This window comes from Mesorhizobium sp. M0140, assembly GCF_040322475.1.
GTDB lineage: Bacteria > Pseudomonadota > Alphaproteobacteria > Rhizobiales > Rhizobiaceae > Mesorhizobium.
The window spans coordinates 113,824-171,494 of record NZ_JAMYTM010000012.1 but is presented as its reverse complement, the minus strand read 5'-3'; the positions used below and the strand labels follow the sequence as shown (position 1 = coordinate 171,494).

Below are 57,671 nucleotides of genomic sequence, written 5' to 3'. Positions count from 1 at the left end.
TCGATGTCGCGTCTGGCGGTCATGGCGGTCGGTCCTTTCAGGCGAGGTCCCGGAAACATCCTCCCGCCGTTTGCCGGGACCAGAGTAAATCGAGATTCAGGGGGCCCAGAAAACCTCTACGGGCTTATGTGCTGCGTCGAGCACGGCACGGATTGGCTTTCGCGGCCCGGGCGCAACCGCGCCGTCGAAGGCGGTACGCTTGTCCTCACCCTCTATGTGCAGCGCGATGAAGCCGGCTTCGACGATGCGCGCCAGCGACAGGGTCAGCCGCGGCTCGCCCGCACTTGCCGCATGAACCGGCAGCACGATCCTGTCGCAAGACGGGTCGAGCAACGTTGCCAGATCGTCGGCATCGGGAAAGAACGAAGCGGTGTGGCCGTCCGGCCCCATGCCGAGCACGACGACATCGAGCGGCCATGGCAAGGACCGGAGCGCTGCATCATCGGACGAGGCCGCATCCTCGATGCTGGTGGCTTCGTGATAGAGCGGCACGAAACGAGCCGCCTTGGCCGCGTTCTGCAACAGATTGGCGGCTACCAGCCCGGCATTGGAGCGTGGCGAGGAGGCCGGCACGAAACGCTCGTCGACCAGCGTCACGATCACCTTGTCCCAGGCGATAGGTATCGCCGAAAGGGCGGCGAAGAATTTTGCCGGCGTGGTGCCGCCGGAGACGGCGAGCAGCCCCGTGCCGCGCTCGGCGATCGCCTTGGTCAGTCTGCCTGCAACATGGCCGGCAAGGGCGGCCGCCAGTTCCTGGCGCCCGGCGAAGCCGTTCCAGCTATAGGCGGCGCTGTTCAATTGCTCTCGTGCCATGTCCGCCCGTCACGTTCGATCAGTGCTATCGAGGCCGATGGGCCCCAGGTGCCCGCCGTGTAGCCCTGCGCCTCCTGCCTGGCACTTTCCCAGGCATTCTGGATCGGGTCGATCCATTTCCACGCCGCCTCGACTTCGTCACGGCGCATGAACAGGGTCTGGTTGCCACGGATGACGTCCATGATCAGCCGCTCATAGGCGTCCGGCGCGCGGCCATCGAAGGACTGCGCAAAACTCATGTCGAGCGAGATCTGGCGCAACCGCATGCCGCCCGGACCCGGATCCTTGATCATGATGAACTGCTTGACGCCTTCGTCGGGCTGCAGCCGGATGACCAGCTGGTTGGCGAAGATCGGACCAGCGCTGTCGCCGAAGATCGAATGCGGGATCGGCTTGAATTCGATGACGATTTCCGAAACCCGGGTTGCCAGCCGCTTGCCGGTCCTGAGGTAGAACGGAACGCCCGCCCAGCGCCAGGTGCCGATCTCGGCCTTGATGGCGACGAAGGTCTCGGTATTGCTGTCGTGGGAAAGCTCCTCGACATAGCCCTTTACAGCTCCGCTGGCCGAGGCGCCTGCGCGGTACTGGCCGCGCACGGTGTGCTTCGGCGCTTCGTTGCCGTTGATGCGCTTCAGTGCCCGCAGCACCTTCAGCTTCTCGTCGCGCACGGCGTCGGCATCCATCGATGACGGCGCTTCCATGGCGACGAGACACAGCAGCTGCAGCATATGGTTCTGCACCATGTCGCGCAGCGCGCCGGCCTTGTCGTAATAGGTGACGCGGTCTTCCAGACCGACGGTCTCGGCGACTGTGATCTGGACATGGTCGATATGGGCTGAATTCCATAACGGCTCGTAGAGCGCGTTGGCGAAACGCAGCGCCATCAGGTTCTGCACCGTCTCCTTGCCGAGATAATGGTCGATGCGGAAGATCTGGCTTTCGTGGAAGTCGTCGCCGACCAGGTCGTTGAGCTTGCGTGCCGAATCGAGATCGCGGCCGATCGGCTTTTCCAGCACGATGCGCGAGTTCGGCGTGATCAGATTGTGCTCTTTCAGCTTGTGCGAGATGTCGCCGAACAGCGCCGGCGCCACCGCCAGGTAGAAGGCTCGGATGCGGTCGCTGTCTCCGATCGCCTTCTTGAGCTTGTCGAAGCCGGCGCCGCTCGTCGCATCGGCGGAGACGTAGGACAGCCGCGCCAGAAAAGTCTTCAGTTCCTTGGCGTCGATGTCGGCCGGCTTGACGTGCTCGGAGATCGCCTGTTTGGCGAAGGCTTGGAATTCCTCATCGCTCATTTTCGAGCGCGACGTGCCGATGATGCGTGTCGGCTCCGAAAACTGATGGTCGCGCTGGCGATAATAGAGCGACGGCAGAAGCTTGCGTTCCGACAGATCGCCGGTGCCGCCGAAAATGATGAAGTCGAAAGGCTCGACGGGGATGATCTGGCTGGTCATGGTCTGTCCGCTTTGACGCCGGTCGCTGTGACGCGGCTGATATAATCTAATCGATTTAAATTTTCCAGTGCCATGGTGTCACATCTGGGTGTATGCGCCGGCCCCTTGACAGTCCGATGACCCGGAGGCTTGTCGAAGGCGCGGCTCCGGAAGCCTTCGCAGTTGCAGCATAGAGCGGGATCGACGCGAAAGCCAAAGGAGAAATCGGCGATGGACCCACATCTTTCGGCCAATCCGGTCAGAAGCCGTGGCTTTGCGCGGATGAGCGCCAATGACGTGCCCGTTGATGGTCACCAATAGTGAGCGGAAAAAACATGCGTCTGGAAAACAAGGTTGCGATCATCACCGGCGCTGCGTCGGGCTTTGGCGAGGGCATTGCCAGGCGTTTTGCGCAGGAGGGCGCCAGGGTCGTTGTCGCCGATCTCAACGCCAGGGGCGCGGAGCGCGTCGCCGGCGAGATCGGAGAAGCGGCGATCTGGACCCAGACGGATGTCTCGCTGCGCTCCGAATTCGACGAGATGGTCTATGCCGCGAAAAGCGCCTTCGGCCGCATCGACATCATGGTCAACAATGCCGGCTACACCCATCGCAACGGCGACATGCTCAACGTCGACGAGGACACCTTCGACCTGATAACCGCCGTCAACATGAAGGCGATCTATCACGCGGCACTTGCCGTGGTGCCGATCATGGAGCGGCAGGGCGGCGGCGTCATCCTGACCACGGCCTCCACCGCGGGTCTGCGGCCGCGCCCCGGCCTCACCTGGTACAATGCGTCGAAAGGCTGGGCGATCACCGCCACCAAATCGATGGCGGTGGAACTGGCGCCGAAGAACATCCGCGTCAACTGCCTCTGCCCGGTTGCCGGCGAGACCGGCATGCTGGAGAAATTCATGGGCGCCGACACGCCCGAGATCCGCGAGAAGTTCCGCGCATCGATCCCACTCGGCCGGCTTTCGACGCCGCTCGACATCGCCAACGCCGCACTCTGGCTGGCCTCGGACGAGGCCGCCTTCATCACCGGCGTGGCGCTGGAGGTCGATGGCGGCCGCTGCATCTGAAAGCCTGATGTATGTCGCTCGAAAGCGGCCCCGGTTTGGGAGAACGACATGCATCAGAACAACAGGCCTGCCTCACGCAGAGCGGGGTACGTCACGCGCCAGTCTTGATGTAACTCTTGTAGATCCAGCCGGTCTTGCCGTTGTAGGTGATCTGGCACCATTTCTTGCAGCTCATCACCTGCACCGAGGTTTTGGCTGGCACCGTACCGATGGCGGCGGCATTTTTCTTCGGGCCGCTTCGCATGGTCACGGCCCTCAGGATGCGCCCTGTTCCGGCGGCTGCGGCTTTCCTGGGCTTCGCCTTGGCTTGGCTGTCATCGCCTTCTGCCGCTGGCTCTTGCGGCTGCACCGCGGGGATGGCGGCGGTTTGTGCGCCGTCGGGGTGGTTGCCCGCGGCTGCGCTGGGCGCGGCTACCTTGGCAAGTTCGGTGGCGGCATCGGTATCGGCTGCCGGCTGTGCGAATGCCGCAGCTTGCTTGTCCGCTGCCTGGCTGGGAGCAGTCGAATCGGAAGTGGCGGCGTCCTTCGGCTGCGAACCGGTCCAGCGCGGATCGTTGGCGGCGAGTGCGGGGATGTTGGCTTGCGCGGCCGCCACGGTTGTCGGAATAGCGTCGGACTTGCGCGCCTGCGGCACGGCTGCCGCGGCGACCGCGGCCCCAACCGGGGTTATTTTCGTCGTCTTCACCGGAACCGTTGGAATGGTCTGCTCGGGGCTCGCTGCCGCTTGTCTGTCGCTGGCCGGCAATGCCAGCCACAGCGCCACGGCGGCGACGCCAAGCAGTGCGGCGGTGCCGATCGCGGCGATCACCAGATGCGAGTTCGAACGGATTTCCTGCCAGAAGGACGGCCGCATGTCGTATCCGAACTGCATGGCAAAGCGCCGACGTTCCGGCGTACCGAAACTGAAGGGCTCTCTCACTCTTGCCACCTCCATAAGCGGGCCGACGTTCTATCGGTCGGTGCCGGAAGTCCGGCGTCTGATCCGCATAGGTCAAAAAAACAACGCGGGCAGTCCCGCAACAATCCCCGAACAATCGCCCAGAACCGGCAGCTTTCGCCTGCGATTGTGGCATCAGTACGCCATTATAGGGGATTCTGCGCCTTTGCGGGAAATTGCGCAATGCGTCGCACGGGCAACAAATGTTACAATGAATATTACAATATTACACCAGGTCGGTCGGCTAGATCCTGTCCCGCAACGCAAACCAGTTGAGCGCCAGGAACAGCAGCGGCGTGCGGAAGCGCCGACCGCCGGGGAACGGCGGGATTTTCAGATCCTCGATCAGCTTCAGCCGGTCGCGGTTGCCGGCAACGGTTTCGGCATAGAGTTTACCGAAGTAGTTCGACAGCATGACGCCGTGGCCGGAATAGCCGCCGGCCGAGATCACATTGGGCATCACTTCGCGCACGAAAGGCTTTCTCGGCACCGTGATGCCGACATAGCCGCCCCAGCCATGCGTGATCTCGACATCCCCGAGCGCCGGATAGAGTTCCGCGATCTGGCGGCGGATGTGAATGTGGATATCCTTCGGATCGTTGACGCCATAGACCTCGCGTCCGCCAAACAGCAGCCGTCCGTCCTTCGATCTGCGGAAATAGCGCACGACGAAGCGGGAATCGTCGACCGCCTCGCCGCCCGGCAAAACGTTCGAGTCCGCTCCCAGAGGCACGGTCGCACCGATGAAGGAACCGATCGGCATGATGTGCGCCGCACTAACCGGCTCGAGCGCGCCGCCATAGGCGTTGACCGCTATCAGGCATTTCTGCGCCGTCACCGTCCCCCTCGGTGTCGAAACCTTGACCTTGCCGCCGCTGGAGATGATGCCGGTCGAGGGCGTCCCCTCGAACAGCTGCGCGCCTGCAAGCGCTGCCACCCGCGCCGTGCCGATCACCAGCTTCATCGGATGGATGTGGCCGGTGCCGGTGTCGCGCGTGCCGCCGAAATAGGCGGTCGAGCCCAACCGCTCCGCCGTCTCCCTGGCATCCATGAACGAGATATGCGGGTAGGAAAAACGGCTCGCCATGATCTCGGCATGCGCCTTGTAGTCGTCGACATAGCGCGGCTTGTGCGCCACCGAGAGCTGGCCCGGCATATAGTCGATATCGATCTGGTTGGCGGCAGTGAATTCGAGGAGATGCGCCTTGGCCTCTTCGGCAAGATCAAACAGCGCCTTGGCGCGGGCCAAGCCATACTCGGCTTCCAGGTCCTCGGCCCAGACGCGCTGGCCGGTGCCGAGCTGCCCGCCATTGCGCCCGGAGGCGCCATCGCCGAAGCGGTAAGCGTCGATCAGCACGACATTGGTGCCTGCCTTGGCCAGATGCGCCGCCGCCGACAAACCGGTAAAGCCGCCGCCGACGATGACGACATCGCATGCCCGGTCGCCATCCAGCGCCGGGTATTCAGGTCTCGGACCGGCTGTGTCCTCATACCAGGACCGGCCGGGGGAGATCGGGGATTGGTAGGGCATGATGCTCGCAGGGAGTAGGGGAGTAGGGGAGTAGGGGAGTAGGGGAGTAGGGGAGTAGGGGAGGCTATCCGGTTGCAAGTCTACGGATGAGAAGTCGAAGAAGCTTTCCCACACTTTCGGTGTTCGCCAACAACGAGGCCGTCGTCGCTTTCGGCGCGATGCCGGTGCGTTCAGCAATCAGAAGCTGAGTTTCCAGTTCCTTCAATGATCCTTGGGCAATACGGAGAAACTGCAGATAAGAGCCTCGAATTTCTCTGCCATACCCCTCCGCTATGTTTGCCGGCACCGAGCTTGCAGCGCGTCGCGCTTGGCTGGTCAGTCCATAAAGTTCTTCCTTTGGCCAAGATTTCGTTGCGCCGTAAATAGCCACTACAAGGTCCATCGCCTGCTGCCAAACCAGCAAGTTCCTTGTAGGAGCCTGTTTTTTCGGCCATTCGTTCCTACTCCCCTACTCCCCTACTCCCCTACTCCCCTAAACATTCAGCAGCAGATACTCCCGCTCCCACGGGCTGATCACTTCCATGAAGGTCTCGAACTCCGCCCGTTTGATCGCCGCATAGGTGGCGGCGAAGGACTTGCCCAGATGCGCGCAGAGTTCCTCGTCGCCCTCGAACAGGTCGACGGCTTCGAGCAGGCCGCGCGGCAGGTCGATCTCGTCGGCATTGGCGGTGGTCAGCACGGGAGGCTCGGCCTTGATCTTGTTGGTGATGCCGATCAGCCCACAGGCAAGCGATGCCGCAAGCGCTAGATAGGGGTTGGCATCGGAGGACGGGATGCGGTTTTCGACGCGCCGAGCCGCCGGATCCGAACGTGGCACGCGAAATGCCGTGGTGCGGTTGTCATAGCCCCATTTGTTGTTGACCGGCGCCGACGCCGCCTGTGTCAGCCGGCGGTAGGAATTGACGTAGGGCGCGAACATCACCAGCGCGTTCGGCACATGCTTCTGCATGCCGCCGATAAAGTGGAAAAAATCGTCGGTTTCCGAGCCGTCAGCGGCCGAAAAGATGTTCTGTCCAGTCTTCTTGTCGATGATCGACTGATGGATATGCATGGCGGAGCCGGGTTGCCCCTGGATCGGCTTGGCCATGAAGGTGGCGTAGATCTCGTGCTTCAGCGCCGCCTCGCGAATGGTGCGCTTGAACATGAACACCTGATCGGCCAGCTCGATCGGGTCGCCATGGCGCAGATTGATCTCCAGCTGCCCGGCACCTTCCTCGTGGATCAGCGTATCGATCTCCAGGCCCTGGCTTTCGGAGAAATGGTAGATGTCGTCGATCAGTTCGTCGAATTCGTTGACACCGGCGATCGAATAGCCGGCGCCGCCGCCGATTGCGCGTCCAGAACGGCCGACCGGCGGCGTCAGCGGATAGTCCGGATCGGGATTCTTGCGCACCAGGTAGAACTCGATCTCGGGCGCCACCACCGGCTTCAGGCCGAGCTTGTCATAGGCAGCCACCACACGCTTCAACACGTTGCGCGGCGTGAACTCGACCGAGCGTCCGTCCTGGTGGACGAGATCGCAGATGACCGCGGCCGTCGGGTCTTCTTCCCAGGGCACCACCGTCAGCGTCGACAGGTCGGGCATCAGTTTAAGGTCGCCGTCGTCTTCCGGATAATGGAAGCCATTGCCATCCTCGGGGTAGCCGCCGGAGATCGTCGTCATGAAGACAGCCGAAGGCAGTGCCAGCGAGGTGTTGGAGGTGAATTTCTTCGACGGCATCATCTTGCCACGCGCAACGCCTGCCTGATCGGGCGTGATGCACTCGATGTCCTCGATGCCGCGCCACTCCAGCCAGGCGCTGACTTCCTTCCAGTTCTTGACGCCCCGTTGATTTTTCACGAAGGCAGGCGTGCGGGCGCGTCCTCCGCGGCTCGACGGACGGACTTCCTTTTTTGCAGGCGGCATCATTCACCAGATTGGGTTGCGGATTGTGGAGTATAGCCGTGCCCCCCTGTGGAAGGGAAGGGGAGCCGCGTCGGGCATTGGCCGGTGCGGTTGAAAATCACGCCAATCGGCCTAGTTTCGGCCGTCGCAATTCCAATCGAGGCCCAAATCTTAATCGAGAAATTGAATGCGGCCCAACGGCAAACTGACGACGATCGGATTCGATGCCGACGACACGCTGTGGCAGAACGAGCAGTTCTTCCGGCTGACGGAAAAGCGCTTTGCCGCCATGCTCGTCGACCATGGCGAAGCCGAGCATATCTCGGCACGATTGCTGGAGGCCGAAAGGCGCAACCTCGCCGTCTATGGCTTCGGCATCAAGGGATTTACCCTGTCGATGATTGAGACGGCGATCGAGGTCACGCAAGGCCGCGTACCGGCCTCGGTCATAGCAGAGATTCTCGATGCCGGCCGCGAAATGCTGAGTCATCCGATCGAGGCCTTGCCGCACGCCCGCGAGACGGTCGAAAAGCTTGCCGGCGCATTCCGGCTCGTGCTGATCACCAAGGGCGACCTCTTCGACCAGGAGCGCAAGCTGGCTGGCTCTGGCCTTGGCGATCTGTTCGACGCGGTCGAGATCGTCAGCGACAAGAATGCCGCCACCTATAGCAGGATCTTCAGCCGCCACGGCGATGGTGCCGCGAAAAGCATGATGGTCGGCAACTCGTTGAAGTCGGATGTGGTGCCGGCCATCGAGGCCGGCGGCTGGGGTGTCCATGTGCCGCATGAACTGACCTGGGTGCTGGAGCATGTCGAAGCGCCGGTAACCGCATCGAGGTTCCGCCAGATATCCGATCTCGGACAGTTGCCCGGACTGATCGAAAGCATCATCGATCCGTGATTGCCGGGCCTTACCTAGTTTGCTCGATTCCGGACGGAAAAACCGTTACACACTTTCCCGCAATTGCCTTAGCGGCCGATGAGGCGATCGATCACCGGTTGCAACCGTTCGGGCGTGATCGGCTTGGCGACCACCACGTCGATGATACCAGACAGGCCCAGGCTTTCCGTCGTGCCATTCTTGGTTGACAGCAGGATTACCGGTGGCAGCGATTTGCCCGAGGCGCGGCGCAACGCGGCGATGCTGGACATCAGATTGTCGCAGTCCGTGTTGTCGGCGCCGCCGTCAAGGACAACCGCACCGGGAATGAGGGACCGCAAGATCCTTGCCGCCGTGTCGGGAGATTCCGAGATTGGCTTGAGCCCGGATCGCTCGACGATCTTTGAAATCACCACGCGATTGATTGGCGATTTCCCGACGACAAGCACCTGCGACGGATCACGGATCGCCTCGGCGCTCGAGTCACGGGTCGCCAGATTCGGATGTCTTGGAGTCTCGCCTTCGCGGTTCACCGGGCACACAAGTCGGCCAAGAAGCTCGCCCCTATTTCAATGCAGAGTTGAATCCGGAGCGCAATTGGCGTGAGATCGGAGCCTATGTCAAGTTGAAATAAAAGTATCCTAAATCATCGCCGGGAGCAGTGAATTTCAAGCAACGCTACTGTACTCAACTGTCCACACGTGAGCTTGATGAAAAGAAAATTCACCTGCGCAGAGGCTGCGCAGGTGAAGGGTCGGTTGCATGGATTTCGGTCAGCCGTGGCTCTGCTGCGTGACGATCACCGGGATCAGCAGATCGCCCCAGTTGCCGTCGCCGCCGTGATGTCGTGCCGAGCGCACGAGCTCGACCGAGACGCCCGCCTCGACCGCCTTCATCACCGACTGGTTGAGGCGGTGCAGGTCGTTGGCCAGCATGCGGATCGTCGCCTGCTGGTCGACGCTCATCGTCGTCGACTGCTCCTCGGCGCGTTCCTTGACGCGGCTTATCGATGCCATTGGTCTTCTCCTTGTGTTCCAAGCCCTGTTGGGCGTTTCCTCTGTATTTCTGTGATCCGCTATTCCGCGGCTGGTTTGAACTGCGCGTGCTCGGTCGATTCATGCATGGCGGTGGTCGACGACTTGCCGCCGGTGATCGCCATAGACACGGCGTCGAAATAGCCGGTGCCGACCTCGCGCTGGTGCTTGGTCGCGGTGTAGCCATTGGCTTCGGCCGCGAACTCCGCTTCCTGCAACTCGGAATAGGCCGCCATCTGCCGCGCCTTGTAGCCGCGCGCCAGTTCGAACATGCCGTAATTGAGCTGGTGGAAGCCGGCGAGCGTGATGAACTGGAACTTGTAGCCCATGGCGCCGAGCTCCTTCTGGAACCTGGCGATCGTCGCGTCGTCGAGGTTCTTCTTCCAGTTGAACGAGGGCGAGCAATTGTATGCGAGCAGCTTGTCGGGATGATGCTTGCGCACGCCCTCAGCGAATTTCCTGGCCTGTGCCAGGTCGGGTTTCGAGGTCTCGCACCAGATCAGATCCGCGTAAGGCGCATAGGCGATGGCGCGGGCGATGCAGGGCTCGATGCCGTTCCTGACATGGTAGAAACCTTCCACCGTGCGCCCGGCGTCGTAGTCGACGAAAGGCTGGTCGCGTTCGTCGATGTCCGAGGTGAGCAGCTTGGCGGCTTCCGCATCGGTGCGCGCGACGACCAGGGTCGGCGTGCCCATCACGTCCGCCGCCAGGCGCGCGGCATTGAGGTTGCGGATGTGCGCCGCGGTCGGGATCAGCACCTTGCCGCCGAGATGGCCGCATTTCTTTTCCGACGCAAGCTGATCCTCATAGTGGACGCCGGCGGCGCCCGCCTCGATGAAGGCCTTCATGATTTCGAAGGCGTTGAGCGGTCCGCCGAAGCCGGCTTCCGCGTCGGCAACGATCGGCGCGAACCAGGTCTCGACCGAAAGCCCGTTGCCTTCGGAGGTCTCGATCTGGTCGGCGCGCTGCAGCGTGCGGTTTATGCGCTTGACCAGTTCGGGCGCCGCATTGGCCGGGTAGAGCGATTGGTCCGGATACATCGCACCAGCCGTGTTGGCGTCGGCGGCAACCTGCCAGCCCGACAGGTAGATCGCCTTCAGCCCGGCGCGCACCTGCTGCATCGCCTGATTGCCGGACATGGCGCCGAGCGCGTTGACGAAGTCCTCCTCGTGGATCAGCTTCCACAGCCGGTTGGCGCCCATTTCGGCGAGGCTCTGGCGGATCTGCACCGAACCGCGCAGGCGCTTCACATCCGCCGCGGAGTAGGGCCGTTCGATACCGTCGAAGCGACCTTCCGGGGCCGATGGGACGAGGTTGTAAAAATCAGTCATTGGTCACTCCGAGGGATTGCTGATCTGTGTCAAGGCGTCAAGAATTTGGGGTCGTTGGGTATGACTGGATTTACATTTCTGCGCGAAATCAGCCACATAAATCCACAAAGCCGGCAGAATATAAGAGAAAACCTGTGTTGTGTTTTACAGAGGTGCATTGTAAATTTGTCATTGTTGTAAAAGGCCAAAGCCAGAAAATTCGTGTAAATGCTGTAAAGGACAGTCCGTGGCTGACCAGAAGATCTTCGCCGGGCCGCGCATCCGCCGCATCCGCAACGCCAAGGGCCTGACCCAGACGGCGATGGCCGAGGGTCTTGGCATTTCGCCATCCTATCTCAATCTGATCGAGCGCAACCAGCGGCCGCTGACGGTGCAGCTGATCCTCAGGCTGGCCTCCGTCTACAAGGTCGATCCACACGAGCTGCAGGGCGAGGCGAGGGGATCTGTCGCTGCCTTGAAGGAAGTGTTCACCGACCCTCTGCTGGTCGGCGAGTTGCCGGGTGATCAGGAACTGATCGAGCTTGCCGAGGCGGCGCCCAATGCGTCCGCGGCGGTGATAAAACTGTTCCGCGCCTATCGCGAGCAGGCCGAGCGCCTGTCCGATCTCAACGAGCTTTTGGCGCGCGAAGGTCGGGCGACGGCGCTTTCCGGCGCCCGCCTGCCGATCGACGAGGTGCACGAGATTTTCGAGCGCCGGCCGAACCATTTTGCTGCCCTCGAGGAGGAGGCCGCGGCGTTCACCTCGGTGCTCGATCCCGGCGACGATCTGTTCGGCGCGCTGAAGGCCTGGCTGAAGCGCGAATATGGCATCGTGGTCAAGGTGCTGCCGGTCGCGACCATGCCGAACTGGCGCCGCCGTTATGATCGTCATTCGCAGCGCCTGTTCCTGTCCGAACGGCTGTCGCCGTTCGACCAGCTGCGCGAAGTCGCGATGGAGGCCTGCCTGATCCGCATGACGGTCGCGGTCGCCGGCGAGATCCAGGCGCTCAAGCTGAGCACCGACGAGGCGCGCCGCCTGGCCCGCTTCGAACTTGGCCGTTATGCGGCGCATGCGCTGATGATGCCCTATCAGGCCTTTCATGCGGCTGCCGTGCGCGCCCGCTATGACATCGATGTCCTGCGTTCGCGCTTCGGGGTCTCTTTCGAACAGGCAGCCAACCGGCTGACCATGCTGCAGCGGCAGGGTGCCTCGGGCGTGCCGTTCTTCATGCTGGAGGTCGACAATGCCGGCAACCGCTTCCGCAAGGCCGGCAGCCAGGGGTTTCCGCAAAGCCGCTTTGGCGGCGGCTGTCCCAAGCTGCCCGTGCATGTTGCCTTCACCCAACCCGGCCAGATCTTTGTCGAGACGGTGGAAATGCCCGACGGCGCCGAGTTCCTGTGCATCGCCCGCACACTGGAAGGGCCGCAAGGCGCGTTCTCGGAACGCCCGCGCCGCACCGCATTGCTGCTTGGCTGCGACATCGGCTTTCGTGACGACATCGTCTATGGCGCGGCATTACCCGGTGCGGCAATCACCGCAAAGGCTGGCAGTATCGCGGCGACGCCGGTCGGGCCTGCCTGCCGGCTTTGCGAACGCGTCGGCTGCCTGGCGCGCGCCGAGCCGCCGGTGACGCGCCCGCTCGGCCTCGACGAGATGGTGACGGGCCTGAGTGCCTTCGATTTCCAGTAGCCGTGTTCCTCTGAAATAGGAGCAAGGTGCCACAATTGTCGCCGGCCGCTGGCTCAGTTCCGGCCTGCGCCTTTGCGGTACGCGAACAGAGCATCTTTTTGTCGTCCCTTGCGCATCGTCCCGTCCACAAAAGCCCGACAGTCGCGCTCATGATCGATACCGCATCGCCGATCGTCGCATCGCCAGCCGTCTCGCCGCGCGAGGAACGCGTCGGCATGCTTTTGGTCTTCCTGTCGGCGCTGATGTGGAGTTTCGGCGGCACCATCGCCCGCTTCATCACTGTCGGTGACAGCTGGACGGTCATTTTCTGGCGCTCCGTCTGGGCAGCCGCCTTCCTGGTCTGCTTCATGGTCTGGCGTGACGGCTGGCGTGGCACGCTGAAGCTGTTCCGCGACATGGGTCTGCCCGGCCTTGCCGTCGGGATCTGCTTCGCCACCGCATCCACAGCCTTTGTCGTCGCGCTGGCCTACACCACCGTCGCCAACATCCTGTTGATGCAGGCCGGCGTGCCGTTGCTGGCGGCGCTGTTTGCCTGGGCATTGTTTCGCGAAAGGGTTGGTGTCGCGACATGGGTGGCAATCGCCGCCGTCATCACCGGCGTCGCCATCATGGTGTCGGAATCGCTGGATGGCGCCGTCTCGCCCATAGGCGATGGGCTGGCGCTGTTGATCGCGGTCATGTTCTCGGTCGCCACCGTCATCACCCGGCGGTTTTCCGGCGTGCGCATGACGCCAGCGACGTGCCTCGGCACCATGCTCGCGGCCGGCTTTGCCGTCTCGCAGGCATCGACCTTCGCCGTGTCGGTCAGCGACATGGGCTTTCTGTTTGCCTTCGGCGTGGTCAATCTCGGCCTCGGCCTCGCCTTCTTCGCCACCGGAGCGCGGCTGATACCGGCGGCCATCGCGGCGCTGCTCGGCACGTTCGAACCGATCCTCGGTCCGATATGGGTCTGGCTCATCCATTCCGAGGTGCCGTCGGGGCGCACCATCATTGGCGGTGCGGTGGTTGTCACGGCGCTGCTCGTCCATATCGGGCTCGAATTCAAGCGCCAGGCACGGCCCGAACGCGCCGGGGTCACCGGGGTGCCGTCGCCTAATTGAAGCGGCCTGCAGCTTTGCCATTGACAACGTCGCTGCAGCACGGGCAGGCTGGGAATACGGCAACAACAAGACAGGCGTATCTTGCCAAGTCTCCCAGCCGGTCCGATCGAGACCGGACCATATCGTCGTATCTCTGCCCGCGCCACGGCGAAAGCCTATGACGGTATGCCTCCCAGCCCGCCTCAGGGGCATCGAGCCATCTCATCGAACCGCCTGCATGGTCTCGGCAGTTCGCGCTTGTCGCCCCTTGGAAAGCTCAATAGTCTGAAGAAAATGCCGGTCGCGCTGATATCGCGACGAGCCGGTGAAGGAACACTCATCAAAGGAGAATAGCATGATCCGCAAAGCGCTCTGGCTTTCGGCAACCTCGGCATTCCTGACACTTTTCACCGTCGGCGGTCACGCCGAGGATCGTGTCGTCAACGTCTTCAACTGGTCGGACTACATCGACAGTTCGATCATCGACGATTTCACCAAGGAAACCGGCATCAAGGTCGTCTATGACACCTTCGATTCCAACGAAATCCTGGAAACCAAGCTGCTTGCCGGCGGCAGCGGCTACGACGTCGTCGTGCCCAGCGGCAACTTCCTCGCGCGCCAGATCCAGGCCGGTGTGTTCCAGAAGCTCGACAAGTCGAAACTGCCCAACATTTCCAACATGTGGGATACGGTTACCGAGCGCACCGCCAAGTACGACCCCGGCAACGAATACTCGGTCAACTACATGTGGGGCACGGTTGGCATCGGCTACAACATCAAGAAGGTGCAGGCGGCACTCGGCACCGACAAGATCGACAGCTGGGATGTCTTCTTCAATCCCGATAGCCTGGCCAAATTGAAGGACTGCGGTGTCTACGTGCTGGACTCGCCGGCCGACATCATTCCGGCCGCACTGAAATATCTCGGCCTCGACCCGAACAGCACGTCACCCGATGATATCGCCAAGGCCGAGGAGACCTTGCTCAAGGTCCGGCCTTACATCAGGAAGTTCCACTCCTCCGAATACATCAACGCGCTCGCCAACGGCGATATCTGCCTGGCCGTTGGCTGGTCGGGTGACGTGTTCCAGGCCCGCAACCGCGCGGTCGAGGCCAAGCAGGGCGTCGAAATCGGCTATTCCGTGCCGAAGGAGGGCGCGCAGATGTGGTTCGACCAGATGGCGATCCCTGCCGACGCGCCGCATGTCGCGGAGGCGCTCGAGTTCATCAACTACATGATGAAGCCGGAAGTTATCGCCAAGTCGTCGAACTACGTGCTCTACGCAAACGGCAACAAGGCCTCGCAGCAATTCGTCGACAAGGCATTGTTGGAGGATCCTTCGGTTTATCCCGATGCCGAGACCATAAAGAAGCTCTACACCGTCTCGCCGTACGATCCCAAGACCCAGCGCGTCATCACGCGCACCTGGACCAAGATCGTCACTGGCCAGTAAGCAATCCGACACGGTCCCGGCAGCCACCTGCCGGGACCGTTTCTACCTGGGGCAAGAAGCAAGAATCAGGACGGAGTGGGACATGAAATCGCTTGGCAGCATCCGCAGGGATTTTGCACCGTGGAACGACCCGAACGCCAAGCCGTACATCCAGTTCGACAACGTCACCAAGAAGTTCGGTGACTTCACCGCCGTCAACAATCTGTCTCTGACCATCTTCGAGCGCGAGTTCTTCGCGCTGCTCGGTGCTTCCGGTTGTGGAAAGTCGACGCTGCTCAGGATGCTCGCCGGCTTCGAGGAGCCGACAGCCGGCCGCATTCTGCTCGATGGCCAGGATCTGCGCGGCATCCCGCCCTACCGGCGGCCTGTCAACATGATGTTCCAGTCCTATGCGCTGTTCCCGCATATGACGGTCGAGAACAACATCGCCTTCGGCCTCAAGCAGGACGGCATGCCGAAGCCCGAGATCGCATCGCGCGTTGCCGAGATGCTGAAGCTGGTCAAACTCGAGCAGTTCGCCAAGCGCAAGCCGCACCAACTGTCCGGCGGCCAGCGCCAGCGCGTCGCGCTCGCCCGCTCGGTCGCCAAGCGGCCGAAGGTGTTGCTGCTCGACGAGCCGCTTGGCGCTCTCGACAAGAAGCTGCGTGAGGAGACGCAGTTCGAACTGATGGACCTGCAGCAGAACCTCGGCCTGACCTTCGTCGTCGTCACCCACGACCAGGAAGAGGCGATGACCATGGCCGATCGCATCGCCATCATCGACAAGGGCGAGGTGATGCAGGTGGCAACGCCGGCCGAAGTCTACGAGGCGCCGGGGTCCCGCTTCGTCGCCGGCTTCGTCGGCAATGTGAACATGTTCGAGGGCAAGATCGCGCGTGGCGAGGCCGGCAGCGCCAGCATCGATGCCGGCAACGGCATCACCATCCGCACCGACAATGCCGGCACCGCCGGCGCCGGGACGGCCGTCACCTTCGCCATCAGGCCCGAAAAGATCAAGGTGTCGTCGAAGAAACCGGCCGAGGCGGTCAACGCCATCGAGGGCGAGGTCTACGACATCGCCTATCTCGGCGACATGACCGTCTATCATGTCAGGCTGGACGACGGCCAGGTGGTGCGCGCCAGCACCATGAACGCGGCCCGCATCACCGAGGATCCGTTGAGCTGGAACGACCGCGCCTGGGTTTCCTTCCGGCCCGACGCCGGCGTCGTGCTGACGCGGTAGGGGCGACCATGTCGAGCGCCGCCGTCACCACCGCATCAGCCTCTCCGACGACCAATGCCGGCAAATCCATCCTCGCCAGGCTGGGTGCTGCCTTCGTTGGCCGACTGGTCATCATCATCCCTTATGTCTGGCTGCTGTTCTTCTTCCTCATTCCGTTCGTCATCGTCTTCAAGATCTCGCTGTCGCAGACGGCGATCGCCATTCCGCCCTATACGCCGGCGCTCGATTTCAGCGGCGGAGTTTCCGGGTTCCTCGCCCAGCTGAAACAACTCAGCCTCGACAACTACGCCTGGCTGACGCAGGACGCGCTCTACTTCAACGCCTATGTGACCAGCGTCATCATCGCCGCGGTCTCGACGGTCCTGACACTGCTCGTCGGCTATCCCATCGCCTACGGCATGGCGCGCGCGCCGGCGACGATCCGCCCAACCTTGCTGATGCTGGTGATCCTGCCGTTCTGGACCTCGTTCCTGATCCGCGTCTACGCCTGGATCGGCATTCTCAAGCCCGAAGGGCTGCTCAATCAGCTGCTGCTCGCCACCGGCGTCATCCACCAGCCGCTGATCATCCTCAACACCTATACGGCGATCTTCATCGGCATCGTCTATTCCTACCTGCCGTTCATGGTGCTGCCGCTCTATTCCGCGCTTGAGAAGATGGACTATTCGCTGATCGAGGCAGCCAAGGATCTCGGCTGTCCGCCGACCAGCGCGTTCTGGAAGATCACCTTCCCGCTATCGCTGCCCGGCGTCATCGCGGGCTGTCTGCTGGTGTTCATTCCGGCCGTCGGCGAGTTCGTCATTCCCGATCTGCTCGGCGGATCGCAGACGCTGATGATCGGCAAGACGTTGTGGAACGAGTTCTTCGCCAATCGCGACTGGCCGGTATCGTCGGCCGTCGCCGTCATCCTGCTGTTGCTGCTGATCGTGCCGATCATGCTCTTCCAGCGGGCCCAGGCGCGCGCTCAGGAAATGGACAGGTGACCTCATGAACGCCACCTGGAGCCGCTTCAACATCACCTCGATCGTGCTTGGATTTGCCTTTCTCTATCTGCCGATCGTGCTGCTCATCGTCTTCTCGTTCAACGAATCGAAACTGGTCACGGTCTGGGGCGGTTTCTCGACCAAATGGTACGTCTCGCTGTTCCACAACCAAGGCCTCATGGACGCGACCTGGGTGACGGCGCGTGTTGGCCTGATCTCGGCCACGGTTGCGACGGTGCTGGGCACCCTGGCGGCACTCACCTTGACCCGCTACACGCGCTTCAAGGGCAGGGTGCTATTCTCCGGCATGGTCTTTGCGCCGCTGGTCATGCCGGAAGTCATCACCGGCCTGTCGCTGCTGCTGCTCTTTGTCGCCGTCGGGCTCGACCGCGGCTTCCTCACCGTGACGCTCGCCCACATCACGCTGACCATGTGCTTCGTCGCCGTGGTCGTGCAGTCGCGCCTCATGACCTTCGACCGCTCGCTGGAAGAAGCCGCGATGGATCTTGGCGCAACGCCGGTGAAGACCTTCTTCCAGATCACATTGCCGGTTATCATGCCGGCGATCGTCTCCGGCTGGATGCTGGCTTTCACCCTTTCGCTCGACGATCTGGTCATCGCCAGCTTCACCTCCGGGCCGGGCGCGACGACGCTGCCGATGAAGATTTACAGCCAGGTTCGCCTCGGCGTGACGCCGGAAATCAACGCCGCCTGTACCATTCTGATCGCCGTCGTGGCGATTGGCGTCATCATCGCCTCGCTTGCCAACAAACGGCGTGAGGTGCAGCGCCAGCTCGACGAGCAGGCCGCGCAGCGCGGGTGAAAGATAGGAGGCGCGGTGGCGGCCTATTCCCCCGAAACGCCGCGGCTGATCGGGGAAATGAACGGCGTGCTCCATGTCCCGCCGACGAAGAACGACGACTGGTTGGGACCTTGCTGGCCGTTGGCCTGCGTTGCCGCCTGCTCAGGCTGAATGACGCCGCCGGACAAGGCCAGTCCGCGCCCGGCGTAGGACGCGATGCCGGATAGCCAGATCTTGTACTTCGCTGAATTGGCCTCGGCCTTGTCGATCCGCGCTACGCCCTTCGAAATGGTGGCCTTGATCTCAGCACCGTCGATCGGCAATGTTCCGTCAGAGACATCGTCGAGCGCGAAGAAGCCGCCCTGTTCGGTATGTTTGAGGAAGGCCGGCAGGTTGAGCTTGCTCAACGCACCCGGCCCGAACGTCGCCGAGACCGAGCCGTCGGCATTGTCGAAGATGGAATCCCAGGTTCTGCCCGGCCCCTTGAGGATCACCGAGACGGTGCCCGTGCCGACCGGCACCAGCCGCGTCATCCCTGCCGCCGTGCCGAAAGCACCGCCGTCGATGTCGGACGCCAGAAGGCGGATCTCGACCTGCGAGCCTTCCGGCTTGCGATCGAAGCGAAGGCTGGTCTGGATGTTGCCGCCGAAGGCCGAGGCATCGGAAATGTCGAAGACGGACAGACCATCCTTGACCTGGGCGGTGGCGGCGACGTCGGCGAGCTGGATAGGCCCCGCCGTGGCGTGGGCTGCCGACAGCCTCAGATCGAGATTGATCTTGTCGGCGAAACTTGTGTCGATTTCGCCGGGTCCCGCCCCTCCGGTCGGCACCAGCGGGGTGAAGGCCGACAGAAACGATCTGAGGTCGAGCGTGTCGAAGGCGAGCGTGCCGGAGATTACCGGTTGTGCTTCACCAAGCGAGAGGTCCAGTGCACCCATCCCCGGATTGTTGTCGAGCGCAATCGCCGTGTTGTCGAACTTGACGCGCCCGCCGGTCGCGGTGATCTTGCTCGAAATGCTGACCGAGCCGATCGCCGCGCCCGGAGCGATGCCGGCCTGCGACCATTCCAGGACGCGCCGCAGCGAGGGTGCCGAGAACTTCGCCTGACCGTCGAAATAGGTATTTTCAGACATGCTGGCCGTGCCGTCGAACGAGAAGGTGGCGGGTGCCGCCTTGAAGGACAGCGCCAGCGGCGCCGTGCCGCCGGCAAACAGCACAAGCGGTTTGGCCGAGGCGACGTCCAGCGCGACGCTTTCGCCCCGCCAGATCCCTGTTGCCGACAGCGTCGCATTGCTGTTCATCGCCGCCCAATTCGCCTGACCGTTCAAACTGCTCAGGATCTCGACGTCCTTGCCGCCGATGGAGGCGACCATTCGGCCGTCGCGAAACTCGACCGTGCCGAAGGTGTCGGTAGGCAGCTTGTCGAGGTCCGGCTTGGCGGGGTCGGCATTGACCACGCCGCGCGCCGTGTCGATGGAGCGCGTGATGCGCCCGCCGGTCGGGACAGCAGGCAGGAAAAGGCCGGCAGGCGTGCGCTGAACCCGGATCGTCGGCCGCACCAGCCGCGCCGTCGCAAACACCACGTCGCCGCGTAGCGCCGCCATGGCGGAAAGATCGATCTCGACCCGTTCTGCCTCGACCACCGGCGGCGCCTCGGTGTCGGTCCATTGCGAAAGCGTCACATCGGTCAGGATTGCGCGGAATGTCGGCCAGACCTCGATGCGCGGCGAACCGTCGATGGCGACCCGGAAGCCGCTCCACGCACTCATTTCCCAGGCGATGCGGTCGCGCACGATACGGGTGGAGGCGATCAGCGGCAGGGCGGCAACGACCAGCGCGACGACGATCACGGCAGCGCCGATCGCCCATATTCCGCGCCGGATCATAGATGATGGCATATGGCCCCGTATGCTTCCATTCCGACAAATCGCCCGACGGGTGTAACCCCAGTCGTCACCACGACCCCAGTCGTCACCACGACTGCAGTCGTGACCACGACTTCCGGCCGTCACTACGACTTCAAGTTGTCACTACGACTTAGGGCTGAGGCATTTCAAGTCTTTATGGCCCGGCGATGGCATTTGCGCACATCTGGTCGCATCAGCCGAACAAAATCTTGCTCTGCTGCGCTGCGATATGCATAAGCGATGGCGACCGTGGAGGAACGATCATGGCTGCCGGACAACCGCTCTGGACCCCGACGCAAGACCAGATTGACGCAGCACCCTTGACCGCCTTCACCAGGGCCGCCGGAGTGAAAGCCGGCGTAGCTTTTTCCTCGTATTCGCAGCTTCATGCCTGGTCGGTCGATGACCGTGAAGGGTTCTGGAGCCTGGTCTGGGATTTCTGCGGCATCGTCGGCGACAAGGGCGATAACCTGCTCGTCGACGGCGACAAGATGCCCGGCGCTTCTTTCTTTCCCGATGCGACACTGAATTTCGCCGAGAATCTGCTGAAGAAGACCGGCTCAGGCGACGCAATCGTGTTTCGCGGCGAAGACAAGGTCGAGCGCCGGCTGTCCTGGAACGAGTTGCACGCGCTGACCTCGCGGCTGCAGCAGCTTTTCCTGTCGCTCAAGGTGAAGAAGGGCGACCGCATTGCCGCCATGATGCCCAACATGCCGGAGACCGTCGCCGCCATGCTGGCCGCCGCCTCGATCGGTGCCGTGTGGTCGTCCTGCTCTCCCGATTTCGGCGAGCAGGGCGTACTCGACAGGTTCGGCCAGATCGAGCCCGTCGTCTTCATCGCGCCGGATGGTTATTGGTACAATGGCAAGGCGATCGAAGTCGCCTGCAAGATCGCCGCGGTCGCGGCCAAGCTCGGCACTGTCCGCAAGATCCTGGTCGTCGACTATCTCGGCACATCGAGCGATGTCGCCGGGACCATCGACAAGGCGGTAGCGCTGGAAGAGGCGCTGTCGCCCTTCGCCGGCAAGCCTGTCACTTTCGAGCCGCTGCCGTTTTCGCATCCGCTCTACATCCTGTTTTCGTCGGGAACGACCGGCATTCCCAAATGCATCGTCCATTCGGCCGGCGGCACGCTGATCCAGCATGTCAAGGAACACCGGCTGCATGCCGGTCTCACCGATGGCGACCGCTTCTTCTACTTCACCACCTGCGGCTGGATGATGTGGAACTGGCTGGTGTCGGGGCTCGCTTCGGGTGCCACGCTGCTGCTCTATGACGGTTCGCCCTTCTATCCCGACGGCAATGTGCTGTTCGATTTCGCCGATGCCGAGAAGATGACCTTTTTCGGCACCTCGGCCAAGTTCATCGATTCCGTGCGCAAGGCTGGTCTCAAGCCGATCCGCACGCATGATCTGGCCACTGTGCGGGCAATCTCCTCCACCGGCTCGCCGCTGTCGCCGGAAGATTTCCGCTTCGTCTATGACGGCATCAAGAAGGACGTGCATCTGGCCTCGGTCTCCGGCGGCACCGACATCGTCTCCTGCTTCGTGCTCGGCGTGCCGACGCAGCCGGTCTGGACCGGCGAGATCCAGGGACCCGGCCTCGGCCTGGCAGTCGATGTCTGGGATGACGATGGCAGGCCGGTCCGACAGGAAAAGGGTGAGCTGGTCTGCGCAAAAGCCTTTCCGGCGATGCCGATCGGCTTCTGGAACGACCCCGACGGCAAGAAGTATCGGGCGGCCTATTTCGAGCGCTTCGACAATGTCTGGTGTCATGGCGATTTCGCCGAATGGACCGAGCATGGCGGTCTCATCATCCATGGCCGCTCCGACGCCACGCTCAACCCGGGCGGGGTGAGGATCGGCACGGCGGAGATCTACAACCAGGTCGAGCAGATGCCTGAGATCCTGGAAGCACTGTGCATCGGACAGGACTTCGACAACGACGTGCGCGTCGTCCTGTTCGTGCGGCTAGCCGCCGGCGTGCAGTTCGACGAGGATCTGGAAAAACGCATACGGGCAAAAATCCGTAGCGGCGCGAGCCCGCGGCACGTGCCGGCAAGGATCGTCGCCGTCACCGACATCCCGCGCACCAAGTCGGGCAAGATCACCGAGCTTGCGGTGCGCGACATCGTGCATGGCCGCGCCATCAAGAACAAGGAAGCGCTCGCCAATCCAGAGGCGCTTGAGCTGTTCAAGAACCTGCCGCAACTGGCCGAGTAATTGGCAGCCGGCATGGTTAACGAAATATCTCGCTGGAATTTACCTAGATTTCATGAGTGGTACACATTCGTAAATTTTCCGGCGCCCCGGTAAGGAGTTGTTAAGGTCCGGCGTCGATAGTCGCACGTAACTTGAGGGAGAAATCCCGTTCCTCAGCCCCGAGGATCCGAATTCGCTCAAGCCCCCGTTGTGACAGCAATCCCATCTCTTAAGGCGTCCTTTGGGCGCCTTTTCTTTTTATCGGGACCGTAGAGGGCTGACCTATTCCGCGAGCACACGGGTCGACGGAAAAGCCACCTCGACCAGGGTGCCTTCGCCCGGTGTCGAATTGATGGTGAACCGGGCACGGTTGGCTTCCACCATCGCTTTGGTCAACGGCAGTCCAAGCCCGGTCCCGTCGCCGCGTCCGCGCTTCAGGGCGTTGATCTGCTTGAACGGCTTCAGCGCCTGCTCGATCTCGGCATGGCTCATGCCGATGCCGGTGTCGCGCACCCGCATGACGACGTCGCCCGACGTCTCATAGGCGGTCGAGACGATCACCTGGCCGCCGGCCTGGGTGTAGCGGATGGCATTCGACAGGATGTTGAGCGCGATCTGGCGCACGCTGCGCAGGTCCGCCACCACTTCCGGCAGCCGCGAAGCGAAGCTGGAGCGGATGATGACCCGTTCGCGGTTGGCCTGCGGCTGCATCATCGCCACCGTTTCGGCCAGCGTGTCGTTGAGCGACACCGCCTCATAGGCCATCTCCTGCTGGCCAGCCTCGATCTTGGAGATGTCGAGAAGGTCGTTGACCAGGTCGAGCACATGATTGCCCGAGCGGTTGATATCGCGCAGATAGTCGCGGTAGCGGTCGTTGGCGACAGGTCCGAATTTCTCGTCGACCATCAATTCCGAAAAACCGATGATGGCATTGAGCGGGGTGCGGATCTCGTGGCTGATGCGGGCCAGAAAATCGGTCTTCTGCGAGGACGCGCGCTCGGCCACCGCACGTGCCTGCGTCAAGTCCTCTTCGGCCCGCTTCCACTGCGTGATGTCGCGAACGACGGCGCAGAAGCCGCTGTCGTTGGGCAGCCGGCCGATGGTCATGAACAGCGGAATGAAGCGTCCTTGCGATTCGCGCCCGATCACCTCGCGGCCGTCGTTCATGACACTCGCCACGCCGGGCTCGGACAGCCCATTGAGATAGTCGCGTGCCGCGCGCTGGCTTTCGATCGCAAACAGCGAGGCGAACGGCTTGCCGGTCACATCGTCGCTGTCGAAGCCGAACAGTGCTTCGGCCGGCCGGCTGATCGATCGGATGGTGCCGTCACGGCCGATCAGCACGACGCCGTCGGTGGCGGTGTCGATAATGGTGCGCATCTCGGCGATGCGCGCCTTGAGCTCGGAAATATCCGGCTGCGTCTGCTCGTCGCCAACGACATGCAGGCTCGCCGGCGCATCATCCTCGCCGGAGCGTCGCACGACCAGCATCAGCGCCTTGCCGTCGCGCCAGGGAACCGAGCGCAAAATGGCCTCGATCGGGAATTCCTGTCCGTCACGTGTTTTCAACCGCAACGCGCGATCGGTGCCGTCGGAAACGCCGTCATCGGCATAGGGGTCGGCAAACAACGCGCCGAGGCCGCCCGCATCCGCCAGATCGTCAAGCGCCTCGTAGCCGGTCAGGCTGAGGAATTCCTCATTCGCATAATGCAACTGGTCCCCGGAATGGATGAGCAGCGGCACGGGGAGCTTGCCGAGCAGCGACGTGTCCGGAGCCTTGTGTTCATCTCCGGCGGAAAACGCCGACGGCACGAACCCTTCGGCCTTGAGCGGCGGAACCTGCAGGCGAGGGCGCTCGACGCGTATTTCCGCAGCGTCGCCTGCATTGACGACTTCCTCGGCAACCGCCTGCTCGTCGGGCGGCGCGGCTTCCTCGTCGGGCTGCGCCCAATCCTCACTGTCTTCGGCATCGCGAAAATCCGCTGACGTCATGCTGTCGTCATCGAGGCCATCATGTGTCGCGTCAGTGGCTTCAGGCTCTTCGCCGGGCGAAACGGCAGCGGTGTTCTCTGGTTCCGCCGCCGCGGGGCCACGTTCGTCATCTTGGCCGGCATAGTCGAGCAACGAGCCCGTCACATTCATCCCCGAGCGTGCGTCACGAGGGGCTTCGTCCGCGTGACCGTCAAGCCGTGCCAGATCCTGCTCGTCTTCGGCATCGACATCGGATGGCTCGACCGGTTCGTTCTCTGGCCCTGACGCAGGGATGACGCCGCTGTGCATCGGATCGCCGGACACCTTGAGCGGAGCCTCGGCCTCCGCTGTCGACGCCTCCGCAGTCTCAGCCTCTGGCGGCTCGACCGGAGCGCTATCCTTCTTCAGCCGCTCGCCGATTTCGCGGAACGCGCTGCGTTCCAGGGTCGACAGACCCTTGTCGTTGGCTGGCTGGCGATGTTCGGCGAGCCGGATCACCTTGTCGGCAAAGCGCCGCTCCTGTTTCGGCACGATAGTCAACGCCGGCACCTCGCCCTTGAACGGATCCGATGCCTGCGTGTCCTCGGCCTTGGGCTCTTCGGCGTTCGGCGGTTCCGGCGTCGCCGCGGCCTGGCCATTGGGCACCAGCGCCATACCGATGGCCTCCGGATCGACGACCGCGTCGCTGGCGCGGGCGACGCCGAAGCCGCGGAAACCCTCGAAGGCGCGGCTGCGGCCATAGACAGGCAGCGCCGCCAGGTCGACCGGTATCTTCAGATCGGTGCCGACGACCGGCCACAGCACGGAGCGCCCGGACCAGGTATCGCGCCGTTCGAGGAGCCCCGATATCTCGCCGGAGGGGTCGAGACCGAATGTAGCGGCGACATCCCTGAAGCGGCGGCCGATCACGTCGGCCGCCGGCTTGCCAACGATGTCGGCGAATTCCGGCGACAGCGCGCTGAACTTGCCTTCGGCATCGGTGCGCCAGACGAAACGCACCGGCGCCGCGGCGCGGTCCATCGCCGAGACGGTCGTCGGCGTGGCCGCGGAAGTGGACTGGATTTCCAGGGCCGCCGGTTCGGCCGGAGCTTCAGGTCCGGGCGCGGCGGGTCGCGGCGCCTGTTGCCCTCCGTCCTCGCCGGCGTTGAAGTACCAATGGTCGTGCTGCGCCGGCGTGCGCTCCAATGCCGGCTGATCGCTATTGGCCGCTGTCGGCGTCTGTACGGTCGCGTCGGCGATCGCATGCGGCCGCGATCCGGCGACGTCCTCGGTCGGCAACGCGGCGCCTGGTTCGTCGGTCAATGTCTGGCGACCCTGTTCCGGCTGGGAAGCCGCATCGCCAGCAGGTGCCCCCTCGGCAATGGTTTGCCTAGGATGTTCGCCCGCGGGGGCGGTGTCGTCGAGCTGGTCCTCGTCGATCACCACCAGCAGATGCCGCTCCTCGGTTAATCTTGCCAGCCCAGCCGGATAGGAGGCCGTGCCGCCGGGGACAAGGCGCTTGACGATGCGGTCGCTCTCGGCTGCGACGTCGGCAACCAGTGCCGCCAGCGTCTCCGGCAGGATGCCCAGTGCCGAAAATCCTTCCGAGGCCGCCTCGACGCTGCCCCTGGCATCGACAAAGGCGATGAAATGACCATCCTCGGTGAAGCCGCTAATGGCGCGCGCGGCGATTTCGCTGGCATTGCGTGACCCGGTCTGAGCCGCCGGGACTGCCAGCATGATCGCCTTTTCGGCGTCCGGCATGGTCACCGCACTGGCCAGGAAGCCGACGGCGCGGCTGGTCATTCCGGTCGCCAGCCGCACCATGATGGCGCGGTCACTGCCAATCTCGGGAAATCCGCTGGTCGCCATGATCTGGCGCCTGGCGATCACGGGCAACTGCGCCGAGGCGCCGATGATCGCCTCGATGTCGGGATACCCGAACATCGCGGCTCCTGGCCCGTTGGCCCAGATCACCTGCTCCAGATCCGCCGACAGGATCGCGATCGCGTCGCCTGCCGCAAAGCGCTGGCGGACCGCGTCGAGCACGGCGACATCGAGGAAGGAGTATTCGGACGGCATGCGCTTGGCGGACCTCACGGAGCGGCGATTTTGCAGTTAACGCTTTGTTAATAAAAGCCGGAGGCGCGAAGGTCCACAAGCCAGAACGTGCAAAGGCCGGAATCTGGGCTCTTGGTTAACGGCCCAAAGAAATTTATGGTGCACTGCAACAAAGATATTGCAATGCACAAAATTTGCCTTTATATTGCCATCATACATGAACGAGACGGCTTTCTGTCAAAGCCGCTGCCGCTGAAAAGGATGGAAAATGTCCAGGACCAAGACCGCCGAGACGATCGAAAACGTTGAATTCCCGAGCTTCGACGCTTCCAAGGCCACCGACCAGATCCGCGCTTTCGCCGAAAAGGGCGTTGAGCAGTCGAAAGAGGCCTACGCCAAGCTGAAGACCGGCGCCGAGGAGACCCAGAAGGCTCTGGAGTCGACCTACGAGACCGCCAAGACCGTTTCCAACGACCTGTCGCTCAAGACCATCTCCGCTTTGCGTGCCAATGCCGAGGCCGGTTTTTCCCACCTCGAGGCCCTGATCGGCGCCAAGTCGCTGTCGGAAGTCGTCGAGCTGCAGACCGCCTTCCTGCGCAAGCGCGTCGAATCGACCGTCGAGCAGGCCAAGGACTTCCAGGCCGTTGCCTCCAAGGCGGCCGAGGACGTCTCCAAGCCGATCAAGACCGCCTTCGAGAAGGCGATGAAGGAAATCAAGGTTGCCTAACATTTGCGCATGATCGGAAGATGCAACAAAAGGTCGCATTTTCTTAAAAACGATCGGGTGTATGATGGCAGCCATCAAGGAATACCCGGTGAGTGGAACCTCCTCCCTCTGCTCCCCGGGGTGACCAGCCAGCACCTCCTCCCGCTGGCTCGTAACAGGAAAAGGCCGGCACCTCCTCCCGCCGGCCTTTTTCTTTGTCCGGCGCCTGGTCTTCTTGCCAGGCAAATGCCGCGTCGATGTGGGGAAGTGACCTTTGCTTTCCAAAAGCCTTGAATTAGAATCCATAAGCCCGTAAGGACGCATCGCCGAACGACAGAGCGGGCGGATGAGTTTCTGTTTCGATCCGCTCGGGCAACGTGCCGTTGTAGCTCAGATGGTTAGAGCGCCGGATTGTGGATCCGGAGGTCGCTGGTTCGATCCCAGCCAACGGTACCATCGGTTTTCCAGTAAGTAATTGAATTTATTGTAAAAGTTTACCTTTGGGACATAATTTGTATCACAGTAGGTCTCACAATGTGTATCACAAATAGGAACTGGGTGCGCTCGGAAGCGACGCGAAGTGATTGATACCAAAAAGCTTTTTTGCGACACGCGATGATCATTGTCGGAAACCGCAGGATTCTTGGCGAAGAAAATCGAACCGGAAAGGCTTCGGTGGACCGCTTCCCGTCCACCGTGGGAGCCGATGGATGGCATCAGGCGCACCCGTCGTTGGATTGGGACTTGGCGGGTGCGTCGGATCCAGACAGCCATGCCGGCGCCGTTTGACACTCATTGCGGATGGCTCGGCTCTGAGGTAATTTAGATCCTGATCGGATGGGAAAGTGCCTGCTGTCGCGACGGTTTTTTGTTTTCTGTTCCTGTCTCGGCTGATTGTGAGCTCTTTAACAGCCTTGATACCGCAACCTTGGGGGCTTGTGGTCATCAGGTAGCGACGGTGGAAACAGGCCATGCTCCGACTTTGCGGATTCATCGCGGTCTTCTTCGTAGCGGCCCTTACGACCTTCGATGCGTCGGCCGATCGACGGGTCGCCCTGGTGATCGGCAATTCCGACTACCGGCAATTCCCGGCGCTGAAGAACCCGGTCAAGGATGCCGAGGACGTCTCCAAGACGTTTCGACTGGCAGGGTTCGAAGTTTTCGTTGCAAGCAATCTCACCAAGCTGCAGTTCGAAGAGCAGTTCCGCAATTATCTTGCCGCGATCGATGGCGCCGACCTCGCCGTCGTCTACTATTCCGGTCACGGTTTCCAGATCGGCGGCGAAAACTTCCTGATTCCCGTCGATGCCTCGTTGAAGCAGGCGGCGGACATCGAGGTCCAGGCCATCAAGCTCAACGATGTCCTGGAACAGATGCGTTCGAAATCGAAGATCCAGGTGATCGTCCTCGATGCCTGCCGCAACAATCCGTTCCCGCGCAAGAATTACTGGCTGAGAGACCAGCTTATCACCTCCGGCAACGCCGGGCTCGCGCAGGTCAGAAGCTCGCTGAACACGCTCATTGCCTTTGCCACCGAGCCTGGGGCGGCGGCCTATGACGGCAGCGGCGACCTCAGTCCGTTTTCGGCGGCGTTTTCCCGTCGCGCGCTGGCCCCGAACCAGGAGATCCGCACGGTCATGGCGGCGGTGCGCCGGGATGTGGTGGAGGCAACAAAAGGCCTGCAGGTTCCCTGGGAGAACTCGTCGCTGATCGACGAAGTGGTGCTGATGCGCCGCAGCAACCGCCCCTCGCTGCCGCCGGTGCTGGAGAAAATCGTGTTGTCGGGAGTGGGCCCAGTCGATCTCGGCCTGCCGGAACCGGTCGATGTCGACGGCGGAACGATCACCGTGAGCATCGAGAGACCACCTGCTCTCGGCCGCCTCATGCTGGACGGCGAACCTGTCGAGGTTGGCGAACCGATCCAGGGCAAGGACCTGCCGCGTTTGCAGATGGATGTGCCCAAGGGGGTCGACGCGCAGGACGAGGTGGATATGCTGGCCTACGCCACGCATGACAATTGGGGCGGTCAAAGCCAGGGCATCCTGGTGTTCCGGGTCAAAAGCGGCGAAGGCGCCCATGGCGAACAGGTCATGGCCTCGCTCGCGGCCGAGCAAAAGCAACAGGTGGTGGAGCGCGGCATTCATATCACAGGTGCCGCCGAGGCGATCGAAAACCGTGACATTGATGTTCCCGTTGGCGTGGGCCCGGTTGCGCTTAACCTGGATTTCCCGACCGACGATCCCGCGGTCAGTCTCAAAGTTTCGGCATATCCCGCGACAGGAACCCTTTCGCTCCCCGACAGAACCCTGTCACCTCAGTCCAGCCTGATGGCCGCTGAAGTCGACCGCCTGCGCTACGAACCTCAGATCGGCGTAGCCGCGCCGGTCGAGGTCGGCTTCGAAATCCGTGCGGACAGCAGTTCGTCCAAGCCCGCCACGATGAAACTGTCGCCAACCGTCGATCCGTGCGACTCCGCCGCCGGCGAGCCTCTGGACCTGCAAGGCGTCGTTCCCGGCCTGCTGCCGAACGAAATCGGCGCCGGCGCCGTGGAGGTTTGCGAAGCCGCTGTGAAGGCTTATCCCGATGTCCCACGCTTCCGCTACGAACTGGGGCGCGCGCTGCTCGCAACTGGCAAGGTCGAGGAAGCGAAGACAGCCATCGAGGAGGCCGCCAAGAAGGGACATGTGCGTGCTGTGTTCGAACTCGGCTACATGTATGCGACGGGAACCGGTCTGGTCATCGACCGCACGCAGGCCAACGCGCTTTACGCCGCGGCATCCGACAAGGGCGATCCCTACGGCATGACGTCGTGGGGCCGCGCCTTGTTCAATGGCTATGGCGTCAAGCCTGATACCGCCAAAGGTCTGGACCTGCTGCTCAAGGCGGCCGCGATGGGGCACACCTATGCCATGAACGATCTCGCCGCGATCTTCACGGAAGGCCGCAACGGCGTGACCGCCGACCCGGCCCGTGCAGTTGCCTTCCTGGAGGCCGGCGTCCAGCGACAGGACATGTATTCTATGAACCTTCTCGGCCGTAACTACCTGGCCGGCGTGGGTGTCGAAAAGGACCCCAAGCAGGCGCAGGGGCTATTCCAGAAGGCTATGGATCTAGGCCAGCCCTACGCTCCGGCCAGCCTTGCGCGCATGTACCGGGATGGCGTTGGTGTCGAGCAAAACCTCGACGAAGCGCAAAGACTGTTCGAGTTGGCCACGGCACGCGGCGATCAGTCCGGCGCATATGATCGCGCAGCGCTCGAAATGCAGAAGGGCGCCAATGCCGACCAGACGATAGCGGTGCGCTATCTGGCCTTTGCGGTCGCGCTTGATCTTCGCAAGGAATTGCCGGGTGCCCAGACGACGCTGACGAAATTCGAAGTGAAGACGAAAACGGCCGCGCTCAAGCAATTGCGTGGCGAACTCAAGTCGAAGATCCCGGCGAAGGGCTCGCTTGACGACCAACTGGTCAATGCGGCCAGAGCGGTCTGGGAGCAAGCCAATCCGCGTCGGGACTTGTTTTGATCAGTGAGGAGGCAATCGTGGGCAGGGCAGTGAAGCAGGCATTGATCGCCACAGTTCTATCCGGCGCTCTGGTGGCAGTAGCGGGCTGCATGTCCGTTGCGCCCGCGCCCAAGGCCGAACCGACGGTGACGACGACAAAGCACAGGCCGAAGCTCATTCGCACGACGACCACGCCAAAGATCACCAGGCAGAAGAAGGCTATCGCCAAGAAACTCGTCGAACCGACTGAGGAAACCGCACCTGTCGTCGTTCCACCTTTGGGCGGCGGCAATGGCGGCACCGGTGGCACTGGTGGCGGAGGCGGCGGCTGGGGATAATGCTAACAGCAGGTCAGGGTTTCGCGGCACCGCTCGCCGAGGCCGCCTGCCACCATTTGACACGCCAACTCTGCCCCCGGACCTTGACCGGAAGACCGGCTGCAACTGCTCGCCAACCAGCCGCAAGTGCTCTATGCTCTCGCCAGGTGTCGTGTCGATACGGTGGTCCTGGTCAGGGGGCGTTCCATGTTCGAAGTCGTCGCATTCTGGTGGAAGACGAGGCTGAAAGGCCCCGCCACACGAGGTCTTGGCCTGATCGTCGCGCTTTCCGGCTTGCTGCTACTCGCATCGCAAGCCGCCAACGCAGCGCCGAACTGGACGCTTGATCCCACGGCTTCGGTGATCACCTACCAGTCGGTGAAGAAAAACACGATCGTCGAGACAAACAAGATCAGGAACATCACCGGCACGCTCAGCTCGGCGGGTGATGCCAAGGTCACCTTCGACCTCAATTCGGTCGATACCGGCGTCGACCTGCGCAATGTCCGCATGCGCTTCCTGTTTTTCGAGACATTCAAATACCCGACGGCCGAGCTGACGGCCAATGTGGATCCCGCCGCATTCGCCGATCTCGCGACAAAACGCAGGGTGAAGTCGACGCTGCCTTTCCGTCTCAATCTGCACGGCGTCGACAAGGACCTCGAGGCCAGCATCGTCGTCACCATGATCAGTGACGACATGGTCTCCGTTGCTTCGGAAGCTCCCGTCGCGGTTCACGTGGAGGATTTCGGCTTGCTGCCGAACGTGGACAAACTCCAGCAGGCGGCCAACGTCACCAACATCGTGCCCACCGCGTCGGTGTCGTTCGATTTCGTCTTCACCGCCGACGGCAGCAAGCCCGCTGCAACCCAGACCGCCGCGGCGAGTTCGACCGATGTAGGTCCCGTTGCCACCGACGCCGCCAAGGCGAACTTCAGCGATGAGGAATGCTTGAACAGGTTTGCCGTGCTCTCACGCACCGGCGCCATCTACTTCCGGCCGGCCAGCGCGCGGCTCGATGCGAAAAGCCGCCCATTGCTGACGGAGGTCGAAGGTGTCGTTGGCAAATGCCCAAGCCTGAAGGTCGAGATCTCCGGCTATACCGATTCCGATGGATCGCCGGACGCAAACAAGCAGTTGTCGGAGCGGCGCGCCCACGCGGTTGCCGACGCCTTGATTGCCGAGGGTATTCCGCGCAATCAGGTCAGCGCCGCCGGCTATGGCGAGGAGCGGCCGGTTGCCGCCAACGATACGCCGAAGAACAAGGCGCTCAATCGGCGGATCGAGTTTTCCGCCACCAAGCCCGTGAACTGAGGTTCCGGTGAGGTCCGATCTGATCGCCTGTTGCGGTGGCCTCTTTCGTGCCGCCGGGCTTGCCGCGCTTGCCTTGCTTTTGACTGTAACAGCCGCCAGTGCCGAGCGCCGCATCGCGCTGGTTCTGGGCAATTCCCAGTACCAGCACGCGGCGCCGCTCGCCAATCCGGTGCGCGACGCCCAGGCCATGGCCGAACGCTTGAAGAAACTCGATTTTGAGGTCGTTTCCGGCTTCGACCTGACCAAGCTGCAGACACAGGCGACGATCGTGCAGTTCGCGAAACAGGTGCGCGGTGCCGACATCGCGCTGTTTTTCTATGCCGGCCACGGCCTGCAGGTTTCGGGCAAGAACTATCTGCTTCCAGTCGACGCTGCGCTGGAAGATGAAACCTCCGTCGACTTCGAAGCCGTGTCGGTTGATTTCGTTTTGCGCCAGATGTCGCGAGAGACCAGCATCAGTCTGGTGTTTCTCGACGCTTGCCGCGACAATCCCCTCGCCGAGGTGCTGGCCAAGACCGCGGGCGTCAACGGCGCCAGCAGCGGCCTTGCCGAGATCCCGGTAGAGAATGGTGGCACCGGCACGCTCGTCGCTTTCGCCGCCAGTCCCAATCAACTTGCCTATGACGGGTCGGGCGAACATTCGCCTTTCACCTCGGCGCTCCTCAAGCGTATCGGCGAATCCAACGTCTCCATCACCGACGCCATGAACAGGGTCACCAGCGACGTCTTCAAGGCAACCTCCGGCAAGCAGCGTCCCTGGATCAACGTTTCGCTGAAAACGGATGTCGTTCTGCACAAGGTCGATCTCAATGCGCCGTTGATCGTGGGCGAGGCGAGCGCACCTCCAACCGAAGGCGGCTCCGACGCAAGCAACACCGGCGCTGCAGGCGCATCAGGCCAAAGTGACGACCAGCTTGCGCTCGATGTGCTGCGTCAGAAGATCCCCAGGCTGGCTTCGGACGATCCGATCTTTTTCGACCATCCGATCGATTTCGGTGATCCGGCAATCGATGGCAAGAGCATCGCCCAGCTGATCAAGGGCAAACCCCTGTTCAGCCCGGTGGAGGGATTGGACAAGTCGGTATGGGAGGACAAACATTGCGACGGCTGCCATGAATGGGACGAGGCACGGCTATGCGAACAGGCGAAAAATTTCGCCACCAACGATGCTTCTGTTTTGCGCCTGCAACATCCACTTGGAACGCGCTTCAAGGTGGCGCTTGCCAAATGGGCTCAAGGTGGCTGCAAGTAAGCATCCGCCGATTGGCGCAGGGCCTCGATCTCGGCCATCTGGATGCCCATTTCGACAAACGCGGAAAGAACGGCAAAGCGGTCCACCAGTGCGACACGCGCCAGCCCGGCCAGAACACCCGCATTGATTGCATGGGCGGCAGGAAACGGCTGCAAGGCCGATGGTGCTTCTGCGCCGACAACAGATCCGACAATAAAGGAACCATTGTCACGCCATCCCGCCGCCCGGGCAATCCAGGCTCCCGGCGTTGTTGGCGGCGTTGCCTCTGCCTGGCTCACCGCGGGGCGATGGCTGTCCGGTTCACCGACCCAGTCGCGAACATAGGCGAGCAACTCGTGATCAGTTCCATCGAGCAACTCGCTCAGATGGCTCAGGCATTCATGCGCCCACCAGACCGCAGCCCGGTCGGGAAGCAGGTAGGCACAGAACGTGATCGCCTCTTCGGGAACGCGCCCGGCGAGCAGGTCGCGGCAAAACTCGATCGATTGCTGTTCGGTTGGAAGGGCTCTCATGTCCCGGGCAATAGCGGGACAAGCCATGAAGAGATCCTGTGCCGTTTTGAATCGGAGCTCATTGGCCATGACCGCCACGCCTTCATCGAGAAGCTCCAACCACTCAAGCCCCAGGCGCGGCGCGGGTCAAGTCTCAACCGGTGACGCTGCAACAACTGCCGGCACCGCCGCATCCCCTGGCGTTTATCGACAGACAATTGCCCCGGAATTTGGTATGATCACCACCATCGAAATCGGATGCTCAAACAGGAGTAACCGCTATGCAGTGGGGCAGTTCAGCCTTGGTGTTGGCAGTCGTGTTTTTCTCGACTCACGCTTCCGCCGACCCTGTTCAGAAATCAGAAGACATCGTGAAGTTTTTTGCCGGCGCCGCCGACCTCGGCAAGTCGCGAGGAATTTGTGTAGGAACCGAGGAAGAGTGCAACAGCAAGACCAAGGCAAAAGACGCGCCGGCCGAAAAATCCAGCCTCGATATGCTGATCAATTTCGGGTTGGATTCGGCCGAACTCGACGCGACAGCGCGCAGTGAACTCGACGAGTTCGCCAAGGCCCTGAAGGACAGGCGGCTGAGCACATTCAACTTCGTTGTCGAAGGCTACACCGATGCCACCGGCACGGTCCACTACAACGAGGGCCTGTCGCAACGGCGAGCGCAATCGGTGGCAGCCTTCCTGACGGCCAATGGTGTCGAGGCCGCCCGCATCAACCCGATCGGCATGGGCGAAAAGAATCCGCGCAGCCCCAACCCGTACGATCCGGCTAACCGCCGCGTGGAAATGCGGATAAAGACGCAATAGCACCTACCGCGTGCCACTGTTCCAGGAACGCCGGCGGTCAGTTCTTGAGCACGCCGCCCACAGCCACACCGGTGCCGAAGATCAGCGCCTTGGTGAGGAAGTCGTTGTTATCCCGGGGCGGCGGAAGATCATCATCCTGCCGCACCACTGTGTCCCGGTTGCGCCGCTTCTGAACAACCTGCTGTTGTTTGCGGGGTTTCTGTGCCACCGGTCTCTGCGTGCGGACCTTCTTTACCACCTGTTTTTTCGGCTGCGTCGCACGGGCCTGATCGGCAGCATATCTGGCGCGCACGGTTTCCATCATCGGATCAGTCTGGATCACGAGGAATGCAAGTTGCTCGCGTGTCAGATAGCTGGTCTGCGGCAGGCCGTTCTCCACCTGCCAGATACCGATCGCCTGGCGGGTCTGTGGGCCTATGTTTCCGTCGACGCGGCCAAGCTCGTTGCCCAACGCTTCGATGCGCAATTGCAAGTCGATGCGACCCTGGCGGTCGAGGCCAATGGCATTTTCCGTCAACTCGGTGCCCGGTGTTTGCTTCACCTCGTCGGGGACGCCGACCGAGGTGCGCACTGCGGAGCCGGAACTGGCGTTCGCCTGGTCCGTATCGAGTGCCGCGACCTGCCGGTTCTGGGCTTCCGGGTCGTTCAATTCGTCGATGTTCAGCCGCGCCACCGTGGCGAAGCGGCCGTTTGGGAACTGCTCGAGATAGGCCTCGTAGAACGGCACCGAGTTGCGCTTGGAGGCTTCATCCCAGAGCCGCTGCTCGACTTCCCAGGAAGGCGGGTCACCAACCACCAGCGTGGGGGCGGTTGCCGCCCCGGCATTGGCAGGCTGTGCTTCAGGCGCCGCCACGACAACGGGTTTTCCAATGAAGACCTCGCGCCCCAGCGACGCGTTGTGCCAAGGCCTCTGGCGACCTTGCGTCGTCTCGGTCACTTCGCCGCGCACGCGCGTCAGCGCGCTCTGGATCTCAATGCCGGGTTCGGTCAGGTGCCTGGCGAGCGCCGTGGAGTAAGGGCTGTTGACGCCGTTGCCGTCGAAAGCGATGGCGCCCGGATCCGTTGCATAGGCGATCAGGATGCCGCCCGTGCCTACGCCGTCCGATCTTGCTTCGATCGGTGCCAGACCGGACCCCAACGAACGCGACTTCGGCAGCGAGGCGGCCAACGTCCTGGCGAGTGGATTGTCGCGGCAGGCATCGAGTATGATGACGCCGACCGCCGGATCAGGCGGCAGCGCCGCCAGGAAGTCTTCGACCTGAATGGTGCGGGTCTTGAGATAGGCCGGCGACGTCAACTCGGCGTCGACCGGTATCAGGAAATTCTTGCCGTCGACCTGCATGCCGTGCCCGGCATAAAAGATGACGGCGAGGTCGGCATCGTAAGACTGCTCTGTGAACCGGCTGATGAGGCTGTGCATGCCGGCATTGTCCTGATCCATCCCCTCGATCACCTCGAAGCCGGCATTGCGCAGCGTGGAGGCGATGAGGTGCGCGTCGTTGGCGGGGTTGGGCAAAGCGACAGCATGAACATACTTGCTGTTGCCGATGACCAGTGCGACGCGCTTGGCGTCGGGCGCGGCTGCCTCAGCGCTGAACGCGGCAAGGATAAAAAGGAGAAATCCGCTCAGAAATACGATGAACGCTTTCATGGACCAGCCCTCCGCCCAGCAGGGCGCACTGTTGATGTCTGCGCATGCTCAATTTCGTCAGCGACAATGTCGCTTATGCCAAAATGGCTCTTGGGCGTATGTGATCCTGACCACGGTCTTGGTTCACAAAGGACCCGAAAAAAGTTGTCCATAGTAACACTTTGCAGCCGGAACACCAATGGTCTGACGGTGAACTCATGAACCGCGAGGGCAGGTTCAAAGGGTATTCTGAAGCGAGCTTATGACGGCCGTGATGGCTTGCTTGTATTCTTCGAACTCTGGCGACGTCTGGCGCACTTCCGTCGTGGTCGATACCGGTTGGCCTGCGCCGGTCCCCGCGGGGCTGAGCTTTCGGCCCATTTTCCTTTCGGCCCAGTCCACGACATAGCCGGCGGTCTTGCCGGTGAGGAACGGGTTGGCCTGAATGACGGCCGACCCGAGCACGGCGCTCAATTGCGCCGAACTCGACGCCGACAATACCTGATGGGCGCCTTCCATGCCCAGGAAATGGCAGAGATAGAGCCGGCCGGCTGTGATCTGGTGGCCTCGCGCCCGAAGATAGGCTTCACCCTCGCGCGCAAGATTGCGCACCATCTCGCGCGAGATCGTGTAGTCGTAGCGCAGAGCAAGGAGATCCGCATTTGAAAGTGTGCGCGCCAGTTCGGGACGGTAGGTGTTCATCATCCTGATCCAGGTCTTCGATATGAATTGGCCGGCACCGGTTGCTGAAGAAAGCGGGTTCTTGGCGCGGGCGCTGCCACCACTTTCGACATGAACGATACGGTCGGTCAGTGTTTCGACAGCAGGATCGCTCGTTGCGACCGCGGCGGTCACCGTGCCCAGCGGGTCGATCGCCCCGCCATTCTGATAGAGTTCGAAATGCAGATGCGGCCCGGTCGACAGGCCGGTGGTGCCGATATAGCCAATGATGTCGCCGGCCTTCACCTTTGTGCCGACACCGCTTGCTATCGCGAATTTCTGCATATGCGCGTAGCGCGTCTCGCGTCCGTTGGCATGCGCAATCTTCACCAGGTTGCCATAACCGCCGCCGTCGCCCTGGAAGGTGACCTCGCCGTCGAAAGCGGCCGCGATCGGCGTACCCACCGGAGCCGCCCAATCGACGCCCTTGTGGATGCGAACCACGCCCAGAATTGGGTGCTTGCGTGGACCGAAGGTGGACGTCATGACCCCGTTGACCGGCGTGACCATGCCGTTGATGACCGTCAGCGAGCGGATCTGATCGTCGCCGGTAACGCATGCAAACTGACCGTCGCTCTGCTGGAAGACGAAGCATTCGAAGCTCTTTTCAGCACCCTGCACGCCGACATACAGCACGCGTCCGTCGGTCTCGCCCTTGCCGCGCGGCGTTTGTGAATAGATCAGGACAAGGCGCTGGTCCTCGCTGGCGAAGGCGTCCAGGTCCCGTCCTCTCGATAGGTACATGATCGCTTCGCCGATCACGCCGGTCGGAACTTTGTTGCGCGCCGCCGTCGAATAGATTGCGTCGAGCAGGCGATATTGCCGCTTGTGCGTGCCTTCTTCCGGTGCACCCGAATAGTTGAACAGATCTTCGCGGACCCAGGGATCGACACCCGATACGAATGCACCCGCGGCGTTGCGCGTCAGCGTGCCGACAAAGACGCTCTTGGCGTAGATCGACACCTGCATGAGCGACATTGTTGTCGTCTCGCGCGTCGGCCTGAAACCACGCATGGCGACGACATAACCCGGTTCCAGGCCTTCCCGGTTGAAAAGCGCCTTCAGCGCTTCGCCCGCCCGCCTGGCGTCCTCGACGGAGAAATGCGCATCGAGCGCAACGCTGTCCAGGCTGCGGTCGTTGAGGATTTTCACGAACGTGTCTTCGGTCGCCTCGAACCGCTGATACTCATTCGTGACGGTTGCGACACTCGTGTTGTTTTCGATCTGTGTCTTCTGGAATGCGGGCAGGGCTGCTTCGCCTGCATCGATTGTTTCACCCCAGCCGGCTTCGGGATCGTCGGTGCCCATCTGCTGCCCCGAAGCAGCCGGAGCCTCGTTGGGGGCAGGCGAGGGCTGAAGATCGTTCTGCAGATCCCCCGCCGGCGGCTGAAGATCGTCCTGCAGATCGTTGGACGGCGGCGGGGCGGTCTGCCGTTGCGCCTGGAAGAATGCGAAGTCTTCCTGCGTCGACGGTATCGTCGTCATGAATTTTTCGCTGGCGCTGAGCATCACATCCGACAGGATTTCGATCTGCGGAGAAATCCCGGCCTGATCGAGATCCGCCGGCTTCGCGATCGAACGGCCCCTCGACGTGGCGTCGGCGTCGGGGGCAAGGGTGATCCACATCGGGTCCCCGGCAAGGTCGATAATGGCAGGCACATAGACCGATGCATCGGCCGGCACGTCGTCCACCCCTTCGACCGCGTGAAGCTCTTCGTCTTCGTCGCCGAACGACCAATAATCGGCGGTGAGGTAGAAGCCCACGGCGATCGACAGCATGATGATCGCGGCAAGACCGGCAAGCAGCCGGCGCCAGAGCCTGCGTCTGCGAAGCGCAAGGCGCGCCTGCTTCTTCTGCCTGAAGCTCGTGTCGATAGTGTGCGTCACGGGCTGTTTCCGGTCAGGAAGAACGTCCACCGCGCCTGTTCGAGCGTATCGACTTCGAGAAATTGCGCCGCGATATGGCCGCGTTGCCAGCATTCGTCGATGCCGCGGGTCGAGAAACGCCTTCGCTCGATGCACATTTCGGTCGATCCCGTCAGGATCGCGTGGCCGAAGACGTCCGTTGCGTAGATGTAGATGTAGCGGTTGGTCAGTTCCTCGCGAATGACATTCACGCACTCATTGGCGCCGATGGTCCACCAGCCGTCTGTCTGATCGGCATTGTCGACCTTCTGGCCGACTGCGAGATTGACGACGTCGAGTGTCTGATTGCAGACCGTGAATTCGGCTCGCGCTTCGCCGGATGACAGCACAGCCAGCAGCGCGGCGCCCGCGATGACCGCAAGCTTCATGTGGCCCGCCAAGGCGAGCAGGGCGCGAACCGGTTCACACTGCTTTATGGGCAGGTCGGCAGACGAGTGGGGCAAACACGAGCAGCGTTCCATCGGGCGCCCATGCTATCCGCCGAGCCGGAAATACTTGGCAGTGGCTGAGAACTGAGATCCGTTGGTCTCGATTTCCTCGAGAATTTTGGGTAGCAGCGCCGAGGCTGGCGTCGGCGCCGAGAATGCGGCCGCCTCAATATCCTGGGGTCCCGTGATCACCATTATGATCTGCGGCACGGCCTTTCCGGCGGCCTTGTCGGCGGCGCCGAGGCCAATCGGGATGCTGAAGGTGGCTTTGTCCGACTGTGCGACGATGCGATCGTCGAGATTAAACACCATGCCCTTGTGATCGATCAGCAACACGCTGGAAATGAGCCCGCCACGCGTCACCAGCGTGCCGCTGATCGGCGTACCGTTCGGCACCGACGTCCGGTCGAGAACAAGCTGCGGCTTGTCGGCCGCGGTCTGTCCCAGAAAGCGCAGAAAATTGGTGACTTCGCACTGGCTCGGCTCAATGAGGCGGACGCTGATGTCGGGCTCCACATGGAATTTCGCCTGGAAATCGCCCAGCATGCGTTCGAATGGCTGGACCGCTGTTCCAAATCCTTCGATCGCGGCTGCGGTGTCGGTTGGCGAATTCATGGTCGCATAGAAACAGTCGCCGCCGCCGAAGTCGCGAACCCAGGAGACTCGTTGCGCGATGTCGTCCACGGCCGGAGGAATGGCCGGTTTGGGTACGTTCAACGCGACGACAGGTTGGTCCGGCTGCTTGGCCGCCGGTGGCACAGTCTTTTGGCTCTCGGCGTTCGCGGCATCCGTCTGGCTTGCAGTGGGTTTGGGCGCCGGCCCGGCAACCTTGGGTTCTGCCGGCTGGCTGATCTGCGGCTCCGGTTTGGGCTTTGGGCTCTCCACAAACTCTGGCTGGGCCGGCGGTGTCTTTTCGGATGGCTGCTGCGCGTCCGTTGCCGATGACTCCGGGGGGCCCGCGGTTTGCGCGGGGACAGTGGGCTTGGCCGGCTCCGGCGTTTGCACTGCCTTGGCATCTGCCTGGCTTCCAGCCGGCGGCACGCCCGCCTCTGTTTGCGGTTGCGCTTCCATTGCCGGCGGTTTCTCAGATTCCTCGGTCTGCGAAGGGAGTTCGGCGGGCTTGGCCGGCTGCGGCTTTTGAGCCGCCGAGGCATCTGGCTGGTTTTCAGCCGGCGGTACGCTGGCCTCCGGCTGCACGGGCGGAACTGGCTTTGCCGGCTCAGGGGCGTTCGCGACTTTGTCCGTGAGGGTCGGCGCCGAAGTTTCCGGTGTAGGCTTTGACGGTTCGGGCGCGGAAAGCGATGTCTTGCCGGCAATCGGCGTTGCCGGCGTCATGAAGCCGCTCAGATACAGGCCCGCGCCTGAGGCGACAGCTAGTGTCGCCAGGGCAGCGATCGCGATAGTTGGGGTCTTTGTGGATTTCTTGGGCATATCCGCAGTGACCGCGCGCGGAGGGCCGGCGACCGGCGAAGGCAGCGGTTCGGACAAATGCGCGGGCCGGACATGCGGGACGAAGCGCTGCTCGCCCGGGCCCGTTGCCGTCGGCGCGTTGCGTCCCGCGACATTGGATGCCTGGCCGCCCTTGGGATCAGGAGTAAGGGTTTGCCCGGCTGGCCGGTTGCGGGGTGTGATGGACGTCGGCGGCGTTGTTCCTTCGTCTTCGCCACGCGTCATCCTGGCGATATCAGCCATGCTGACCGGCCGGTCTCGCGGATCCGGTTGCAGCATGGCTTCGACAATGTCACGAAAATCGTCGTCGATATCAGAGAGGTCAGGCACGGCCCGGCGCTTTTCGATGATCTCGAACTGCGATCCGCTCATGTCGATCGGTTTCCCGCGCAGAGCGGCAGCCAGCACCAGCCCAAGGCTGTAAATGTCGGACTGTTCACTGACGTCGCCGCTGTACAGCCCGAGCTGTTCGGGCGAAACGTAGTTGTACTTTCCCGCGAACTTCCCGCCGATCAGTGTCTCCCCGCCCACGGTCGCCGATCGCGCTATACCGAAATCGATGATCTTTGCGCGGTCGACCCGGCCCCCCGGCAGGATGATATTGTCCGGCGAGAGGTCGCGATGGATTGCTCCCGCTTGATGCACGGCGCTCAGGCCGGATGCGAGGCGATGGCAGAGCTTGCGCACCTCATCCGTCGGCATCGGACCACGTCGCATGATGTCGTACAGCGACTCGCCGTCGACGAATTCCATGGCAAGGTAGGGACGGCCGATCCCGGGATCGATGGTGAAGACGTGGTATCGCACGACCGCATCATGCGACAGGTGGTTGAGGATCGAGGCCTCCTTGCGGAACAAGGACAAGATCGTCTGGTCACGGGCAAATTCGGGCAGCACGATCTTGATCGCGACATGGTCGCCGGTCTGGATGTTGTGGCCGCGATAGACCTCGCCCATGCCGCCGAATGCGATCCGTTCGTCAAGTTCGTAGATGCCGCTGAGCTGCGTACCGACAGCGGTGTTGGCCACTTGCGGCGATATTCGCGTCTTGTCATCGGCGCTCATCAGCCTCGGCCCTCCGCTCTGGACAGATCAGGGTGGAGCGATTGTCCATTGCGCCCGTTCCCAATCTTAACCAGCACAATGGTGACATTGTCCGTTCCGCCTCGCGCCAGAACCGTTTCCAGCAGGTTTTCTCCGGCCGCCTGAGGTGTAGCCGACACGACGGCGGCCTCGATCTCGGGGTCGGTGACATGTGCCGTCAGCCCATCGGTGGCCAGCACGAAAATGTCTCCCGGCATCAGTTCGCCCTGCTGGAAATCGATGACGAAGTCGTCACTGACCCCGATCGCATGTGTGATGACATTGCGGCGTGGCCAGGTGAGCGCCTCGACCGCGCTGATCATGCCTCGATCCAAGAGTTCCTGCACTTCGGTGTGGTCTTTCGAAATCTGCGAGATCGCGGCGTTGCGGATCAGATAAACCCGGCTGTCGCCCGCCCACAGGCAGGCAAATCGTCCGTCCATCGCCAACAGGGCGGCGACCGTGGAGCCGATGGTGATGCCGCGCGATTCCGATATGCTGCGGATTTCGGCATTGGCCCGGCTCAGCCTGTCCTCGAAGCGGGCCCGAAGATCGGGTGCCGAGCTCGCGATGCCGATTGTTGACAGATGATCGACGATACTGGCGGAAGCGACCTCTCCGGCGTCATGTCCACCCATTCCGTCGGCTACCACCCAGAGGCCAGTTTGTGGCTCGACTAGATAGCTGTCTTCATTGAGCTCACGGACACAGCCTTTGTGGCTCACGCCGAAGCTTTCGATGGAAAGGGCGACAGTATTCAAATTGCCACCAAGCGCTTTTCAAGCGTCCTTCTGCGGCGCACCTTTGGACGCTCGCTGGCGCCACTTTGCCACAGGCTCGAACATTAAAGTACCGAAAACTAAGGAAAACCGGGGTTTGAACTCTGGTCAGCGGATCGGCGCCATGATCAGCAGATCAAACCCATCTCAAAACGCCTTGGGACAGCTGAATCCGGAAAGGGCCGGGAGGAAGAAGTGGTTGGAGCCTGAACCTGTCTGGAGCGTATAAGTAACGTCGCGTCCGCCAATCACGAAGCGTGCTTGCATGTTGCTGTCGTGGCCGGTGACGGCAGCCTTGTCCAGAAGTCGCTTCAGGGCCCACGGCCCTTCGAACTTGATGGCGGATTCGCGGCCTGGCATCTCCGGCGTCAGGCTCAGACTGGCGGATCCGGAAGCCGCGCCGCTCGGCCAGGTCACTATGCTCGGCATGTTGCCCGCTTGGTTGCTCTGGACGGTCTGGCCGTCGACATCGAGCACCGCCGCATCGGCATCGCCATGCAGTGAGAAGGGCGTGAAGGTCACGCTCACCGAGGGCACCGAACCGCCCTGGGGAAAAAAGGCGCTACGGATTTCGGCCGCCAGCTGGAAGTTCTTCAGCGTCGACTTCGACAGGTCGCGGCCGAAGCGAGCATCCTGTTTCCAGCTCCAGTCCTGACCGGTCATATCGATCAGCGATGCGAGGTTCTGTGCGAAGAACCGGTCCATCAGCCCGCCCGGAGCGAACAGTTTGGCGAAATCCGCCATCGCGATGTCCTCGGTGCCATTGCGGGCGAAAGGATAACGGCCGTTGACCGCCGCCTCGCAGGGCTGTGTGACCGTCTGGTCGAGCATCTGGTTCAAATTTGCCACCGAGGTCTCGGTGACGTTGCCTTCAAACTCGTCTGCCGTCGCATTGACCATCCGGCCGAGTTGCTTGGGCAGTCGCGAGACATTGGCGCGAAGGGTGGCTATCTGGAGCTGCAGGTTTGCGTTGACGCGTTCCGTCTGGGAGGGGACGTCGGTCGCCAGTTGCAGGCTCTGGTAGATATCGCGGAAATTCTGGGTCAAGGCATCGATCGGGCGGTGTCCGGCAGCACCGCTCACCAGGGCCTGGAACGGCCTGAATTGCGCTTCGATGTTGGCCCCGGGATTCTGGTTTTGCGCGCTTAAGGATCCCGTGCCGGCACGGGTTTGCGATTTTCCGGTGGCGATTTGTATGCCGATGCGAGCCAGACCCTTGGCCACGCTTGCTGCGTCCTGTAACTGGCCCGCGCCGCCTTCAACCCCGGTGGCTGAGTCCTTGCCGGAAGCAGCGTCCCGCGTCAGAGCGGTTTCGTCGGCGATCGCCGTAAACAGCAGTTCGATCGGCGAGGTTGGCGAGGCGACGGCGGAAAGCGCGATATAGCGCGGCTTGTCCTTCAGCATCGCCTTGAATTTCAACCCGTCGAGAACGCTGTTCCACGCCGTTGCGAACTCCTTGCCATAGCGGTCGAGAAGTTCGGGACCGAGCTTGGGCAACTCCTGATCGATGCCGCCTTGCTCGCCGCCGCCACCGAGGACCCACTGGTCGTCGACGAGCGTCTGGGCAATGCGCGAGAGTTGCACGAGATAGAAGCTGTTGAAGCCGGCATAAGTATAGAGGCCGGGAACACGAAGGCCTGACAGATCGCCGCCATCGACCCGCTCGAACAGTAACGGGGCTTCCGGGCCGCTTTTCAGGGAAACAGAAAAATCATCCAGAGCTGCCGCGTATACTGCGGATTTGACCAAAGCCGAGGCACGGTCGGCAAGGCTCATGCGCCCGAGCGACCGTTGAGCGGCTTGGACGAGCGGCTGGTTGAGTTCGAAAACCGGATCGTAGGCGTCGTCCAAGGCAAGCATGGCACCCAGGTGCTTTTCGAGATGCTCGCGTCCTTCGCGGTTGTTTTCACCTGGATACCGGTTCTGCTCCCAATCGTGCTTCATCCAGGAAATGATCAACGCGTCGTCGACCTTCGGCGCCTTGCCGCCAAGCATCAGGTAGATTTTCAACGGCTCGTAGAGCGCGGCGGGATCGGCCATCCTGGCCTGGATCGTCCGCTCGGCCTGGATCAGCAGGCGCGATCGGAACATTCGTTCCAGCGCTTCCCGGTAAGCCGTCTTGGATGCCGAAAGAAGTCTCTCCCGCTGGCTGAGGCCGAACGTCTCCTCGATCGGTGTCGGCACGTCGCCGGTTTCGAACCCAGCCGGCAGATTGCGCAACTGGTCGAGCGGGCCAATGACGTTTTCGAGGTCGACATCGGTGACCTCGGTGCTTTTGAGCAACGCGTCCGCCGTCTGGCGATACTGGCTTATGGCCTGCGTGGTGGAGGCGATCAGCGACCTGTTGGCTGTGAAGCTCAGGGCTAGGGTGCCGAGGGCCGCCGCAGCGATCAACGCGATGGCGCCAAGGCCGGCGAACCTGGCGATCGTTGCACGTCTTACAGCTGATTTGTCATACGAAACCCATCCGGATTCGGCAAAAATGACGCCCGTCAGCAGATCGTGCAAAAAGAAGCTTTTGCCGGTTCCGGAAAGATGGGCGCGGGGGCTGCTGCCGAAATTGCGACCGATCGCGCCCAACACCTGATCGATTGGCGTTCCCTCTTGCGTGCCTGAAGAGAAGTAGAGTCCACGCAAGCTGACATTCACCTGGCTGCGGGTCGGATCGAACAGGCTGGCGATGAAATTGGTAATTCGCTCCTTCAGCGCGCCAAACTGCGCCGGAAAGCCAAAGATGGATATACGCGCGACCGGATCGGCCTCTTCCTGGAGGCGGTCAGGCATCTCCTCCACCAAGCGTCTTGCCAGTGCATCGAATTCGGCCGGAGCCTCGGCGGCCATATTCTTGTTGCGATCCGTGGTCTGGAATGTCGCGCCCCAGACCTTGCGCCGGCGCGGCTCGTCGAAGCCGCCGAAGTAATCCATGAACCCTGAAACCAGGTCGGCCTTGGTGAACAGCAGGTACACGGGAAACTGGATTTTCAGCGTCTCGTGGATTTCCCGCAGACGACTGCGTATCTCGACGACGTGAGCGTCAAGCTGCTGATCGTCGAGGCTGACGAGGTCGGCGAGGCTGATGGCCAGGATGACGCCGTTTATCGGTTGCCGTGCGCGGGCTCTCTTGAGCAGTGACAAGAAGGCAAGCCAGCTCTTCTTGTCGGTCTCGGCATTGGAATCCTGCGTCGTGTAGCGTCCGGCTGTGTCGATCAGGACGGCCTGGTCGGTAAACCACCAGTCGCAGGAGCGTGTTCCGCCAACGCCCGCAACTGGCTGGGCATCACCCGAACCGGCCAGCGGAAAATTCAGACCCGAATTGACCAGCGCCGTTGTCTTGCCGGCACCGGGCGGGCCGATGACGATGTACCAGGGGATCTCATAAAGGAAATTGCGTTTGCCGCTCGACCGCTTGAGCGCCGCCACGGCCTCATTCACGCGGGCCTCGAGCACCCGCGAGTCGTCATCGCGGTCGTCATTGTGTGTGACCACGGTTTCGAGTGCTTTTTGCGCTTTTCTCGCTTGCCAGAAACGCAGGCCGTAGAAAAGCGTGAGCGCTGCCACGATCACCCCGATGATAGTCGCGCGCAGCCAGGCAGGCCCGAGAGGACGGGTATCGGCGAAGCGGATCAAGGGTCCGGCAAACCACACTGCCGCCGCAAAGCCGGCCAGCGCAATCATGCTGAATATCCGCAGCAGCCAACGCGTCATGGCCGCTCCCGACTGGCCGTGCTCACAATGTTTCCTCCTTGGCGATCATCACATCGACACGGCGGTTCTTGGTGCGGCCTTCCGGCGTCGCATTGTCGGCGATCGGTTCGTCCTCGCCCTTGCCGTCCACCGTTAGTCGCGAAGGATCACTGAACTTCGGTGCCATCATTGCTTCGACGGCCTTCGCTCTGGCGACGGAGAGATCGAAGTTGGACTTGAATGGGCTCGATTTCCGCGGCTTCACATTGTCCGTATGGCCGACAATCCTGATCGGTCCGCGCTCGGGTTCCAGAGCCGCGGCGATATCTGCGGCAATGGGCTGGAACTCCGGCTTCGCCTCGGCCCTGCCGGACTGGAACAGCAGGAGATTGTTGATTTCCACAACGATGAAGTCGCCCTTCGTGCCGATGGTCAGCCCGCCGCCTTCGACTTCCTTGGCCAGTGCCGAACGGATGCGATCGATCTGCGTGGTTGTGGCGACGGGTGGGACGATTTTCGCCGGCTCCGCCAACGGCGCCACGCTGGCCCGTTCGATGGTAATCGGCGTCGATGGGTTGAGCGCCAGCAATTCACCGGCGGCAGCGTCGCCTTCGTTGGTGATGAAGACCCGCAGTGCGAAGAACGCAGCAGTCAGCAGCGCCGACACGGCTGCCGCGACGACCCAGAGCGGCAGGCGTGTCGACGGCTGCGTCATGGTCGACGCCAAGCCCTGCCAGTGGGGCGAGATGTCCGCGTCCGCGCGTGCCCTGAAATAGCGAAGCGTTTCGTAGACGTCGCGCCGAACGCGTTCGAGATTGCTGTCTTCGCGCGTCAGGCCCCGGTACTGGCCCTCGAACCCCAGCGACAGGCAGACATGCATCAGTTCGAGCAGATCGTAGTGTGCCTCGGGACTGGCCAGGACCTTGTTCAGCGCTTCGAAGAAGCCTGTGCCGCTGGGCTCGACGTGAAAGAACTGCGACAGCATGCTGTGCTGCGCCCAAGTATCTTTCTGTGGCCAAGGCAGGTTGCCGACGAGATCGTCGGCGGTTTCGCAGAGGATGAATTTCGCAATCCGCGCATCCTCTTCGGCAACACCTGATTTCTCGACTGTCCTGTCGAACCTATCGATCGCCTCAGTGACATGTTCGGCCAACGGCTCGGCTTGTCTCTCGACGGGGATAAGCCTGAACTGGCCGAACAGCATCAGCAATGGTGCGGCCGCGGCAAGGATCGGGTTTGCCGCGGAATATCTGACACTGTCCGTGACATTGAGCAGGGTCTCCTGCCGTAGAGCTGCCTCGGAAGCGCCGCTTCCTGCCGAAGCGGAAGGGGCTCCTTGATAAATCACTGTCCCGGATGCCCAGCCCGGCGGTGTATGCCGGCCGATGCCGGGATCGAATACGGTCGAATCCTTGATCTGCGAGGTTTGCCCGTCATCCGCGACGGGCACTTGAGGGACCGGCGCCGGTTTTCGCTCACGCCGTGGAGGGGCGCGAATGACGGTCTTGCCAGCCGGGCCGAAAGGATCGTCCTTCGAACTCATGGACGATCGTCCGTGCAGGCGGTGTGCCCGCGACTGGGTGAGACAGGCGCAAAACGGTTTCTCGTCAGGTGAAGGAAACGCAACCCCTGCCGACCCTGACAGTGTCCGGAGGAAGGTAGGCTATATCTTACTATCCCGCCGAAAGATGACATTTGCCGCAGACCCCCAGGTCGATCAGCCTTAGCCGCTTAGCGAATTGTCGTATGCGATCGTAATCTTACAAACTCTCGATTGGAACCGGATGCCGCGCACCAAAGAGGTTTTCTTCGTCGACTTCAGCCTCGCATCCCCCTTTGGGCCTGTCTATTTCTGCTTGTCGGCCTTGGCATAGGCCTCGCTGAAATAGGCCAGGAATATGTCCAGCATGCCGTTCTCGTGGGCTTCCTCCATGGTTCGCCAGGTCGCGACAAAAGCGTCCCAGGCCTGGCTTTTCTTAGACGAGAACGATGTCGGGGGGAGTTTCTTTCCGATCGCCTCGGGCGACAGATCGTCGAGCAGCCGCGACAGCGCAGCTTGCATGGCGGCATAGGTGGCGAATTCGTGCGTCTTGAGATCGCGGAATGCATCTTTGATGCTGCGCCTGGCATCCAGATAGCCGGCCCTGCGGCGGGCGAACATGATTTCGAGGATGTCGTCGGTTCCCGGGCCGAACTTCAGGGGGTTGTTGTCGGCGGCGCTGATCATCGTCCGTTGTGTGCTCTTGGCCAGTATTTTCGCGGCCGTGCGCGCTTTCAAAAGCATGGTCAGTTCCTCGACCACAGTCCGCAGGACCGTGCCGATTTCGGCGGCAACTTCATGCGGATCGCGCGATTGAAGCAATTCCGGCGAGATGCCGGCCGCGATCGCGATTTCCCGCAGCACTTCGTCTCTGGTCGAGGGGAGAGGCGGTTGCGACGAGAACGCCGGAGCCGGAACCCGCTGCCCGGAATGTTGCTCCGAAGGAGTGAAGAACGGCTCGGCGGCGAATTCGAGCGGCCGGCCTGTCGCGGCCGGCATTTCTCGTTGTGTCGAACTGATATGGCCTGTCGTGGCGGGCTCGTCGTCGATCGATACGAAGATGACATGGCGGCCGATCAGCACCCGGTCGCCATGGCTCAGCCGATGCGGGCCGGTCATGCGCTGGCTCGATCCGTTGATGTAGGTTCCGTTGCGCGAGACATCGTGCAGCCAGAAAGCGCCTGCCTCGTAGCGAACCTCGCAATGCCGGCCGGAGATGAACTTGTCGGGGTCCGGCAAGGTCCAATCACAAGCCTCGCGTCCGATTTCGAAGCCGCGATCACGCGCCGCGTAACTGGTCGAGATGCCCGCAGGCAAGGCGTCGACATTGTTGATTTGCAGACTGATATACATCGAGGATCGCCGTCGAACGCTGATCGATACTCCACATTCTAGCAGTTTGCACATCCAGCAGGACAGCGGCGTTTCGAGCCAATGCATCGGCAGGGTAAGGTTTTTCCGCTGTGCATCTCTTTGGTCGGCCGGACAACATGTGGTAGGCTCAACATAGCCTGGTGCGGCGGGCCAAAAAGTTCCTGGATGCGGGAACTTCAAACCCACTGCCGGCGGCCGCGTCCAGGAGGGGCACGACCCATGCCGAACGAACGTGCCACGGTTGTGCAAACACCGGTTGGCGCCGAGCTGTTGACCTTCACGCATCTTGTCGGTCGCGATGAGATCAGCCGTTGTTTGGCCTATACGGTAGGGTTCGTCAGCCCCAGCCCCGATATCGATCCGCTGAAGATGCTGGGGGGTGTCGTTTCGGTGGAAGGCGAATCCGATCCGAAACGTTGGTTCAGCGGTCTTGTGTCCGAGTTTCGCCTGACCCGCATAGAAGACCGGCTGGCCTACTACGAAGCGGTCGTCAGGCCGTGGCTCTGGTTCCTCGGCAACACCACCGATTGCCGTATTTTCCAGAACAAGAGCGTCGTCGACATCGTCAAGGACGTCTTCAAGAAATACAGCACGGCGGAGTTCGATCTGCGTCTGCAGGGTTCCTACCCTCCGCGCGAATACTGCGTACAATATGACGAGACCGATCTGGATTTCGTCCAGCGGCTGCTCGAGCATGAAGGCATCCTGTATTTTTTCGAGCATGACGAGGGCAAACACACGCTTGTCCTGACCGATGCGATGAGCAAGCTGAAGCCGGCGCCGGGCTACGAGAAAGTACCTTATCATTTTGAAGGGCAGGGCTCCCGGCGCGATGTCGAATACATCACCGAATGGATACCGGGCAGTTCGGTGCGTCCGGGCGCCTATGCCCACACCGACTATGATTTCAAGAAGCCGGGCGCCGACCTTATGGCCAAGTCGGCCCAGCCGTTCAGTCACAAGCTGGCCGCCGGCGAAAACTACCGCCAGCCCGGCGCGCATCTCGAAGTCGGCCGGGGCGACAACCTGGCCGCGATCCGACGCGAGGAGATCCAGGCCGTCCACCAGCGTATCGCCGCGGTCGGCACCGTGCGCGGCCTGTTTTCGGGCTGTACGTTCAAGCTCGATGGCTTTCCGCGCGAGGACCAGAACCAGGAGTATCTGGTGGTCAGCGCCGAATACAGGCTGTTCGATCCGGGATACAGAAGCCATGCCGACGTCGACAGCGAGAACTTCAAGGTGATCCTGGGCGTGGCGCCGACCGCCTTGCCCTATCGTCCGCCACGGATCACGCCCCGACCGATCATGCGTGGGCCGCAGACGGCGACCGTGGTCGGTCCGTCAGGCCAGGAAATATTCACCGACAAATACGCCAGGGTGAAGGTGCAGTTCCACTGGGATCGCCTGGGCAAGAAGGACGAGAACAGCTCCTGTTTCGTGCGGGTCTCACAGACCTGGGCCGGCAGCGGCTGGGGCTTCATCCAGATACCGCGCATCGGCCAGGAGGTGATCGTCGACTTTATCGAAGGCGACCCTGACCTGCCGATCATCACCGGCCGGGTCTACAATGCCTCGCAGATGCCGCCCTACGGGCTGCCGGCGAGTGCCACGCAATCCGGCTGGAAGTCGGACTCCTCGCTCGGCGGCGGCGGCTACAACGAGCTGATGTTCGAGGACAAGGCCGGCTCCGAACTGGTCAATTTCCAGGCGCAGAAGGACCACAACCTTCTGATCAAGCATGACCGTACCAAGCTGGTGCAGCACGATCAGTCGGACCGCATCGACCACGACGCCAAGCATTCCGTCGGCCACAACCTCGACGAGGACGTCGGCAACAACAAGACAGTCAAGGTCGGCGTCGACCAGACAACCGACATCGGCAAGAACGATACCGAGACGGTGGGCGTCAACCGCTCGCTTACGGTTGGCTCGAACGAGACGATCGGCATCGGCGCGAACTCGACGGAGACGATCGGGTCCAATCACACGCAGACCGTCGGGTTGATCCAGACGATCACCGTGGGCGCGGCGCGAGTGGATTCAGTGGGCGCAGCGGAAACCCGAAGCGTTGGCGCCGTCCAGACGAATCAGATCGGCGCATCGCGCTCGATGACAGTGGGGGCCGGACAGACTCACACCATCGGAGCGGCGGACAATTGGACAATCGCGGCCGCGCAGAGCGTGAAAATCGGCGCGGACCAGAGTTTCGCCATCGGCGGCGCGCAGTCGTCGCAAATCGGCAAAGGCAGGTCGGCAAAAATCGGCGCTGACGACGCAACCGATGTCGGAGGCGGGCACGCGCTCAAGGTCGGCAAGGGCAGCGGAATCCAGATTGCGGACGACAGCTCGATCAAGGTCGGCAAGAACCTGGTGATCGAGGCGGGTGACTCGATCACACTCAAATGCGGCTCGGCGTCGATCACGATGAAAAAGGACGGCACCATTGTTGCCGACGGCAAGGACATAACGCTCAAGGGCAGCGGCAAGATTACCGTCAAGGCCGACGGCGACGTGATCGTCAAGGGAAGCACCATCAACAACAACTGAGGGCGTCATCATGGAAGTGCTGGATCGTATCGACGGCGTCGTGATCGGCCTGCTGATCGGTTTCGAGGGCGGGGCACCGCTTGTTGTCTTCGTTGGCAATCCGCGCGAGACGGCGATTGCGGCGCGCAGCCTGACTGAACTGGACATTTCGGCGATCGGTTCAGAACTGGCCCTTCTGTTCGAGGAGGGTGATCCAACGCGGCCGTTGGTCGTTGGACGCATCGTCGATCCGGCGCACAAGAACAGGGAGCTGAAAGTCGCTCGCGAAGGCGACCGTGTCGTCATCACCGGAGACGAGCGCATAGAACTGCGCTGCGGCCTGGCGTCGATCATTCTGGAAAAGAATGGCCGCGTGACCATTCGCGGCAGCCAGTTGACGAGCCAGGCCAGCGGGACCAACCGTATTCGCGGTGGGGCCGTGCATCTCAATTGAGGCGTTGCCTATGCACCGCGTCGCGACCATCGCCGCCATCGTGGATCAGCATGCCGAGGACGCGGCTTTCCTGTGGCTGCGCCGTCGTCGGGAGATCGACGGTCCAATCCTCGACGAAACCGATATCGGTCGCATAGACCAGCGTCTCGAAGCCAATCTTGAAGGGCTCATGGCAGCCGGCAAGGCCGGTTGGGAAGCTGCTCAAGCGCGCTTTGCTGACTACGCCGAACCAGGCGAACTTTTCGTGCTCGGCACTCTGGCAATGCGTTGGAGCGATGCCAAACTGGTAACCTCCGCAATCGACGCCGGCGTAAGCGTGGGTGAAGCCGGCTTTTCAAGCTTGTCCGCTGCGATCGCGCGCACGCCGCGCGATAACCTGCGTCCCTTCGTGGCGCAATGGCTGGACACAAGCGATGCGCGACTACGCTGCCTTGGGCTGTCTGCGCTCTGGCATCACCGCGTCGATCCGGGACCGCGCCTGCATGATCTGGCCAGCCATTCCGACGCGAACGTCCGCCGGCGCGCCGTTCGGCTCGCCGGTGGGCTCGGGCGGCGCGACCTGCTTCCGGCAGTCCTGGCTGGCCTTGATGGCGAGACGGCGAGAGAACGTCTTGCGGCCGCCTTCGCCGCTTGCCTGCTTGGTGAGGCGCGGTCCGCGCACCCAGTGATCGACAAGATCGTGCTGACGGAGACGGACCAAGCGGAGGCGGCGATCGAGATACGCCTGCTGACAACGCCGCCCAAGGCCGCGAAAGGTTGGTTGCAGACGCGCCTCGGCCAGCCCCTGCTACGCGTGGCGGCAACGGCGTCGATCGGCCTGTTTGGCGATCCGTCGGTGATGCCCTGGCTGATCGAGAAGATGCGCGAACCGGAACTTGTCTTTGCCGCCGGGCTGGCGATGCGCGATCTGTTCGAGGTGGATTTCAACGACACCGACCTGTTCACGATAGACCCGGCCGATTTGGGGAAGGCGTTTGAATCTCTGAACCACAGCCCGTTGCCTGTCGCCGATCGCGTTGCTGCTTGGTGGGACGAGGGACGGGGCGGGCGCGGCCGCACGCCTTTCCATTCGATGCGCCGGTTGCGGCTCGACGCGTTGCGCGCGGCCATCGCGGCAACCGATACGCCGCTGACCGATTGGCGCAGGACGCGCCGGTTCCCGGCCTGGATGTAATCTATCGGCGGTTCGCCCGCGCCACGACGGCGGCGGCGCGCAATCCGTTCTCGGATGCGACTTCGCACATGGCAATCGATCCCGGCGCATAATTCTGGACAAGACTGTCGGCGGCCAGCATCAGCGCCAGCGCGCCGCTGGCCGCGCCGGTGTCGCCGACCGTCATCGCCGGATAGGCCGTCGCCATCAGGGTGCGGTGCGTGCGATAGAAGCGCGGTCGGGCAATCAGCATCTCCCAGCCATGATAGCGCTCGCCATTGCCGTTCGAGACGACGAAGTCGATGTCGGGTTCCGATGGTCCCGATCCCGAAACGGCGTCGCGCAGCGCGCCGAGCATGGCGCGGCCCTGGCTGTAGCGCTCGGAAAGGATGCTGTCCGTCTCCTGGGCCATGCCGATGCCATGGATAGCGGCCACGACAGGCTCGCGGCCAGGTTCCCGCAGCAGCCGCACGAAGACGGCCGCCTCGCCAGGAACCAGTCCTTGGGCGTTGTCCGCGCCCTGTAAACGTCCGGTCCGGCTGAGCCGGCCGAGGTCGGTGTGGTTGACGAGGCTGTCGACGCCACCGAGCAGCACTTGTGCGGCGCCTTGATCCTCCATCAGTGCAAGCGCCCGTTCTATCAGTCCCACACTTGCCGCCGCGCCGCCGTCGATGACGCACGAGGCGTGGTGGAATCTCAGGCCTGTTGCGTCGACAACCGCGGCCAGGAAATCGCGCGCCGGAATATCAACGAAAGCCGGATGGTTGCGAAAGCTCTCCGGCGTCGTGATGAGCAGCGCGGTGGCCGCCGCGACCCCCGGCTCGCCCGCGCCGAGCGCTTCGTTGATAGCGCGGGCGGCCATGTTGACCAGCCATTCGCCTTCGTTGCGGCGCAGATGCCGGTGAGTGGGTATGCGCGCGACTACCTGTGGCACTCCGAACGGTTCGGCGAGCGTGATTTCCTCGAAGGCCGAAAGGCTCGCCCGAATGGCTGCGATCGTTTGCCGCGCGTTCAGCCCGGCGGGCGTGACGGCGCCGCCGCCGGCGACGTAGAGCGGCCGCTTCATGGCTGCCACACGGCGCGGTCGACTGTGCCGTCGCCGCCACGCGGGCTGAGATAGCTCTTGCGCTTGCGCCGGGCCACGAGAAAGGCGGGCGTGACATGGCCGAAGACGATTTCCCGCAGCGCCGGCGTGTTCCGTTTTGTCACGTGTGAAAAGCGCGCTTTCAGTGTGACGCGCCACAGATCCGGCTCGACAATCACCGTGTCCGCGGCAAACGGACGTTCCTCGACCCGGTCGTCATAGATCAGCCGCACAGGCGCAACGATGCGCGGCAGGCGGAAGTCCCAGCGGCCGTTCGGTGTCATGCCGATGATCGTGACAGTCTCACCGCCATGGATTGCCGGCAGGTGCTGGTCCGCCGGGGCGCACAGATTGTAGCGCGGATCGAAATCCCCGGGAGGCAGTGGCCACTGCGTGTCGATCCAGGCTTGGTCGTAGGTGCCCGCGAGCGGCAGTCTCGGCATCCAACCCCGCCCGAGCGGGCCGAAGCTGGCCGGTCTGGGCCGATCGGAGGGACTGAGATAAGGTTCGGCGGGGTAGGTGACATTCGGGGCTTGTGTTCGCACTGCCGGATCGGCGGACGAGGCATGGTGATAGCCGACGCCGACCGGGTTGCGTCGGTCAAGCCGGCCATCTGGCAGCGTCCCACCATAGGCGCGCTCGTAAACGATCGGCATGGTTCGGAACAGGGCCGGCGCACTGTAGCCGCCGGCATCGTAGATGCGGTCTCCGACAACGTTGAGCACCTTTTGCAAGCCACCGACGCGGAAACCGACCTGCATCTCCGCCACCGGACGGCGGTTCGGCGCGTGCGCCGAACCGTTGACAAGGATTTCGGCGGCCGGCTTATGCGGCGCAATATCGGCTTCGTAGCGATTGGAGGAATTGGCTGGATCGCCGAACGGGATATCCCAGAGCGCGACCGGCATCTGGTCTTCGCAGACGTCCAGTGCCGGTGCGCCGTCGAGCGCATCGAAGCTTGCCGAGAACATGACGACCAGGACTTCCTGGCCGTCGGCGTCGAGTTGCACATGTGTTGCGGTGGCGAACGGCGTGCGATTCTCGATCCCGACCGCGAACGCCATCGCTCAGCACCAATTGCCGTGTTCGTCGAGGCCGATCGGCCAGTAGGGCATCGCGGTCAGCAGCGTCGCATAGTCGTCATGGCCGCCCTGGATCAGCCACTCGAGAAGTAACACTTCGGGAGGCACCGCACTCGACGCGGAACGCCGGTTTTCCTTGTCGCACGCGAGCCAGTACTTGCGCACGAGCCAGACCACCCTCGGGTGGCCGGCGGGGCCGGCAAGCCCCTTGGCCTCGATCGTTCGGAGGATTGCCTCGCCCATCGGCAGGCCGGTCTCCATGCGCTCCTCGACACTCGCGTTCCATGTCTCGGACGCGACAGCGAACACGTCCACGAAATCGAGCAGATAGGCGGCGAACAGGCTGCGATGTCCAGCCGAGCCGGTCCCCGGCGCCGTCCCTTCCGCGCGGCCTCGGACGTCACCGGGCGCGCGCAGCAGCCGGTAGGTCCCGTTCTGGATGTTGTGGTTGACGAGCAGTGCCATCGCTCAGGACTCCTCGAATTCCGGATCTTCCCCGATGGGAATGAAGTCGAACGGCCTCATGAAGTCCGCCAGCTCGGGCTCGGTGTCGCCCAGCCAGGAGAGGAGCAACGTCACGGGTGGGACCGGCCCGTCCCCCTCGCTCCCTTCGGACAACTGCTTGGCCTCGGAGCCCCACATCTCGCTCCTCCCGGGCTCCGGCCCGCCGCCCGAAAGCAAGTCGTTCAGTCGCGTCGTTTCGAAGTAGTACTTCCGAAACAGGGCAATGACCCGAGGGTGACTCGCTGGTCCCGCCGGCCAGCGGGCGTCGACAAGCTCCCTGTTGACTTCCTGCGCACGAAGGTCATGCCACCATTCCAGCAATGGTGGCACGACGATCTTCAACTCGTCTGTCCAACGATCATAGATGTCTTGATACGTTATCGAGATCATTTCATATCTCTATATGCCCAGGCCGCCAATGTGCTTGTTCATCGCATCGTAAAGCTCGCGGCGATCCAGTGCGCGCATATCCTGGGACTGCTCCATGCTGTGAGCATGACAATGCGGCTGGCACGGAAGGTCGCGCATCCGCTGGGCGAAGCTGCCCGGATCGTGGCACGCTCCCATCTCCCACGCGGTCTTCTGCGGCGGCTGGTGATCGGCGATCATCGTGACCTTGCCGTCAGTCTGCCTTTTGATTTTCTTGTCAATGTCCTTCAGCGCCTTGTCCTTGGCTGGGCCTGAAGCCCGACGAAGGATGTTGGCGCGGTCCTTCTTGCACTGCCAGCAGGTCTGCCCCTGCACGGAAGCGCGCTGGGTCTCGGTCGTGGGGGTATAGTCCTCCGAGTACTTGTAGTCGCGCGGGCAGTCTTCCTTCATCGCGTCCTTGCCCAGCACCACCGAGAAGTCGACCATGGCGGACACGTCGACCGTGTTCGGCAGCGGGCTCGCGGTATTCTGCTCCATCGGATCGCCGTGGCGGCAGACTCCCTTGCCCTCGACCTTGACCGTGAACGACCAGAGCTTGAACGAGCCCTTACCCTTGATGCGATGGGTGACCACGCCGGCGCCAAGTCCAGGCGTGGCCGCTTCGTTGCCCGTACTCAGCGCCACTTCGGAAGAGTTCTCCAGCGCCGTCGGTGTTCCCTGCACCTTGACGCTCTTGCTGCCTTTGATGAGATCGCTGGCCGAAAGCATGTTGACATATGGAACCGGCACCGGTCCCGCTGGCGGCGGCGGCGGGCTGAGGCAGACGTCGCCCGGCGCGACGCCCTTGCCGCCGCTTGCCTGGTGGAAGAAGCCCATCTTTTCGGCGTAGACCGTGTTACCCATGGCTCAGGACCCCGCCGTCTCCGGCGATGCCGCGCATCGCGGGCAGGGCATTTTGAGCAAGGTCGTGGATGTCGGCGAAGCCGAACTCCCTGACCTCCCAGTCGTCGCTCCAGAATGCGATCTTGTCGGTCGCGGCGGCGGCGCCCGGAGGTGGCAAAATCTGAAGGCTTTCGGCCAGCCGGGTCTGCGCCCAGTAGTTGTCGACGCAGTTCTGAAGAAGCGAGGCCACTGCATCGTACCACGGGTCGCCCGGCTCCGGCGGGGCCCCAAGCCGGACGATGGCGAACGGATAACGGCGGCCGACGCGATCCTCGCTCATGCGCCAGACGCCGGCA

45 protein-coding genes and 1 tRNA gene (2 of these 46 only partly in view) are annotated in these 57,671 nt (G+C 62.4%); 19 read left to right on the top strand and 27 right to left on the bottom strand.

The window, feature by feature from the left end:
- From edd to zwf, 3 genes are all read right to left on the bottom strand, one after another.
- Window positions 1–23, bottom strand: the 5' portion of a protein-coding gene (gene edd / locus NKJ37_RS15030) for a phosphogluconate dehydratase (RefSeq protein WP_352774210.1). It extends 1,801 nt beyond the left edge of the window; the window shows 23 of its 1,824 coding nt (coding positions 1–23); the start codon lies at window positions 21–23; its stop codon lies beyond the left edge, outside the window.
- A gap of 73 nt (window positions 24–96) precedes the next feature.
- On the bottom strand, window positions 97–813 hold the full coding sequence (pgl, locus tag NKJ37_RS15025) for a 6-phosphogluconolactonase (protein WP_352611481.1): 717 nt from the start codon (window positions 811–813) through the stop codon (window positions 97–99).
- Window positions 795–2,264, bottom strand: coding sequence for a glucose-6-phosphate dehydrogenase (gene zwf / locus NKJ37_RS15020; RefSeq protein ID WP_023809187.1), 1,470 nt, complete (start codon window positions 2,262–2,264; stop codon window positions 795–797). Before zwf ends, pgl begins: the two co-directional genes overlap by 19 nt.
- Before the next feature lie 314 nt (window positions 2,265–2,578).
- Between zwf and NKJ37_RS15015 the strand changes: the two genes are divergently transcribed.
- The gene (locus NKJ37_RS15015; protein WP_128302651.1) at window positions 2,579–3,325 is read left to right on the top strand and encodes an SDR family oxidoreductase; all 747 of its coding nucleotides are present in this window, start codon (window positions 2,579–2,581) and stop codon (window positions 3,323–3,325) included.
- A 91-nt stretch (window positions 3,326–3,416) separates the two neighbouring features.
- Here the strand turns inward: NKJ37_RS15015 and NKJ37_RS15010 are convergent, their stop codons facing one another.
- From NKJ37_RS15010 to NKJ37_RS14995, 4 genes are all read right to left on the bottom strand, one after another.
- Window positions 3,417–4,244, bottom strand: a complete 828-nt coding sequence (locus NKJ37_RS15010) for an SH3 domain-containing protein (protein ID WP_352611482.1) — start codon at window positions 4,242–4,244, stop codon at window positions 3,417–3,419.
- A 262-nt stretch (window positions 4,245–4,506) separates the two neighbouring features.
- Window positions 4,507–5,793, bottom strand: a complete 1,287-nt coding sequence (locus NKJ37_RS15005) for an NAD(P)/FAD-dependent oxidoreductase (RefSeq protein ID WP_352441043.1) — start codon at window positions 5,791–5,793, stop codon at window positions 4,507–4,509.
- A 64-nt stretch (window positions 5,794–5,857) separates the two neighbouring features.
- Entirely contained in the window at window positions 5,858–6,175 is a 318-nt protein-coding gene (locus NKJ37_RS15000) for a four helix bundle protein (RefSeq protein ID WP_352774208.1), read from the bottom strand.
- Between the two features lie 90 nt (window positions 6,176–6,265).
- Entirely contained in the window at window positions 6,266–7,702 is a 1,437-nt protein-coding gene (locus tag NKJ37_RS14995; RefSeq protein WP_027035719.1) for a glutamine synthetase family protein, read from the bottom strand.
- 163 nt (window positions 7,703–7,865) lie between these two features.
- Here NKJ37_RS14995 and NKJ37_RS14990 point away from each other — a divergent pair, with 163 nt between their 5' ends.
- Window positions 7,866–8,579 (top strand): HAD family hydrolase, encoded by a 714-nt coding sequence (locus NKJ37_RS14990; RefSeq protein ID WP_352774206.1) that lies wholly within the window; start codon window positions 7,866–7,868, stop codon window positions 8,577–8,579.
- Between the two features lie 68 nt (window positions 8,580–8,647).
- Here NKJ37_RS14990 and NKJ37_RS14985 read toward each other — a convergent pair whose 3' ends face one another.
- From NKJ37_RS14985 to aceA, 3 genes are all read right to left on the bottom strand, one after another.
- Complete coding sequence (locus tag NKJ37_RS14985) at window positions 8,648–9,100, bottom strand: response regulator (protein WP_352735548.1); 453 nt, start codon at window positions 9,098–9,100, stop codon at window positions 8,648–8,650.
- Window positions 9,101–9,331: 231 nt separating this feature from the next.
- Window positions 9,332–9,574: an SMc00767 family acetate metabolism repressor gene (locus NKJ37_RS14980; protein WP_006202762.1), complete on the bottom strand. Its 243-nt coding sequence runs from the start codon at window positions 9,572–9,574 to the stop codon at window positions 9,332–9,334.
- Window positions 9,575–9,633: 59 nt separating this feature from the next.
- Entirely contained in the window at window positions 9,634–10,923 is a 1,290-nt protein-coding gene (gene aceA / locus NKJ37_RS14975) for an isocitrate lyase (RefSeq protein WP_352555020.1), read from the bottom strand.
- Window positions 10,924–11,149: 226 nt separating this feature from the next.
- Between aceA and NKJ37_RS14970 the strand changes: the two genes are divergently transcribed.
- The 6 genes from NKJ37_RS14970 to NKJ37_RS14945 all read left to right on the top strand — a co-directional run bounded on the left by NKJ37_RS14970 (window position 11,150) and on the right by NKJ37_RS14945 (window position 18,152).
- Window positions 11,150–12,592 carry a helix-turn-helix domain-containing protein gene (locus NKJ37_RS14970; RefSeq protein ID WP_352555019.1) on the top strand — a complete coding sequence of 481 codons (1,443 nt, stop codon included), beginning with the start codon at window positions 11,150–11,152 and terminating at the stop codon, window positions 12,590–12,592.
- Window positions 12,593–12,741: 149 nt separating this feature from the next.
- Window positions 12,742–13,692: a DMT family transporter gene (locus tag NKJ37_RS14965; protein ID WP_023809178.1), complete on the top strand. Its 951-nt coding sequence runs from the start codon at window positions 12,742–12,744 to the stop codon at window positions 13,690–13,692.
- Between the two features lie 334 nt (window positions 13,693–14,026).
- Window positions 14,027–15,124 carry a polyamine ABC transporter substrate-binding protein gene (locus tag NKJ37_RS14960; protein ID WP_352555018.1) on the top strand — a complete coding sequence of 366 codons (1,098 nt, stop codon included), beginning with the start codon at window positions 14,027–14,029 and terminating at the stop codon, window positions 15,122–15,124.
- A gap of 82 nt (window positions 15,125–15,206) precedes the next feature.
- Complete coding sequence (locus NKJ37_RS14955; protein WP_013530249.1) at window positions 15,207–16,346, top strand: ABC transporter ATP-binding protein; 1,140 nt, start codon at window positions 15,207–15,209, stop codon at window positions 16,344–16,346.
- A gap of 8 nt (window positions 16,347–16,354) precedes the next feature.
- A complete protein-coding gene (locus NKJ37_RS14950; RefSeq protein ID WP_023809176.1) occupies window positions 16,355–17,329 on the top strand; it encodes an ABC transporter permease subunit in 975 nt (324 codons plus the stop codon).
- 4 nt (window positions 17,330–17,333) lie between these two features.
- On the top strand, window positions 17,334–18,152 hold the full coding sequence (locus NKJ37_RS14945) for an ABC transporter permease (protein WP_013530251.1): 819 nt from the start codon (window positions 17,334–17,336) through the stop codon (window positions 18,150–18,152).
- 23 nt (window positions 18,153–18,175) lie between these two features.
- On the opposite strand, the gene NKJ37_RS14940 is transcribed toward NKJ37_RS14945, so the two are convergent.
- A complete protein-coding gene (locus tag NKJ37_RS14940; RefSeq protein WP_352555017.1) occupies window positions 18,176–20,029 on the bottom strand; it encodes an AsmA family protein in 1,854 nt (617 codons plus the stop codon).
- Between the two features lie 272 nt (window positions 20,030–20,301).
- Between NKJ37_RS14940 and NKJ37_RS14935 the strand changes: the two genes are divergently transcribed.
- Window positions 20,302–22,260: an acetoacetate--CoA ligase gene (locus tag NKJ37_RS14935; protein WP_352774203.1), complete on the top strand. Its 1,959-nt coding sequence runs from the start codon at window positions 20,302–20,304 to the stop codon at window positions 22,258–22,260.
- A gap of 261 nt (window positions 22,261–22,521) precedes the next feature.
- On the opposite strand, the gene NKJ37_RS14930 is transcribed toward NKJ37_RS14935, so the two are convergent.
- Complete coding sequence (locus tag NKJ37_RS14930) at window positions 22,522–26,271, bottom strand: PAS domain S-box protein (protein ID WP_352774201.1); 3,750 nt, start codon at window positions 26,269–26,271, stop codon at window positions 22,522–22,524.
- A 247-nt stretch (window positions 26,272–26,518) separates the two neighbouring features.
- Between NKJ37_RS14930 and NKJ37_RS14925 the strand changes: the two genes are divergently transcribed.
- The 6 genes from NKJ37_RS14925 to NKJ37_RS14900 all read left to right on the top strand — a co-directional run bounded on the left by NKJ37_RS14925 (window position 26,519) and on the right by NKJ37_RS14900 (window position 33,339).
- Window positions 26,519–26,977 carry a phasin gene (locus tag NKJ37_RS14925; RefSeq protein WP_013530255.1) on the top strand — a complete coding sequence of 153 codons (459 nt, stop codon included), beginning with the start codon at window positions 26,519–26,521 and terminating at the stop codon, window positions 26,975–26,977.
- Window positions 26,978–27,335: 358 nt separating this feature from the next.
- Window positions 27,336–27,412: transfer RNA gene (locus NKJ37_RS14920), tRNA-His, on the top strand.
- Window positions 27,413–27,927: 515 nt separating this feature from the next.
- Window positions 27,928–30,477 carry a caspase family protein gene (locus NKJ37_RS14915; RefSeq protein WP_023809172.1) on the top strand — a complete coding sequence of 850 codons (2,550 nt, stop codon included), beginning with the start codon at window positions 27,928–27,930 and terminating at the stop codon, window positions 30,475–30,477.
- Between the two features lie 17 nt (window positions 30,478–30,494).
- Window positions 30,495–30,794: a hypothetical protein gene (locus NKJ37_RS14910; protein WP_245273064.1), complete on the top strand. Its 300-nt coding sequence runs from the start codon at window positions 30,495–30,497 to the stop codon at window positions 30,792–30,794.
- 186 nt (window positions 30,795–30,980) lie between these two features.
- Complete coding sequence (locus NKJ37_RS14905) at window positions 30,981–32,087, top strand: OmpA family protein (RefSeq protein WP_023809170.1); 1,107 nt, start codon at window positions 30,981–30,983, stop codon at window positions 32,085–32,087.
- Window positions 32,088–32,094: 7 nt separating this feature from the next.
- Window positions 32,095–33,339 (top strand): caspase family protein, encoded by a 1,245-nt coding sequence (locus NKJ37_RS14900; protein WP_352440785.1) that lies wholly within the window; start codon window positions 32,095–32,097, stop codon window positions 33,337–33,339.
- Here NKJ37_RS14900 and NKJ37_RS14895 read toward each other — a convergent pair.
- Window positions 33,321–33,950 carry a DUF6931 family protein gene (locus tag NKJ37_RS14895; RefSeq protein ID WP_245273063.1) on the bottom strand — a complete coding sequence of 210 codons (630 nt, stop codon included), beginning with the start codon at window positions 33,948–33,950 and terminating at the stop codon, window positions 33,321–33,323. The two genes, NKJ37_RS14900 and NKJ37_RS14895, sit on opposite strands and share 19 nt — an antisense overlap.
- A gap of 161 nt (window positions 33,951–34,111) precedes the next feature.
- Here NKJ37_RS14895 and NKJ37_RS14890 point away from each other — a divergent pair, with 161 nt between their 5' ends.
- Window positions 34,112–34,648, top strand: a complete 537-nt coding sequence (locus NKJ37_RS14890; RefSeq protein WP_352440784.1) for an OmpA family protein — start codon at window positions 34,112–34,114, stop codon at window positions 34,646–34,648.
- A gap of 37 nt (window positions 34,649–34,685) precedes the next feature.
- Here NKJ37_RS14890 and NKJ37_RS14885 read toward each other — a convergent pair whose 3' ends face one another.
- The 8 genes from NKJ37_RS14885 to tagH all read right to left on the bottom strand — a co-directional run bounded on the left by NKJ37_RS14885 (window position 34,686) and on the right by tagH (window position 49,240).
- Entirely contained in the window at window positions 34,686–36,299 is a 1,614-nt protein-coding gene (locus tag NKJ37_RS14885) for a caspase family protein (protein ID WP_023809167.1), read from the bottom strand.
- A 216-nt stretch (window positions 36,300–36,515) separates the two neighbouring features.
- Window positions 36,516–38,885, bottom strand: coding sequence for a M23 family metallopeptidase (locus tag NKJ37_RS14880; protein ID WP_023809166.1), 2,370 nt, complete (start codon window positions 38,883–38,885; stop codon window positions 36,516–36,518).
- Window positions 38,882–39,292: a DUF1036 domain-containing protein gene (locus NKJ37_RS14875; protein WP_352774199.1), complete on the bottom strand. Its 411-nt coding sequence runs from the start codon at window positions 39,290–39,292 to the stop codon at window positions 38,882–38,884. Before NKJ37_RS14875 ends, NKJ37_RS14880 begins: the two co-directional genes overlap by 4 nt.
- Window positions 39,293–39,397: 105 nt before the next feature.
- On the bottom strand, window positions 39,398–41,866 hold the full coding sequence (locus NKJ37_RS14870; RefSeq protein WP_023809164.1) for a serine/threonine-protein kinase: 2,469 nt from the start codon (window positions 41,864–41,866) through the stop codon (window positions 39,398–39,400).
- Window positions 41,866–42,645 carry a PP2C family protein-serine/threonine phosphatase gene (locus NKJ37_RS14865; RefSeq protein ID WP_023809163.1) on the bottom strand — a complete coding sequence of 260 codons (780 nt, stop codon included), beginning with the start codon at window positions 42,643–42,645 and terminating at the stop codon, window positions 41,866–41,868. The genes NKJ37_RS14870 and NKJ37_RS14865 overlap by 1 nt, the downstream gene beginning before the upstream one ends.
- Window positions 42,646–42,810: 165 nt before the next feature.
- Window positions 42,811–46,368 carry a type VI secretion system membrane subunit TssM gene (tssM, locus tag NKJ37_RS14860; protein ID WP_023809162.1) on the bottom strand — a complete coding sequence of 1,186 codons (3,558 nt, stop codon included), beginning with the start codon at window positions 46,366–46,368 and terminating at the stop codon, window positions 42,811–42,813.
- A gap of 22 nt (window positions 46,369–46,390) precedes the next feature.
- A complete protein-coding gene (gene tssL, locus NKJ37_RS14855; protein WP_023809161.1) occupies window positions 46,391–47,890 on the bottom strand; it encodes a type VI secretion system protein TssL, long form in 1,500 nt (499 codons plus the stop codon).
- A gap of 303 nt (window positions 47,891–48,193) precedes the next feature.
- On the bottom strand, window positions 48,194–49,240 hold the full coding sequence (tagH, locus tag NKJ37_RS14850; RefSeq protein ID WP_352609940.1) for a type VI secretion system-associated FHA domain protein TagH: 1,047 nt from the start codon (window positions 49,238–49,240) through the stop codon (window positions 48,194–48,196).
- Window positions 49,241–49,480: 240 nt separating this feature from the next.
- On the opposite strand from tagH, the gene NKJ37_RS14845 reads away from it, so the two are divergent.
- Genes NKJ37_RS14845 through NKJ37_RS14835 form a run of 3 tightly spaced genes read left to right on the top strand, consistent with a single transcriptional unit; the run spans window position 49,481 to window position 53,415 of the window.
- Complete coding sequence (locus tag NKJ37_RS14845; RefSeq protein ID WP_023809159.1) at window positions 49,481–51,808, top strand: type VI secretion system Vgr family protein; 2,328 nt, start codon at window positions 49,481–49,483, stop codon at window positions 51,806–51,808.
- A 10-nt stretch (window positions 51,809–51,818) separates the two neighbouring features.
- Window positions 51,819–52,241 carry a DUF6484 domain-containing protein gene (locus NKJ37_RS14840; protein ID WP_378978123.1) on the top strand — a complete coding sequence of 141 codons (423 nt, stop codon included), beginning with the start codon at window positions 51,819–51,821 and terminating at the stop codon, window positions 52,239–52,241.
- A gap of 10 nt (window positions 52,242–52,251) precedes the next feature.
- Window positions 52,252–53,415, top strand: coding sequence for a hypothetical protein (locus tag NKJ37_RS14835; protein WP_023809157.1), 1,164 nt, complete (start codon window positions 52,252–52,254; stop codon window positions 53,413–53,415).
- A 1-nt stretch (window position 53,416) separates the two neighbouring features.
- Here the strand turns inward: NKJ37_RS14835 and NKJ37_RS14830 are convergent, their stop codons facing one another.
- The 6 genes in view from NKJ37_RS14830 to tagF are tightly spaced (at most 19 nt apart) and all read right to left on the bottom strand, a layout consistent with a single transcriptional unit that may run on beyond the window.
- The gene (locus NKJ37_RS14830; protein WP_023809156.1) at window positions 53,417–54,460 is read right to left on the bottom strand and encodes a hypothetical protein; all 1,044 of its coding nucleotides are present in this window, start codon (window positions 54,458–54,460) and stop codon (window positions 53,417–53,419) included.
- On the bottom strand, window positions 54,457–55,542 hold the full coding sequence (locus tag NKJ37_RS14825) for a DUF2169 family type VI secretion system accessory protein (protein WP_050592625.1): 1,086 nt from the start codon (window positions 55,540–55,542) through the stop codon (window positions 54,457–54,459). Before NKJ37_RS14825 ends, NKJ37_RS14830 begins: the two co-directional genes overlap by 4 nt.
- A 3-nt stretch (window positions 55,543–55,545) precedes the next feature.
- Window positions 55,546–56,025: a hypothetical protein gene (locus NKJ37_RS14820; protein ID WP_023809154.1), complete on the bottom strand. Its 480-nt coding sequence runs from the start codon at window positions 56,023–56,025 to the stop codon at window positions 55,546–55,548.
- 3 nt (window positions 56,026–56,028) lie between these two features.
- Window positions 56,029–56,454 carry a hypothetical protein gene (locus tag NKJ37_RS14815; RefSeq protein ID WP_023809153.1) on the bottom strand — a complete coding sequence of 142 codons (426 nt, stop codon included), beginning with the start codon at window positions 56,452–56,454 and terminating at the stop codon, window positions 56,029–56,031.
- Between the two features lie 9 nt (window positions 56,455–56,463).
- Window positions 56,464–57,309 (bottom strand): DUF4150 domain-containing protein, encoded by an 846-nt coding sequence (locus tag NKJ37_RS14810; RefSeq protein WP_196815287.1) that lies wholly within the window; start codon window positions 57,307–57,309, stop codon window positions 56,464–56,466.
- Window positions 57,310–57,328: 19 nt separating this feature from the next.
- Window positions 57,329–57,671, bottom strand: the 3' portion of a protein-coding gene (gene tagF, locus NKJ37_RS14805; protein WP_023809151.1) for a type VI secretion system-associated protein TagF. It continues 206 nt past the right edge of the window; 343 of the gene's 549 nt are visible here — the last part of the coding sequence; its start codon lies off the right edge, out of view; the stop codon is at window positions 57,329–57,331.

Coding starts and splice junctions, on each gene's coding strand:
- NKJ37_RS14995 (WP_027035719.1), bottom strand. CDS start 7,702: ATGATGCCGCCTGCAAAAAAGGAAGTCCGTCCGTCGAGCCGCGGAGGA.
- pgl (WP_352611481.1), bottom strand. CDS start 813: ATGGCACGAGAGCAATTGAACAGCGCCGCCTATAGCTGGAACGGCTTC.
- NKJ37_RS14815 (WP_023809153.1), bottom strand. CDS start 56,454: ATGATCTCGATAACGTATCAAGACATCTATGATCGTTGGACAGACGAG.
- NKJ37_RS14885 (WP_023809167.1), bottom strand. CDS start 36,299: ATGAAAGCGTTCATCGTATTTCTGAGCGGATTTCTCCTTTTTATCCTT.
- NKJ37_RS14940 (WP_352555017.1), bottom strand. CDS start 20,029: ATGCCATCATCTATGATCCGGCGCGGAATATGGGCGATCGGCGCTGCC.
- NKJ37_RS14905 (WP_023809170.1), top strand. CDS start 30,981: ATGTTCGAAGTCGTCGCATTCTGGTGGAAGACGAGGCTGAAAGGCCCC.
- NKJ37_RS14980 (WP_006202762.1), bottom strand. CDS start 9,574: ATGGCATCGATAAGCCGCGTCAAGGAACGCGCCGAGGAGCAGTCGACG.
- NKJ37_RS14935 (WP_352774203.1), top strand. CDS start 20,302: ATGGCTGCCGGACAACCGCTCTGGACCCCGACGCAAGACCAGATTGAC.
- tagH (WP_352609940.1), bottom strand. CDS start 49,240: ATGTATATCAGTCTGCAAATCAACAATGTCGACGCCTTGCCTGCGGGC.
- NKJ37_RS14915 (WP_023809172.1), top strand. CDS start 27,928: ATGCTCCGACTTTGCGGATTCATCGCGGTCTTCTTCGTAGCGGCCCTT.
- NKJ37_RS14960 (WP_352555018.1), top strand. CDS start 14,027: ATGATCCGCAAAGCGCTCTGGCTTTCGGCAACCTCGGCATTCCTGACA.
- NKJ37_RS14870 (WP_023809164.1), bottom strand. CDS start 41,866: ATGAGCGCCGATGACAAGACGCGAATATCGCCGCAAGTGGCCAACACC.
- NKJ37_RS14930 (WP_352774201.1), bottom strand. CDS start 26,271: ATGCCGTCCGAATACTCCTTCCTCGATGTCGCCGTGCTCGACGCGGTC.
- tssL (WP_023809161.1), bottom strand. CDS start 47,890: ATGAGTTCGAAGGACGATCCTTTCGGCCCGGCTGGCAAGACCGTCATT.
- NKJ37_RS14820 (WP_023809154.1), bottom strand. CDS start 56,025: ATGGCACTGCTCGTCAACCACAACATCCAGAACGGGACCTACCGGCTG.
- NKJ37_RS14825 (WP_050592625.1), bottom strand. CDS start 55,542: ATGGCGTTCGCGGTCGGGATCGAGAATCGCACGCCGTTCGCCACCGCA.
- NKJ37_RS14945 (WP_013530251.1), top strand. CDS start 17,334: ATGAACGCCACCTGGAGCCGCTTCAACATCACCTCGATCGTGCTTGGA.
- NKJ37_RS14950 (WP_023809176.1), top strand. CDS start 16,355: ATGTCGAGCGCCGCCGTCACCACCGCATCAGCCTCTCCGACGACCAAT.
- NKJ37_RS14810 (WP_196815287.1), bottom strand. CDS start 57,309: ATGGGCTTCTTCCACCAGGCAAGCGGCGGCAAGGGCGTCGCGCCGGGC.
- NKJ37_RS14925 (WP_013530255.1), top strand. CDS start 26,519: ATGTCCAGGACCAAGACCGCCGAGACGATCGAAAACGTTGAATTCCCG.
- NKJ37_RS14965 (WP_023809178.1), top strand. CDS start 12,742: ATGATCGATACCGCATCGCCGATCGTCGCATCGCCAGCCGTCTCGCCG.
- NKJ37_RS14840 (WP_378978123.1), top strand. CDS start 51,819: ATGGAAGTGCTGGATCGTATCGACGGCGTCGTGATCGGCCTGCTGATC.
- NKJ37_RS14875 (WP_352774199.1), bottom strand. CDS start 39,292: ATGAAGCTTGCGGTCATCGCGGGCGCCGCGCTGCTGGCTGTGCTGTCA.
- NKJ37_RS14990 (WP_352774206.1), top strand. CDS start 7,866: ATGCGGCCCAACGGCAAACTGACGACGATCGGATTCGATGCCGACGAC.
- zwf (WP_023809187.1), bottom strand. CDS start 2,264: ATGACCAGCCAGATCATCCCCGTCGAGCCTTTCGACTTCATCATTTTC.
- NKJ37_RS15015 (WP_128302651.1), top strand. CDS start 2,579: ATGCGTCTGGAAAACAAGGTTGCGATCATCACCGGCGCTGCGTCGGGC.
- tssM (WP_023809162.1), bottom strand. CDS start 46,368: ATGACGCGTTGGCTGCTGCGGATATTCAGCATGATTGCGCTGGCCGGC.
- NKJ37_RS14890 (WP_352440784.1), top strand. CDS start 34,112: ATGCAGTGGGGCAGTTCAGCCTTGGTGTTGGCAGTCGTGTTTTTCTCG.
- aceA (WP_352555020.1), bottom strand. CDS start 10,923: ATGACTGATTTTTACAACCTCGTCCCATCGGCCCCGGAAGGTCGCTTC.
- NKJ37_RS15000 (WP_352774208.1), bottom strand. CDS start 6,175: ATGGACCTTGTAGTGGCTATTTACGGCGCAACGAAATCTTGGCCAAAG.
- NKJ37_RS14955 (WP_013530249.1), top strand. CDS start 15,207: ATGAAATCGCTTGGCAGCATCCGCAGGGATTTTGCACCGTGGAACGAC.
- NKJ37_RS14845 (WP_023809159.1), top strand. CDS start 49,481: ATGCCGAACGAACGTGCCACGGTTGTGCAAACACCGGTTGGCGCCGAG.
- NKJ37_RS14830 (WP_023809156.1), bottom strand. CDS start 54,460: ATGAAGCGGCCGCTCTACGTCGCCGGCGGCGGCGCCGTCACGCCCGCC.
- NKJ37_RS15005 (WP_352441043.1), bottom strand. CDS start 5,793: ATGCCCTACCAATCCCCGATCTCCCCCGGCCGGTCCTGGTATGAGGAC.
- NKJ37_RS14835 (WP_023809157.1), top strand. CDS start 52,252: ATGCACCGCGTCGCGACCATCGCCGCCATCGTGGATCAGCATGCCGAG.